Here is a 57,671-nt window from a genome sequence, read left to right on the forward strand (position 1 = left end):
CCGGACGAGAACGACCTCGTCGGGCGTGTGATGGCGGTCACCGCGGGTGGGCTCGCGATCTTCACCGTCGAGGCCGAGGGGGGTCGTCTGGGCGCGTGCGCGAACGCGGAATGCGTTCGAGTGTTCGTCGACACCAGCCGCAACGGCCGCCGGGCGTATTGCAGTGCCCGTTGCGGCAATGCGGACGCGGTACGCCGCCACCGAGCCAGGAAGTCCCACTGAGTGCCCGTGCACGACTGCATCGTCACGCAATCGATCAACGCAGTACAGGCCTTACACGCCAACTTTCGGGCCCGACGGGGAACGTCGGGCCGTCCTGGCGAACCTGTGGGGGCGAGGGGCAGCGAGGGTGGACGAACGATGCCGAGGTCCGCCGTTGCTCGAGTCCGGCTGCGCCCCTCAGTCGGTGTGGCCCGCGAGTTGCTCGGAGAGGGCGAACAGTTCGGGGGAGTACTTCGGCGCCATCACATGGTCGAGGAACACGAGCAGGGGAACCGCCAGTGTCCGTACCGCCCTGCTCAACAAGGGAGTCTCCTTCCGGTGCAGCGGGTTCGGCTCACCGGTAGACCAGGCCGCCGTCGATCAACCCGGACTGGCCGGTCATGTAGTCGGAGTCCGGGCCGGCCAGGTAGGAGACGTAGGCCGCGACGTCCTCCGGCGTCTGCGCGCGGCCGAGCGCGATGCCGCCGACGAACTTCTCGAACGTCGCTCCCTTCGGTGCCCCGGTCAATGCCGCGAAGCGTTCGTCGATGGTGACCCACATGTCGGTGCCGACGACGCCGGGACAGTAGGCATTGACGGTGATTCCGTCGGACGCGTATTCCTTGGCCGCGGCCTGGGTGAGCGCCCGCACGGCGAACTTGGTTGCGGAGTACACCCCGAGCATCGCGAAGCCCTCGTGGCCGGCGATCGAGGACGCATTGACGATCTTGCCGCCGTGCCCGCGCTCGCGGAACTTGGCGGCGGCGATCTGAATGCCCCAGAGGACGCCTTCGACGTTGACCGCCATGATCCGGGACACCTCCTCCGGTGTCACGTCGGCGATGGGGTTCACCTGTGCGATGCCGGCGTTGTTGACGATGATGTCGAACCCGCCCAGTTCGGTCTCCGTCCGGTCGACGGCGGCTCGGATCTGCTCGCGGTCGGTCACGTCCGCAACGACGGAGATCGCCTTCGAGCCGGCGGCCCGCACCTCGTCCTCGACCGCGGCGAGCTTGCCGCCGTCGACGTCGAGCAGTGCGATGTCCGCACCGTCCGTCGCCAGCCGCAGCGCGATCGCCCGTCCGATGCCCTGCCCGGCGCCGGTGACCAGCGCGACCTTGCCTTCGATGCTCATACCGGCTCCCGTCCATAGTGACCTGTGTCACTCGAAGGGAACCAGTGCGGCGGGGGGTGCTCAAGCGTTGCAATGCGCTGCATCGGGGGTGGCGCCCGCGCCGGTAGGGTCGGATCCGGCACGACGGACGGAGGAACCCATGAGCACGCTGCAGACCCTCGATCGTGGTCTGCGCGCGCTCGACATCATCTCCCGTTCGCCCGCCGGTATCACGGTCGCGGACCTCGCCAAGGAACTCGGGATCGCGCGGGCGATCTCCTACCGGATCGTCGCAACGCTCGAATCGCACTCGCTGGTGGTGCGGGCCGACGACGGCCGGATCCGGCTCGGCGCCGGTGCCGCCGTCCTTGCGTCGCGGTTCGTGCCCCAGTTTCAGCATGCGGCCGGTCCGGTGCTGCACGACCTGGCCGAGCGCACGCAGGCGACGGCTTTCGTGTCCGCCGCGCAGGGGGACGAGTGCATCGTCATCCTCGTCGCGGAGCCGGAAGGGGCGCTCCTGCACGTGGGATACCGGGTGGGCAACCGGCACCCGCTCGACCGCGGGGCGGCGGGGATCGCGATCCTCGCGCTGCGACCCGAGGACGCGCGGGACCCCGAAGCGGTGAAGCAGGCCCGGGCGCTCGGCTACAGCGTCACGCGCGGACAGCTCGAGCGCGGCGCCGTGGGTGTCGCCGCCGGGGTGCGCGCGCCGCGGGGGGCCGGCCTCGAGTGCAGCGTCGGGGTGGTGGCCATCGCCGGTCTCGACGTCGATGCCGCGGCCCTCGCGGTCGGTGACGCGGCGGCACGGCTGAGCGCTCTGCTCACCGACTGACACTCCCATCGTCGTTCACCCGGACGTCGGCCCGGGATGGACGGAACTGTGGTCGGCGCCGAGAAGGCAAAGGCAAGAAGGTCATCGGCTCCTTGCCACTTTCAACATATAGCGCGCGGGGGGCCTTGCCGCAAGACCCCGGTGGTGCTGCAGAATCGCCAGCCGAAGCCGGAACCTGCGGAAACGGGAGATTCGCGAGGTGGGCGTCCAACCGCCGGTAGGACTCGGGTGGTTGCGGGCACCCGGCGCCCGGGTGCGGGTGTGCGGGCCCGCCGGACTGTGTGGAGCAGCCGGCCGAAATACAACGTTGTCGAACGGGGGATTTTTCATGATCGATGTGATCGTTACCGGCGGCGGGCCGACCGGTTTGATGCTGGCCGCCGAGTTGCGGCTGCACGGCGTGCACACGCTCGTGCTCGAGAAGGCGACGGAGCCGACCGCGCAGTCCCGCGGACAGGGCCTGCACGCGCGCAGCGTCGAGATGATGGACCAACGCGGCCTGCTGGACCGGTTTCTCGCGGTCAGTGAGAAGTTCCGGGTCGGCGGTCTCTTCGGCGGCATCATGAAGCCGTGGCCGGACCGGGTGGACACGGCGCACCCGTACGGCCTCGCCACTCCGCAGCCGGTCACCGAACGGCTGCTCAACGAGCACGCCCTCGAACTCGGCGCCGAGATCCGGCGCGGCTGCGAACTGGTCGGGCTGAGCCAGGACGACCACGGGGTGAGCGCCGAGCTGGCCGACGGTACCCGGCTGCGCTCGCGCTACCTCGTCGGCTGCGACGGCGGCCGCAGCACGGTGCGCAAGCTGCTCGGCGTCGGTTTCCCCGGCGAGCCCAGCAAGGTCGAGACGCTGCTCGGTGAGATGGAGCTGACCGAGGACCCGGCGACGGTGGCCGCCGTGGTCGCGGAAGTCCACAAGACCCATCTGCGGTTCGGCGCCGTACCCCTCGGGGACGGGGCGTACCGCGTCATCGTGCCCGCCGACGGGGTGGCCGAGGACCGGGCGGCCGCACCGACCCTCGACGAGTTCACCCAGCAGCTGCGGGCGATCGCCGGCACCGACTTCGGCGCGCACTCGCCGCGCTGGCTCTCCCGGTTCGGCGACGCCACCCGGCAGGCCGAGCGCTACCGGGTCGGGCGGGTGCTGCTGGCGGGCGACGCGGCACACATCCATCCGCCGACCGGCGGGCAGGGACTCAACCTCGGCATCCAGGACGCGTTCAACCTCGGCTGGAAACTGGCCGCCGAAGTGGGCGGCTGGGCTCCGGAGGGACTGCTGGACAGCTACCACGCCGAACGGCACCCGGTGGGCGCCCGCGTGCTCGAGAACACCCGCGCGCAGATCACGCTGATGGGAACCGATCCGGGTGTGATCGCGCTGCGGGAACTGCTCTCGAAGCTGATGGACTTCGAGGAGGTGAACCGGTACGTCACCGAGATGATCACCGCGGTCGGGGTCCGCTACGACTTCGGCGAGGGCCACGACCTGCTCGGCCGGCGGATGCGGGACGTGGGGCTGAAGCAGGGTCGCCTCTACGAACTGATGCACGGCGGCCGCGGACTGCTCCTCGACCAGACCGGACGGCATTCCGTGGCGGGCTGGGCCGACCGGGTCGACCACGTCGTCGACGTCAGCGAGGAACTGGACGTGCCCGCGGTGCTGCTGCGGCCCGACGGCCACGTGGCGTGGGCCGGTGACGATCAACAGGATCTGCTCGGCCGGCTGACCCAGTGGTTCGGCGCTGCCGCCGGCTGAGCGCGCGGAGGTGCTCGAAGGGGCAGGACCTGCCTCGGGTACCGGCTCGTGACGTCCGGTCCTGATGCTCGGTGGCGGCGGCCGCGCGGGTGCCGGGGAGTCCTGCGGACGTGGGCCCGGATGCTGTGACCGCGGATCCCGCTTGACCTCTTCTGTGATGCCGCTTACTCTGCTGCATGTCCGTATATAGGACGAAACTGTTCGATAAAAGTAACAGTGCTGTTGGAGAGGTTTTCGGTGTCAGCATGAGTGCATCAGTTCCGGCGTCGGCGCCGGCGTGTCCCGTCGACCACGCGGCCCTGGCGGGCGGCTGCCCGGTGTCGGCGAACGCCGCGGCGTTCGATCCGTTCGGTTCCGCGTACCAGACCGATCCGGCCGAGTCGCTGCGCTGGTCCCGCGACGAGGAGCCGGTGTTCTACAGCCCCGAACTCGGCTACTGGGTCGTCACCCGGTACGAGGATGTGAAGGCGGTGTTCCGCGACAACATCCTGTTCTCGCCGGCGATCGCGCTGGAGAAGATCACTCCCGTCTCGGCGGAGGCCACCGCCACCCTCGCCCGGTACGACTACGCCATGGCCCGGACCCTCGTGAACGAGGACGAGCCCGCCCACATGCCGCGCCGCCGCGCGCTCATGGATCCGTTCACCCCGAAGGAACTGGCGCACCACGAGGCGATGGTGCGACGGCTCACGCGCGAATACGTCGACCGCTTCGTCGAATCCGGCAAGGCCGACCTGGTGGACGAGATGCTGTGGGAGGTTCCGCTCACCGTCGCCCTGCACTTCCTCGGCGTGCCGGAGGAGGACATGGCGACGATGCGCAAGTACTCGATCGCGCACACCGTGAACACCTGGGGCCGCCCCGCGCCCGAGGAGCAGGTGGCCGTCGCCGAGGCGGTCGGCAGGTTCTGGCAGTACGCGGGCACGGTGCTCGAGAAGATGCGGCAGGACCCGTCGGGACACGGCTGGATGCCCTACGGGATCCGCAAGCAGCGGGAGATGCCGGACGTCGTCACCGACTCCTACCTGCACTCGATGATGATGGCCGGCATCGTCGCCGCGCACGAGACCACGGCCAACGCGTCCGCGAACGCGTTCAAGCTGCTGCTCGAGAACCGCGCGGTGTGGGAGGAGATCTGCGCGGATCCGTCGCTGATCCCCAACGCCGTCGAGGAGTGCCTGCGCCACTCCGGGTCCGTGGCGGCGTGGCGACGGGTGGCCACCGCCGACACCCGCATCGGCGACGTCGACATCCCCGCCGGCGCCAAGCTGCTCGTCGTCAACGCGTCCGCCAACCACGACGAGCGCCACTTCGAGCGCCCCGACGAGTTCGACATCCGGCGCCCGAACTCGAGCGACCATCTCACCTTCGGGTACGGCAGCCACCAGTGCATGGGCAAGAACCTGGCCCGCATGGAGATGCAGATCTTCCTCGAGGAACTCACCACGCGGCTTCCCCACATGGAACTCGTACCCGATCAGGAGTTCACCTACCTGCCGAATACGTCCTTCCGCGGACCCGACCACGTGTGGGTGCAGTGGGATCCGCAGGCGAATCCCGAGCGCACCGATCCTGCTGTGCTGCAACGGCATCAACCGGTCACCATCGGAGAACCCGCCGCCCGGGCGGTGTCCCGCACCGTCACCGTCGAGCGCCTGGACCGGATCGCCGACGACGTGCTGCGCCTCGTCCTGCGCGACGCCGGCGGAAAGACATTGCCCACGTGGACTCCCGGCGCCCATATCGACCTCGACCTCGGCGCGCTGTCGCGCCAGTACTCCCTGTGCGGCGCGCCCGATGCGCCGAGCTACGAGATCGCCGTGCACCTGGATCCCGAGAGCCGCGGCGGTTCGCGCTACATCCACGAACAGCTCGAGGTGGGAAGCCCGCTCCGGATGCGCGGCCCTCGGAACCATTTCGCGCTCGACCCCGGCGCCGAGCACTACGTGTTCGTCGCCGGCGGCATCGGCATCACCCCAGTCCTGGCCATGGCCGACCACGCCCGCGCCCGGGGGTGGAGCTACGAACTGCACTACTGCGGCCGAAACCGTTCCGGCATGGCCTATCTCGAGCGTGTCGCCGGGCACGGTGACCGGGCCGCCCTGCACGTGTCCGAGGAAGGCACCCGGATCGACCTCGCCGCCCTCCTCGCCGAGCCCGCCCCCGGCGTCCAGATCTACGCGTGTGGGCCCGGGCGGCTGCTCGCCGGACTCGAGGACGCGAGCCGGAACTGGCCCGACGGGGCGCTGCACGTCGAGCACTTCACCTCGTCCCTCGCGGCGCTCGATCCGGACGTCGAGCACGCCTTCGACCTCGAACTGCGCGACTCGGGGCTGACCGTGCGGGTCGAGCCCACCCAGACCGTCCTCGACGCGTTGCGCGCCAACAACATCGACGTGCCCAGCGACTGCGAGGAAGGCCTCTGCGGCTCGTGCGAGGTCGCCGTCCTCGACGGCGAGGTCGACCATCGCGACACGGTGCTGACCAAGGCCGAGCGGGCGGCGAACCGGCAGATGATGACCTGCTGCTCGCGTGCCTGTGGCGACCGGCTGGCCCTGCGACTCTGAATCACCGACCTTCGAAAGGATCCGTCATGGGATCTACGCTCGACCCGATCGCCGTGCGCACCGCGCCCACCGCGCCGGACGTGCCACGCAGCAGCTTCAAACGGGTCCTCACCGGAAGCATGGCCGGTGCCGTGCTCGAGTGGTACGACTTCGCGATCTACGGCATTCTCGCCGCCACCGTCCTCGGCCCGCTGTTCTTCCCCGGATCCGACGGCATCACCAAGTTGCTTCTCGCCCTTGCGACCCAGGGCCTCGGCTTCATCGCCCGGCCGCTCGGCGGCATCGTCTTCGGCCATCTCGGCGACCGGTTCGGCCGCAAGCCGATGCTCGTGATCACCTTCGTGATGCTGGGCACCGCCACCGCGTCGATCGGGCTGCTGCCGACCTACGAGCAGATCGGCATCTGGGCCACCGTCCTGCTCGTCGCGCTGCGCATGATCCAGGGCTTCGCGCTCGGCGGTGAATTCGGCGCGGCCGTGCTGCTGGTGAGCGAGTACGGCGAGCCGAAGCGCCGCGGCTTCTGGGCGTCCTGGCCGCAGGCGGGCGCACCGTCGGGCACCGTGCTTGCCGCCGTGGTCGTCTCGGCCCTGGTGTTCCTGCTCCCGGCCGACTCGTTCGACGCGTGGGGCTGGCGGATCGCGTTCCTGTTCGCGATTCCGCTCCTGATCATCGGCTTCTGGATCCGGCACGGCGTCGAGGAGTCCCCGGTGTTCCGGGCGGCGCAGGCCTCCGCGGCCGGCCGCACCGAGTCCCGGTCGAGCATCGTCGAAGCGCTGTCCCGTCCGCGCCCGGTGCTGCTCGGCATCGGCATGCGGCTCGGCGAGAACATCGCCTTCTACGTCTACACCGTCTTCGTCATCGCGTACGCCACCACCTACCACGGCTTCGCGCGGGGCGAGGTGATACTGGCCGTGACCTTCGCGTCGGTGTTCCAGTTCGTCGGCATGATCGGTGGCGGCCGGTGGTCCGACCGGGTCGGCCGCCGCATCGCGATGCTGGTGCCCGCCGTGGTGCTCGTGGTGTGGGCGCCCGTCTTCTTCTGGCTCGTGCAGATGCAGAGCGTGCCGCTGCTGTGGGTGGGTGTGTGCGTCGGTGCCTTCTTCCACGGTGCTCTCGCCGGCCCGGAGGCGGCCTGGATCACCGAACTGTTCCCGACCCGCTACCGGTACGCCGGCTCGTCGCTCGTGTTCCAGGGGTCGTCCATCATCGCCGGCGCGCCCGCGCCCTTCATCGCCGTCTGGCTCATCGACCGCTTCGGCGTCGGGACCGTCATCGCGTACCTGGTGGTGACCATGATGATCACCGTCGTCGCGGTGCTGAGCAGCCGCGAGACCAAGGGCATCGATCTCGACCGCATCGAGTGACCGGACACCGTTGCCGGGCGGCCGTGACGCCGCCCGGCAACGGCCGTCCCGGTTACCCCGTCCGGACGGCCGTCCCGCGGTACGGTCGGACCGGAGGTGATCGACATGGAAGAGATCGCAAAGATCGTCGGTATTGCTTTCGTCTACATCGTCGTCGCAGAGGTGATCATCGGTACGCTCGCCCTGCTGATCATTTCGACGATCAGTCCGCACTTTCTGCAGCGCAAGCCGAAGTACGGCGCGACCGGACCCCGTTACGGGTCCACTAGCCCCAGCCCAGCTCGTGCAGCCGAGCATCCTCGATTCCGAAGTAGTGAGCGATCTCGTGAATGACCGTCACCGCGACCTCGTGCACCACGTCGTCGTCGGAGTCGCAGATGTCGAGGATGGCGTCGCGATAGATGGTCACGGTGTCCGGTAGCGCACCCGCATAGTGGCTGTCGCGCTCGGTGAGCGCGATCCCGTGGTAGAGCCCGAGCAGATCGGGCTCTTCCTCGTTTCTGGGCTCGACCAGCACCACCACGTTGTCGATGGCCCGCGCGAGTTCCGGTGGGATCAGATCCAGGGCCTCTCCGACGAGCTCGTCGAACCGCTCGTCGCCCATCCGTGCGGCCACCTCAGGCGCCCGGAACGGGCGCCGCCCCCGGCAGCGGGGTCGGCAGCGAGCGGCCCTCGGGCGCGGCGGGCGGCGGCACCGGCGGCTGGCCGTCGATGAGGATGTCGCCCGCGGCCGTGCCGGTGACCGACGCGAATCCGCCGCCCTCGACCTGCTTGCCCACCGAACAGTTGACCTTGCGGCTGCCCGCCAGCCAACTGTCGAAGTCCAGGTTGTCCCAGAACAGTGTGAGGGTCTTGTTGCGCAGCGCGTCGGGGCTGCCCAGGTAGGCGTTGGCGTTCTCGGTGCACGTCCCCTCGAGGTACTTGTCCTGGTCCTCGACACTCGGCAGACCGCCGGGGAACTGGCCGGACAGGTCCACCACGGAGATCACCTCGAAGGCGTGCGGCTGGGCGCAGTCCACCGGGTCCGCCGGCACCCCGTTGTTGATGCCGATGCACGTGCCCACGTCCCAGACCTTGGACTGGTCCTGGTCGGCGACCGTGCCCTTGATCGGCAGCAGGTTGCCTGTGGTGGAGGAGAACTGCAGGCCGCAGCGCAGCGTCCGCTCACCGGCCGCCCAGCCCGCCTCACCGGGGTTGATCAGGCCCACGCTGAACTTGCCGTGCGGGTCGAACCGGCCGTCGAGGTAGTTCATCGCGGCAGGTGCGCACAGTTCGTCGCGCAGTTCGGTGAAACGCAGCACCGACGGGAAGCGCGACCCGGGACCCCACTCGGCCCCCGGGTAGACGCTCAGGTCGATGTCCTTCACCACCTCGAACAGGTGCGACTCGGCGCAGTCCACCTTCGCGAGGTCGCTCGCATCGATCTCCGTCCAGGTCAGGCAGTCGCCTGCGACGGCTGTGCCGAAGGCCTCGCCGGCCACGGCGCCGGTGGTGACGACGGCGCTCGTCGAACCGCCGGGCTCGTCGTCGGACCCGCCGAATCCCGCCACCACCGCGGTGACGAGCGCCGCGAGTACCGCGCCCGCCGCAACCAGCATCAAGGCGCGACGGGTCAGCTTCGCGGACGGGGCGCCCCGGACCCGCGACGCGGACGGTGTCGTCCGATCGGACTGCTGCTCACTCTCCTCGGCCATCACCGTCCATCATGCCTGTGCGCGGCGCCCCGGGTAACTTCGGTGCACATGACGGAGCCCATCGATCCCGAAGTCCAGGAGATCGCGCAGCGCCTGTTCGACGCCGCCCGCGCCGGGCACGTCGAGACGCTCGCCGCCTACGTCGACGCCGGGGTGCCGGTGAACCTGTGCAACGAGAAGGGCGACACCCTGCTGATGCTGGCGTCCTACCACGGTCACGCCGACGCGGTGCGGACCCTGATCGAACGGGGCGCCGACGTCGACCGGCTCAACGACCGCGGGCAGTCGCCGATCGCCGGCGCCGTGTTCAAAGGGGCGATCGACGTCGTGCGGGTGCTCACCGACGCCGGAGCCGACCCCTACGCCGGACATCCGAACGCCGTGGACTCGGCGAGGATGTTCCAACGCGAGGACTGCCTGCAACTGTGGGCACAGTAGGTCGGAATCGGCCGTAGACGGCGCCGAGTAGGCTGTGACCTCGTGATCGACCTCAAGTTCCTCCGCGAGAACCCCGACGCCGTCCGTGCCTCGCAGCGCACCCGAGGCGAGGACCCCGGTCTCGTCGACGCGCTGCTCGAGGCCGACGCGGCCCGCCGTGCCGCGGTGCTGGCCGGCGACAACATCCGCGCCGAGCAGAAGGCGCTGGGCAAGAAGGTCGGGCAGGCGTCCCCGGAGGAACGGCCCGCGCTGCTCGACGGTGCGAAGGAACTCGCCGCGAAGGTCAAGAAGCTCGAGGCCGAGCAGCAGGCCGCCGAGGAGGCGCTCGGGCGCGCGCACCTGGCGATCTCCAACATCGTGCAGGAGGGCGCCCCCGCCGGCGGGGAGGACGACTTCGTCACCCTCGAGACCGTCGGTGAGCTGCCCACCTTCGACTTCGAGCCGAAGGACCATCTGACCCTCGGCGAATCGCTCGGACTGATCGACATGGAGCGCGGCGCGAAGGTCTCCGGCGCCCGGTTCTACTTCCTCACCGGTTACGGCGCGCTGCTGCAGCTCGGCATGCTGCAGCTCGCCGCCCAGCGGGCCGTCGCCAACGGCTTCCAGATGATGATCCCCCCGGTGCTCGTGCGGCCGGAGATCATGCAGGGCACCGGCTTTCTCGGCGCCCACGCCGACGAGATCTACCACCTCGCCGACGACGACCTGTACCTCGTCGGCACGTCGGAGGTGCCGCTCGCCGGCTACCACTCCGGCGAGATCCTCGACCTGTCGGGCGGTCCGAAGCGGTACGCGGGCTGGTCGTCGTGCTTCCGCCGCGAGGCCGGCAGCTACGGCAAGGACACCCGCGGCATCATCCGGGTCCACCAGTTCGACAAGGTGGAGATGTTCGTCTACTGCAAGCCCGAGGACGCCACCGCCGAACACCAGCGGTTGCTCGCGTGGGAGCGCGACATGCTCGCCGCGATCGAGGTGCCGTACCGGGTCATCGACGTCGCGGGCGGTGACCTCGGCTCGTCGGCGGCCCGCAAGTTCGACTGCGAGGCGTGGGTGCCCACGCAGGAGCGCTACCGGGAACTGACCTCCACGTCGAACTGCACCACCTTCCAGGCTCGTCGCCTCGGCGTGCGCTACCGCGACGAGAACGGCAAGCCGCAGATCGCCGCCACCCTCAACGGCACGCTCGCCACCACCCGCTGGCTCGTCGCGATCCTCGAGAACCACCAGCAGGCCGACGGGTCCGTGCGCGTTCCGTCGGCGCTCGTGCCGTTCGTCGGGCGTGAGGTGCTCGAACCGCCGGCCTGAGGCGTTCCGCCGCGTGGGGTGGCGGCCGAATGTCATATGGGTTCGCTCGGATCGAACGCATGTGACATTCGGTCACCCCGCCCGGGAGGGCCGACGCCCTCAGCTACCCGGGTCGCAGCCGACGGCCACGTACGCGTGCAGGCCGTCGGGGTCGTCGCGCAGCAGATACTCGTAGTCGCTGGTGGCCATCACGGCGTCGTTCGCGTCGCGGAACGACCAGCGCACCCGGGCCCGCACGATCTTGTCGGTGACCGGGGAGAGGTCGAGCAACTCGTGCCCCACACCGGCGAGGCCGTGCTTCCGGTAGGTCTCGTTGCTCTGCGTGAGCGCCTCGGTGATCTCCTTCCGGTTCGCCAGCGATCCGGCGAACGAATCCGTCAGGATCGTGCCCGGTTCACCCCACAGCGCGGCCGATGCCTCGGCGTCGAACCCGGCGAGCGCCTCTCCGTACAGGGTGAAGAAGCGGTCCAGTGCGATGCGTTCCACGCTCATGCACTTCAGTGTGCGGGTCCGGCGACGGTTGTCAGCGCAGAATCAGGCAGGTGGTCGACGCGGTCGCGAGCAACCGGTCGTTCTCGTCGCGGGCCTCGCCGCGGGCGGTGGCGGTGCGACGGCCGCTGTACTCGCAGATGCCGTGCACGCGGACGACGCCGTTGCCGGCCTGGACCGGCCGCAGATACCGCACCTGCAGGTCCAGGGTCGTGTATCCGACACCGGCCTCGAGCGTGCTCGACACGCTGAACCCCATCGCGGTGTCGAACATCGTCGCGATCACGCCGCCGTGCACGCTGCCCACCGCGTTGGCGTGGAACTCCTGCGGTTCCATGCTCACCTCCACCCAGCCCTCGCGGGCGTCGGTCACCCGGAAGCCGAGCGTGCGCGACGTCGGATGGTGCGGGATGGAGCCGTCGATCAGGCCGCGCAGGAAGTCGAGGCCCTGCATGTCGCGGTTCGCGGCGGACGTCGGGGCGGGGTCGTCCCACGTGTAGGTGCGCTGGCGTTCGGTCACCCGCCGACCGTATCGCGCGGTGACAAACCCGTCCGCGCGTGCCACCCTGGAGCCATGCGCCACCGATGTTGATCCGGCTCCGCCTCTTCCCTGACCGTTCGTGTGGTGGCGTACGCGGCCACCCGCGAACTCGTGCCGCTCTACGGTCTGTACGCCCTGCTGTTCGAGGACCACGGCCTCGGTACGGGCGAGATCTCGTCGCTCTTCGTGCTGTGGTCCGTCGTGGCGTTCGTCGCGGAGGTGCCGTCGGGCGCGTGGGCCGACACGGTGTCCCGCCGGGGCCTGTTGCTGCTCAGCGCGGTCCTGTTCACCGCGGGCTTCGCCCTGTGGCTGCTGTTCCCGGGCTACTGGGGGTTCGCGGCGGGCTTCGTGGCGTGGGGGATCAGCGAGTCGCTGAAGTCCGGGACGTTCGAGGCCCTGGTGTACGACGAACTGTCCGCACGCGGGGCGGCGCACCGGTATCCGGCGGTACTGGGCTACGCGAACGCCGGCGAGACGCTGTGCGTCCTCGTCGCGACGCTGTCGGCCGCGCCGCTGTTCGCGGTGGGCGGCTACGCGACGGTGGGGTGGTTGTCGGTGGCGATCACCGTCGGCAACGGGTTGCTCGTCCTCACCCTGCCGGCCGCCCCCCGTCACGCCTCGGCGGACGAGACAGGCGCCGTTCCAGGCGCTTTCGTGACCCGCTACCTGGCGGTGCTGCACGCCGGGACGAGCGAGGCGCGACGCAACGCCGTGGTGCGCCGCGCGGTGCTGCTCGCGGCGCTGCTGTCGGCGTGCCTCGCGTTCGAGGAGTACTTCGCGTTGCTGGCGCGCGAGGGTGGCTCGAGCACGTCCGCGGCGCCGGTGCTGGTGGCGATCACCGTTGCGGGACAGGTGCTCGGCGCCGCGACGGCCGGCCGTACCGCGGCAATGACCGGTCGCGCCATGGGGGCGGTGATCGCCGCCGGGGGTGTGCTGCTGGCGGCGGGTGCCGCGCTCGGCGGCGCGGCGGGATTCGTGGCGATCGGCATCGGCTACGGCGCCCTGCACAACGCGATGATCGTCGCCGAGGCGCGGATGCAGGACGCGATGAGCGGGACCGCCCGCGCGACCGTGACGTCGGTGTCGGGCCTCGTCGGCGAGGTCGCGTCGGTGGCGGTCTACGCCGGCTTCGCGCTCGGAACGGTCTGGCTGCCGCTGGCGGCGGTGCTCGCCGCGTGGGCGGTGCCCCTGCTCGGCCTGGCCGTCGCGGCGGTGCGGTGGCTGCCGCCGTCTCAGTCCCCTCTTAATTCGCCGGACTAACGTCCTCCGCCATGCGTGCTCGTCTCGTCCCCGCCCTGTTCGTCGCCGCCGGTCTCGGCCTGATCGGTACCGGTTCCGCCTTCGCGTACGCCGACGCGCCCGCCGTCGCGACGACGGCCGACGCACCGCCCGCCGCGACCGGCGACCCGCTCTCCGGCACCCGCAACAACCTGCGGCAGGCCGGGTTGCCGCTCGCGCTTCTCGGCGGTGGGGTCGGGCAGCTCACCGACGGCAGCCGCCAGCTCGACGACGGCGCTCACCAGCTCGCCGACGGGCTCGCGCAGGCCAGCGCGGGTGGGCAGCAGCTCGCCGACGGGCTCGGTCAGCTCCAGGGCGGGGTGGGCCTGCTCGGCGACGGTGCGACCCAGGTCAGCGGTGGCGTCGACCAGGTCGTCGACCGGCTCACCGGCTTCGGGGAGATGCAGGCGGGCGTGACCGAGCAGCTGACCGTCGTCGCCGGCACCCTGCGGCAGTCGCCCGACCCGGTGTCCCAGGAGGCCGCCGCCCGGCTCGACGGGCTCGTCGGACGGCTGAACACCGAGGGGCTCGGCCCGGAGACGCTCGCGCAGCTCGAGCAGCTGCGCGGCGGCGCGCGGCAGCTCGCCTACGAATTGAGCGACCCGGACGCGCAGTTCGTCGCCGGCATGGTGCAGGCCGCCGACGGCTCGCGGCAGCTACGCGACGGGCTGATGCTCCTCGACGACGGCGGCCGGCAGCTCGTCGACGGCACCGGACAGCTCGTGGACGGCGTCGGCCCGGTCACCGGGGTGATCGAGGGAGTCTCGGACAACGTGCGGGAAGCGACGGCCGCGCTGCCGAAGTCGCCGGCCCCGGCGTCGTCGGGCGACGTCGCGGCGGCGGTGGAGACGACCGCCGAGCGGCAGTGGTGGCCGTATGCCCTCGTCGCGCTGGGGGCGCTGGTGCTCGCCGTGCCGGCACTGTTGCCGAACGTGCTGCGGCCGAATGTCACACGCGTTCGATCGAACTGAACCCATGTGACATTCGGCCACACCCACGCGACGGGGGGTCAGAGCTTGCGGGAGCGCAGCTCGTGACCGCGGGAGGTCTTGCAGCGGCCGGTCACGAGGTCCCACTGCCAGCCGTGCAGGTTGCAGGTGAGGCTGGTGCCCTCGACGACACCGAACTTCGACAGGTCGGCCTTCAGGTGCGGGCAGCGGCGCTGGATCTCGAACCCGCCCAGCTCGATCGACGCGGAATCGTCGTGGGCCTCCGCGAACCAGCCGTCCGCGTAGGCGATCCGCTCGTCGGTGAGGCACTTGAAGAACGTGTAGAGGAATTCGTTGTAGCCGCCCACACGCCACGCCTCGAAGCGGGTGGACAGGAAGATGGTGTTCACCCAGTCCGGCTCGTCGTCGCGCAGGACAGTGCGCACCAGCTCCGGCGCGATGCGGAAACCGTAGCGGTACTTGCCTTCTCCCTCGATGGGTTCGCGGACGACCCGCTTGGGGAAGTCCAGCACGACCGTCTCCTCGCCCATCACCAGGCCGACGGGGTAGCCGATGCCGTCGCAGATCAGATCGGACTGCGCCATGATCGGCTCGAACTTCGCCTTGAGCGGGCCGAGCAGCGGCTCGCCCTCGGCGGGGGCCCACGTCGCCTTCTCGGCCTCGAGCACCGGGGCCAGGCGCTGCGCCATCTCCTCGATGTACGCGGCCTTGTCGGTGAAGATCCGCTCGACGTCGGCGTCCGGGATCGGGTGGGTCAGCGTCATCGACGTGCTGCCGTGCACCTCGAGCACCGAACCGGGGATCATCAGCACGCCGCCGTCGTTGCCGTGGAGGCGCATCTGCTCGAGGAAGACCATCTGGTCGGGGAAGATGTTGCCCTCGTCGCCGTGGTCGTCGTTGAGGTGGCGCAGCGCCGGATCGAGGAACACCGGCGGCCCGGCCGACGGGACCACCCACGTCGCGCCGACCTGGTCGATGTAGCTGCGGCAGCGGTCCATGCCGCGCTGGCGCTTCTGCTTGCCGAAGTTCGCCTTGGTGCGCTTGGGGATGTCGTAGACCATCGGGTACCAGATCGCGCCCGAGTACTGCAGCAGGTGGACGTCGATCCGACCGAACGCCTCGAGCATCGAGTCCATCTCGACCGGGCGGGCGTCGTTCATGTTGAACACCGTGGTCTCGCCGTCCGAGACGACGAGGCCGGAGTCGCCGATCGGCCCGTCCGCGGGCGCGCGCAGGGCGATGATCATGACGTCGAGGTCGCCCTTGGGGCCGCTGACGGTGTGCTTGACGGAATCGGTCGTCTCGAGGAACTTCGTGAACCCGAGCTGCTCGAGGTCGCGGCGCAGGTCCGGGACCGGGAAGTCGGGCAGCAGCACCGTCGCGTCCTTGTTGACGTGCTTGCTCAGGTTCTCCGGGTCGAAGTGGTCCTTGTGCAGGTGCGAGACGTACAGGTAGTCGACGTCGCCGAGCTTGTCCCAGTCCAACTGCGTGTTGTCCGGGAAGGGGAACCACGACGCGAAGTACGCGGGGTTGACCCACGGATCGCACAGGATCGATCCCGCTGCGGTCTGAATGTGGAACCCGGCGTGTCCGACGCTGGTGATCTGCACTTCGTTGCCTCCTGACGTGCTGACCGACGTACCACCCAGCGTAGGGGGACGCCGGTGCGGCGCCGCGCCCAGGCGGTGAACCCGGGCCGGATACGGGCCTTTGATCCCGAATCGGGCGGGCGGCGGACATCGGGCGGAGCCCGCAGCCGCCGATCCGGCTACTCTGACCGACTGTGGAACCCTTCTACCGGACCGTCATCGGCCTCGCCCGGACCGTCTTCGCCGCGCAGGGACTGAAGTTCACCGTCACCGGCGCCGAGAACATCCCCTCCGTCGGTGGCGCCGTGATCGCCATGAACCACGTCGGCTACATGGACTTCACCTACGCGGGCCTGCCCGCCCGCACCTCCAAGCGCTACATCCGGTTCATGGCGAAGAAGGAGGTCTTCGACCACAGGATCTCCGGTCCCTTGATGCGGGCCATGAAGCACATCCCCGTCGACCGGGCCGACGGCGCCGACTCCTACCGCGCGGCGGTGGCGGCGCTGCGTGCGGGCGAGCTGGTCGGGGTCTTCCCCGAGGCCACGATCAGCCGCAGCTTCGAGATCAAGGGCTTCAAGACGGGTGCCGCGCGGATGGCGCTGGAGGCGGACGTGCCGATCATCCCCGTGGTGATGTGGGGGTCCCAGCGGGTGTGGACGAAGGGGCACCCCAAGCGCCTCGGCCGCACGAAGACGCCGATCTCGATCGCCGTCGGCGAACCCATCGCGCCGAACGCGTCGGCGTCGGAGCTGACCGCGGAGCTGCACGAGACGATGGAGCGCATGCTGCGGGAACTGCAGGGCAGCTACGTCCACGAAGCCGGTGCGTACTGGGTGCCCGCCCGGCTCGGCGGCACCGCGCCCACGCTCGCGGAGGCCACGGCGCTCGACGACGCCGACACCGCCGCGCGCAAGGCCCGCCGGGCGCAGAAGGATGTCGGCACCGACCGGTGACGACGACAGCCGCGGTGAGGCCCGGGTCGTCCGGATGCGCCGTGTCGCGGCGGACCGGCACAATGGCGAAGTGAGCCGAGATCTGCCGAGCCTGGTTGCCACCGACGTCGACGGCACCCTCATCGACGACGAGGAGCGCGTCTCGGACCGTACCCGCGCGGCGGTGCAGGCCGTGGTGTCCTCCGGGACGCCGTTCGTCCTGGCCACCGGCCGTCCGCCGCGATGGATTCCGCCGGTGATCGAGCAACTCGGGTTCGCGCCCATGGCGGTGTGCGCCAACGGCGCGGTGCTCTACGACAGCGCCGCCGACCGGGTCCTGAGCGCCGCCGTGCTCTCCGCGGACGAGCTGGCCTGGGTTGCCGACGTCGCCAACAGCGTGCTGCCCGGCTGCGGTCTGGCCGCCGAGCGGATCGGGGCGAGCGCCCACGACGCCGCGACGCCGCAGTTCGTCAGCGCCCCCGGCTACGAGCATGCGTGGCTGAATCCGGACAACACCGAGCTCGCCGACCACGAGGTGATCGCCGAGCCGGCGGTGAAGCTGCTGATCCGGATGGCGTCGGCGACGAGCCACGAGATGGCCGAAGCGCTGGCCCCGCAGCTCTGCGGCCTGGTGGATGTCACCTATTCCACGGACAACGGCCTGATCGAGATCTCCGCCTCGGGGGTGACGAAGGCGTCGGGCCTGCAGCTGATGGCCGAGCACCTGGGGGTGGCGGCCGACGGGATCGTCGCGTTCGGGGACATGCCCAACGACATCCCGATGTTGTCGATGGCGCGCCACGGGGTCGCGATGGAGAACGCGCACCCGGACACGAAGGCGGCCGCGGACGAGGTCACCGCCACCAACACCGAGGACGGGGTAGCCCGCATCCTCGAGCGTTGGTGGCGGTGACGGCCCCGGCGAGGGGACCGGCGGCCGGCTAGGGCCCCGGCGAGGGGACCGGCGGCCGGCTAGGGCACCGGCGCCGGTGCCGGCGCTTCGGGGGCGGGTGCCGGTGCCGGGGCCTCGGGGGCGGGGGCCGGCGCGCCGGCGGGCTGCGGCGCCGCCTGTTCGTACGCGTCGTTGTAGGCGCGCAGCACCTTCGTCACCGCACCGGTGAGTTCGTTGAAGATCAGCGAGCCGAACTCGAAGTCCGAACGCCAGCCGTCCGGCACGCGGTACTCGTCGCTGGTCGGCAGGCCGAGCTCGCCCGCGTCGAGGCCGCTGCGCTGCCACGTCTTGTAGATCTCGCCGAGCACCGTCCACACGCCGCCGTTCGGCGAGGTGTAGATGGCGCCGTTGACGAACTCGGCGCGCTCGTAGCCCGCCTTGGCGGGCAGGATCCCGGACACGGCGGTCCCCAGGCGGCCGGTCTCGCCGCCCTCGGCGATCCACTTCTGCGCCAGCGGCGAGTTGTCGGTGAGCCGGATCAGCTCTCCGACCAGGTCCGCGACCTTCTCGGCCGAGCCGGTGTCGGGCAGGCGGTCCGCCGATCCGGTGGCCGGGGCCCCCGCGTCGACGTCGGGCAGCTGCGCGCGCGGACTGTCGGTGACGAGGTCGGACGAGTCGTCGCTCGGGGTGCTGGGCGTGGTGCTCTGTCCGGCCGCGGTGGCCGCCGCGATGTCACGGATCTCGTCCATCTTCGCGTAACCGGAGTCGCCGGGGCAGCTGGTGTTGCCGACGTCGCGGTGCGCGAAGATGATCGGCAGGTCCACGGCCGCGCCCTGCGGGTACGGGGTGAACGACGTGCCCTCCGAGTACATGGTGGTCTCGCCCTTGGGGTCGAGACCGGCCTTGGCGAGCCGCCAGCCGAGGAAGCGGCCCACCGCGTCGACCGTGGCCTTCGGCGGTTCGACGTTGGAGAAGTCGCCCATCATCGCGATGCCGACGGTGTTCTCGTTGAAGCCGCCGGCGTGCGCGCCCTGCACGGGCTTGTCCAGGCCGCCGGCGCGGCCCTCGAAGATCTGGCCGTAGCGGTCGACGAGCACGTTGTAGCCGACGTCGCACCAGCCCAGGGTCTGGGCGTGGTAGGCGTAGATGGCCCGCACGATCTCCGCCGATTCGGCCTTGGAGTAGTCGTTGCTGCCGGCGGTGTGGTGCACGGTGGCACCGCCGAGCTCGTCGTCGTAGGTGGCGTCCTGGCAGCGGATGGACTCGTCGGCGCCCCACTGCGCTCGGGTGATCACCTTCGGTCCGGACCCTCCGACCGGACCGGCGATGTCCTCGAGCGCGGCGTCGGCGCTGCTCGATCCCGGGTTGATGAGCACGGCGCTGACGTCGTCGGCGGCGGCCCGCGCGGGTTCCTGGGCGTGCAACGGCCGTGACGACGACGCCGGCGCATAGCCCAGCTCCGGCTGGGCCGGAGCGGGCGCCGGTGCAGGGGCGGGTGCGGTCGGCGGCGCGGCCGGGGCGGGAATCTCGGCGCCGGCGAGCGTCGGTTCGGGCGCCGGGCGCGGAGTGAGCAGCACCTGCACGGCCTTGGTGGCACCGACGTAGATCGGTTCGGTGCCGGCCCGCTCGTCGGGGGTCCGGTCGGAGCGGCTCGTGTCGATCGGTTCGGTGGCCGTCCACGGTCCCCAGCTGCCGTCGTCGCGCTGGGCCCGGATGCGTGCGTCGGTGTCGGCGACGTCCTTCGCGGCCAGCGCGATCATGCTGAACGGGGCGTCGCGGGTGAGCTGCTTGACGGTGGCGCCGATGCGATCGACGACGTCGGCGGCTGCGGGTGCGGGCGCCGGGATGGTCGACGGGGCGGGCGCGGTGATCTCCGGCAGGCCCGCGGCGAGTTCCTTCAGGCTCAGGTCCGGCAGGTTCAGGCCGGTGAGTTCGTGGATCGGGATCACGATGTCGGGCACCGAGGCGAGGACGACCTCGGCGATCTCGGGCGGTACGACGATGGGGACGGACTCGTTGGTGGAGCGGACGTCCGATGTGGTGCTCGTGACGCCGTAGACGGCGAATGGGCTGGCGACGGCCAGGGCGGCGACGGCACCCAGGACGATCGACGGCTTCGGTCGGCGATGCGGCACGGTGCTTCTCCCTGTCGGTGTTCGCGGCGGTCCTCGGCGGCCGGGCGGCGCTCGGCCGAGGCCGAGGAGCCGGCTCGAATCGAACCGAATCCTCCGTCATCCGGACGACCCGAAGTGCGGAACGGCCGAGAATCGTGTGCAACTTGTGATTCTGGTGTTACTGGTGTGGCTGTTGTTGCTTCATTCAGTCACTCTTGCCACACTAGTCGCAGACAACCTTAAGCCTCAACCTGAGCTTGAGGATCCGTCTCGAATGTCCGATACGCGCGGACCTGCGTCCGGGCGGCACACGGTGCGAGAACGAGGGAGTGCAGCGCATGCCACGAAAGTCCATCCGCCGGACCCATCGCCGGCGGCGTCTCGTCGTCGGACACCCCCTCCGCAACGGCTGGCGGCCCGCCACGGCCCGCGCCGCGGCGATCGGCCTCGCCCCCGCGCTGCTGGTCGGCGCCGCAATCGGCGGGGTGCTGCACGTGCACGCCGAACCCGACGTCGCCCAGGCCGTGGCCGCCGACACCCCCTTCACCTTCGTGGGCTTCGGTCACGGCCACGGTCGCGGCATGGGCCAGTGGGGCGCCTACGGCTACGCCACCGAGCACGGCTGGTCCGCCGACCGGATCCTCGGTCACTACTACGGCGGCACCACCCTCGGCGCCCTTCCCGAGAACATGATGATCGCGGTCCGGCTCGTCGGGCAGGACGACGCGCCCCTCGACGTGTACTCCGACACCGGGATGACCGTCGCCGGCCGGCAGACCGGGCCGGGCGAGGCCGCCCACCTGACGCCCACCGCGGACGGGGGAGCGGACGTCGTCGTCACCGCCGGTTGTTCCGGCGAGGTGCTATGGCAGGGCCGCGCCGACCTGCCGTGGGTGGACCCCGTCGACATGGGCGAGGCCCGGCCCGTCGCCGAACACCTCAAGCTCTGCGGCAACAGCGCGCCCTACCGCGGCTCCCTCGGTGTCGTCCTCGACGGCTCCGCGCCGCGCACCGTCAACCGGCTGTCGATGGAGGACTACCTGCTCAGTGTCGTCCCGGCCGAGTCGCTGCCCAGCTGGGCCGACACCGGCGGCGCCGAGGCGCTGCGCGCGCAGGCCATCGCCGCCCGCTCCTACGCCGCGGCGGAGAACCGCTCGCCGCTGTGGCAGACGTGCGACAGCCAGAACTGCCAGGTGTACGCAGGGTCCGCCAAGGAGGACCCGCGCACGAACGAGGCGGTGAACTCGACCCGCGGCACCGTCCTCATGAAGGACGGCAAGGTCGTCGCCAGCGAGTTCTCCGCTTCGACCGGCGGTTACTCCGCCGGCGGCGCCTTCCCGTCCGTCGAGGACCTCGGCGACGCCGTCGCCCCCAACCGGCAGTGGGCCCAGACGATGACCGCCGGCGAGATCGGCACGGCCTTCGGCGTCGGCGAACTGCAGGCCTTCGAGATCGTCGGCCGCAACAACCTCGGCGCCGACGGCGGCCGCGTCACCCACGTGCGCATCGTCGGTGCCGACCGCACGGTCGAGACCACCGGTGCCGAGGCGCGCGCCAAACTGGGCCTGCGCTCCGACTGGTTCACCGTCCAGGAGGGTGCCGACGCCACGGTTCCGCCGTCCACCCCCGCGCCCGAACCCGGCCCCGAGGTCGGCGACGAACCCTTCGAGACCGGGCAGGGCTCACCCATCGAGGAGAAGTACCTCGAGCTCGGCGGGCACGACGGCACCCTGGGCACCCCGGTCGGGCCGGAGCTCATGCTGCCCGACGAACGCGGCAAGTTCCGCGTCTTCACCGGCGGCATCATCGTCTGGACCCCCGACCTCGGCGCCCAGGTGATCGACGCGAGCATCATGCGCGAGTGGCTGCCGGGCACCGGCAGCGCCGAGTAGCGTCTCTTCCCCGGCTCACCGGCCGGCCAGCAGATCTGTGAGGGTGCGGCCGGTGAGTTCGACGATCCCCTCCTCGTGGCCGTTCGTCACGAGATTGACGATCAGTCGGTCGATGCCGTGCCGGAGCACCCGGTGATCGAACTCCTCGGCCACCTCCGCCGGTGTGCCCACGAAGTGCCGATCGGTGGCGGCCGCCGATTCGCGCTCCGTGAGCCGGCGGAGGTCGATTCCCCGGGCGAGCAGGAACTGCCGGTGCAGATCGCGGGCGCGATCGCCGTTCTCGTCGATCATCACGTAGCCGAGGTAACTGACGTCCAGGGACGCCGGGTCGCGGCCGAGCTCCGCGCATCGCGCCCGGACGGCCGCCAGCTTGCGCGGTATTTCGCGTGCGGCGCACAGGATATTGAGATGGTCGGCCCAACGAGCCGCGAAGGCGAACGTCCGTCGTTCGCCCCCGCCGCCGATCAGCACCGGCAGGTCGTTGCGCAGGCGGGGTTCGTTCCGGGCGTCCTCGGTGTGGTACCACCTGCCGTCCACCGAGGGGCGTTCGCCCCGCAGCATGGGCACGACGATCTCGAGCGATTCCCCCAGGCGTTCGAACCGCTCACGGAGCGAACCGAACTCGAAACCGTAGGCCCGGTGTTCGAACTCGTACCAGCCCGCCCCCAGCCCCAGCACGGCGCGGCCACCGCTGATCACATCGACCGTGGTGACCGTCTTGGCCAGCAGGGCCGGGTTGCGATACGTGTTGCCGGTGACCAACGCCGACAACCGGATCGACGTCGTCACCGCCGCGAGCGCCGCGAGCGTCGAGTACGCCTCGAGCATCGGTTCGTCGGGCGAACCGATCAGGGGCAGTGGATAGAAGTGGTCCATCACGAACACCGTGTCGAACCCGGATCTCTCGGCCGCGCGGGCCTGGGCGGCGACGGTGGGGAAGATGCCGGTGGCCGGTCCGGGATAGGTGAAGTTCGGGATCTGGTAACCGAGTCGGATGCTCACGGACCGCAACCGTAGCGCCTCCGAAGTGCCTGTGCGCCAACGAAAGGTGACGCGGATGCCGGCCGAACCGCGTCGGGGCCGGTCGCAGCGTGGTGGTGCCGACACCAGGATCGGCACACCCTGGCTGGGGCGGCGACGCCGGTTCACGATGGTGCCGGACACCGTGTTCGGACACCGATGTGATCTGGGGGTAGACACATGGCAGCGGCCGTGGCACAGGGCAGTTTCACGCTGGACTCACCGAGCCGATACCTCGGTCCGGCCGAGGACAGGTTCTTCGGGGCCGGCTATCGCCGAGTCCGGCAGAACCTCCGCTTCGCCGGTCTCCTCGACCATCCGGCGACCGGGATCAGGGCGAATGCCGGCGTGGAATGCCCGTCGGACTGGTCGACGAAGGGTACGACGGCGCAGCGCCCGCACCTGAGCACGATCGACGTTCTGCTCGTCGCCACGCGGGCGGCCGGCGCGGTGATCGGGGCCGCGTACGGTCTCGACGAGGCCGATCTGGCGGCGGCGTGGGTGCGGTCGGTGGTGATCCGCGCGGCCGCCGCGCCCGTCGAGCACGACCTCGGAAACCTGGACGTGACAGCCGAACACGTCCGATCCGAGGTGGAGCCCGGTCGTGCCGAGCACGCCGGACGGAGTGCGTGCGTGGACGCGGTGCGGGTGCGGGTCGCCGGCTTCGCGGTCGAGCTGGAGGTCGTCCACCCCGGAGTGGGGACGCCCGCGTCGCGACTCGACCCGGCCGTGGCCGACCGTCTGCTCGCCCACGCGGCCGGACCCTACGCCGACGGGTACCGCACCCACGAGATGCGCACGCAGGACATCCGCGTGGACGGTACCGTCGCGCACGCCCGGTCGAGGCTCGTCGCCGGCCCCGGCGACGGCATACCCGGCGCCGGACTGGCCGCGCGGTACGAGCCGCACGTGACGCTCGTCGACGCATTCGTGGAGACCCTGCAGCTCGGCCAGATCCTGATGTACGAACTCGACGGGATCGACCGCGCCACGAGCAACACGCTGTGGATGCGCCGCACGGTTCTGCACACCGCCGATCCGGCCGTGCAGACCGAGGCCGAGGTGCCCGTCACCGTGACGTTGGAGGCGCTCCGCTCCCTCGCCCGGGGCGGCGCGCTGTGGCGCGCGTGCGACATCGTCTCCGAGCGGAACGGCACCGCCGTGCGCTGCTCGGTCGCGCACGAACTGCCGGCGCCCGCCGCCGGATCGGACCTGCGGTGACCACCGCAGCGGGCGCCCGCGACCGGGGAACGCGCGCCGCCGTGATCGCGGGAATCGGCGGATACGTTCCCGGGGAGGCGATCCCCAATACGGCGTTCGAGCACCGCCTCGACACGAGCGACGAGTGGATCCGCCAGCGGACCGGAATCGGATTCCGGCACTTCGTGTCCGCCGGCACCGCCACGAGCGACCTCGCGGTGGCCGCGAGCCGGCGAGCCCTGGCGTCCGCGGGAGAACACGCGGTCGACATGGTGATCCTGGCGACGACCACCCCCGACCATCCCTGTCCCGCAACCGCACCCAGCGTCGCCAGCCGGCTGGGCCTCGGGCCGGTCCCGGCATTCGACGTCGCGGCCGTGTGCAGCGGCTTCCTCTACGCCCTGATGCTGGCGGAATCGACGATCCGCTCGGGCGGTGCCGAGCGGGTGCTCGTCGTCGGAGCCGACTCCTTCAGCACGATTCTCGATCCCGGGGACCGGAACACGGCGGTGATCTTCGGCGACGGAGCCGGCGCCATGGTGCTGCGGTCCGGACACCGCGACGAGGACGGTGCCGTACTCGCGACCCACCTGGGTTCCGACGGGGGACAGGCGGACTTGATCATGGTGCCCGGGGGCGGCTCCCGGGAACGAACCAGCGAATCCGCCTCGACCGGATGGAACCGCTACTTCACGATGCAGGGCAAGCGGGTGTTCGAGGCGGCCGTGGCGGCGATGTCGGAGTCCGCGGCCTCCGTCATGGGCCGGGTCGGCTGGACACCGGCGACGGTGGATCGCCTCGTGGCGCATCAGGCCAACCTCCGGATCCTCCGATCGGTGTCCTACCGGCTCGGGCTGCCCGCGGAACGCGCCCTCGTGCACCTGGACCGGGTCGGCAACACGAGCGCGGCGTCGATTCCCCTCGCCCTCGCCGACGCCGCCCAGCGGATCGGGGCGGGAGAACGCATGATCCTCACCGCATTCGGCGGTGGAACCACCTGGGGTGCGGCCGCGGTGACGTGGCCGCACCTCGTCTCTTCCCACTCTCACACAGGAGCGCAGGATGACTCTCTCGTATCGTGACATCGCGGCCGTCGTCGACGAGCACTTTCCCGAATTCTCCGGCCCCATCGACGAACACACCACCTTCGACGACCTCAGCTGCGACTCCCTGGTGCTCGTCGAGCTCGGGTCGATCCTGTCCGCCCGGTACGCGATCGACGTCGCGGAGGAGGACATGGTGGCGGCGCACACGTTCCAGGGCGTGGCGGACCTGGTCAACCGCCTGCGGGTGGACGACGTCGCGACGGCGTGACCGCACGGTGCGCGTTCGTCGACGTGGACGAGACGCTCGTCGCGCAGGTGACGCTGTTCTCGCTGCTGCTGTTCGACGGCGCCGAGCGTGGCGCCGGCGGGCAGGCGCGGGCGCACCTCGCCGGACTGCGGTCGCTGAGGGTGCGCGGGGTGCCGCGAGCGGTGACCAACCGGGCGTACTACACGTGGTGGCAGGGTCGTTCGCTCGCCGAGGTCGCGGCCGCGGGCCGACGGTGGTTCGCGCGACAACTGTCCTTGGGCGGGTTCTTCCACGAAGCTGTGCTCGCGGACCTCGCCGCGCGGACCTCGGACGGTTTCGCGATCGTTCTCGTCTCCGGGTCCTTCGCGCCGGCCCTGGATCCCATCGCCGAACACATCGGTGCGGCGGCCGTGCTGTGCACCGACCTGGAGTCGTCCGCGGGGCGATACACCGGCGTCGTGCGCGCCACGATGCTGGGCCCGGACAAGGCGCGCGCCGTGGCGGCGTATGCCCGTGCCCACGGAACGGATCTCGGCCGCTCGATCGCGTACGGGGACCACGTCTCGGATGCGCCGATGCTCGATCTGGCGGGGGAACGCGTCGTGGTGGGGGAGGGGATGCCCGGTTATCCCGCGACGCGTTCGATCCGCACCGGCGTGTCCGAACCGGTGGACCGATAGCCGGATTCGGGAATCTGTAGAACGAGGGCCCGGCTCGGATCGGACCCGAGTGGGAACGAGACGGTGCGGAAGTCGATGCGTCCGAACTCCTCGTGGCGGAAGGCGAGGAGTTCGGGCGGTTCCGCGCACACGGAGCGTTCGTCCCACAGCGCGGCGAACACCTCGCTCTCCCGGCAGAGCCGGCGCGCGGTCTCGGCGAACACGGGATCGTCGACGTAGCGCGCCACCTGGAGACGGTACCGGCCGACGAGACTGCGCGCCGTGGCCTCCGGATCACAGTACCGCTGTGCGCGACCGTCTTCCGTGAAGAACCGGACCAGGCAATTGGTGCCCGCCCGGACGTCGAGCAGGTCCCGGGCCGGGATGTTGGCCACGTCCACGCACCAGTGCCGGTTGACGATGTAGGCCGGCTCGCGGAAACCGTCGACGATGTACTGGAGCAGATCGTCGCGAACTGTGCTGCGCTGCTGCGTGTTCGGAGACCGGTCGGGCACACCCGCGAGCAGCCGCAGGTGGATCCGCTCCGCGTCGTCGAGGCGCAATGCGCGCGAGATCGCGTCGAGCACCTGGGATGAGACGTTGATGGGCCGGCCCTGCTCGAGCCAGGTGTACCAGGAGAGCCCGACGTTCGCCAGCGCCGCGACCTCCTCACGGCGAAGACCGGGCGTGCGCCGCCGGCCCGAGGCGACGAGGCCCACATCCGAGGGCGACAGCCGGGCCCGGTGTCGACGGAGGAAGATGCTCAGCTCGGTTCTGCGATTTTCCTTCGACGTCGCGTTCACAGGCGTGAATCCAATCGACGACGGTGCGGCAGGTCAATGCCGCCCGCCGTCGCGGGCGTCGACTGCGTTCGAAATCACAGGGAGTCGGTGCGGCGGACCACGTCACCCGGTGTTGCGGGTCGCGCGGTCGTACTCCTCGCGATGCACCAGGATGTCGGCGATGTTCGACTCCGCCCAGTCCTTGATCTCGGCGACGATCGGGACCAGGGACTCGCCGAGGGGCGTGAGGCGGTAGTCCACCCGCGGCGGGACCGACGGCGTCACCGTCCGCTCCACGACACCGTCACGCTCGAGGGTCCGCAGCGTGGTGGTGAGCATCTTCTGGCTCACGCCGGCGATCGTGCGGCGCAGTTCGCTGTGTCGCCGCGGGCCGTCCGTCAGGGCCGACAGGATCAGCGTCGCCCATTTGTTGCTCAAGGTCTCCAGCACCTGACGTGCCGGGCATCCGGCCAGGTAGATGCTGTACCGGGCCTTCTCCCGCTCGCGTCGTTCACCGGCGGTCGTCGTCATCGAATTCCCCCGCAACCGTTCCCCGCACCCGCGCCCCGCCGCAGCCCGGGAACCTCGAGGTGCCCGAGGCACTCGAAAGTGCCGTCTTGAGCTGCCGCGGCACGCGGATGATGCTGTCCCCTGCAGCCTAGCTGCGTGTGCGGGTGGCGGCCTGCTCGTCGGCACCCGCGGCCTGCGACGACATCTTCCGAGAGGATCCCGATGACCAAGCTCCTGCATGTGAACGCCTCTGCCCGTGGCGAACACAGCCAGTCCCTCGCCATCGCACGGGCCTTCGTCGAGGCGCTGGCGGATCGCCGGCCCGACCTCGAGGTCGACACCCTCGACCTGTTCTCCGCGGACCTGCCGGAGTTCGGCACGGTCGCCGCCGACGCCAAGATGGCCGTCTTCGGCGGTCAGGAACAGACCGCCGAGCAGAAGGCGGCGTGGGACGCGGCCCGGGCCGTGTTCGACCGGTTCGCGGCGGCCGACGTGTACGTGTTCAACGTGCCGATGTGGAACGCGGGTGTGCCGTACGTCCTCAAGCAGTGGATCGACATCGTCACGCAGCCCGGCTGGGCGTTCGGCTTCGACCCCGCCACCGGATACGAAGGGCTGCTGACCGGCAAGCGGGCTCTCGCCGTCTACACCAGCGGGGTCTACGCGCCGGGCGTGCCGCTCGAGTTCGGCGCGGACTTCGCCACCACCTTCTTCGACGACTGGCTGCGCTTCGTCGGCATCACCGACACCGAGGTCGTCCGGTTCGCCCCGACCGTTCTGACCGGCGCCCCCGACGAGGACCTGGCCGGCCACGTGGCGCACGCGCAGAAGCTCGCGGCCAACTTCTGACCACCGCGAACACCGCCACGGAAAGGCACGCGCAATGCGCTTGGGAATCTCGGGAACCTATTCCTCCGGAAAGACACTGACCTCCATCGCGTTGTCCGAGTACACGGGCATCCCCCGTACCCGGGCGAAGACGATGCGGGAGATCCTCCCCGAGGCCGCCCCCGGCAAGACGCTCGAGGAATGCACGTCCGCGGAGCTGCTGCAGATGATCGTCGTCCGGCACGTCGATCGGGCGATCCACGAACGGAACCTGTGGGACGGGTTCATCTCCGACGGTTCGTCGCTGCAGGAGTGGATCTACGGCTCCGTTCGGGTCACCTACGGCATCAATCCGAACGAGTCGGTGGGCCTGGGCGAAGGGGTACCCGTGCCGCGCACGCCCGAACTGGCCTACTTCGAGGACGTCGTCGCCGAACTGGGCAAGGCGTTCAAGCGGCACGTGAAGGCGACGTTCGACGCCTTCGTGCACCTGCCCAACGAGCTGCCGCTCAGCGCGGACGGGCATCGTCCGGTCAACGAGCACTTCCGTGCCCGGGCCGACCGCATGCTCGAGGAGATCATGGCGGAACTGGCGATTCCGTTCCACGTGGTGGGCGGCGACCTGCCGGCCCGGTTGGAGCGGATCACCGAGCTCTTCGGCTTCACCCCGGTGCTGCCGGTCGACGTCGCCGTTGCCCGGGCGCTCGACGAGTACGCCGCCCTCGACACCCGGAGCGAGACCGCACGGGCGGGAGTCTGACGGTGCCGGACATGCTCGCGGCGGTGTACGAGCGCCTCGGCGCGGCCCGGGACGTGCTCGACGTTCGCCGGATGCCGCGGCCGGAGCCCGGGCCGGGGGAGGTGCGGGTCCGCCTCCGGCTGTCCGGGGTCAACCCGTCCGATTGGCGGGCCCGGCTGCACGGCCGGGGGACGCCGCTGCAGTGGCAGATCCCGCACTCGGACGGCGTCGGAGTGGTCGACGCAGTGGGGCCGGGTGCCGATCCCGGCCGCATCGGTTCCCGGGTGTGGGTGTGGAACGCCGCGTGGCGGCGCCGGCACGGCACCGCAGCCCAGTGGACGTGTGTCCCCGATCGGCAGGCGGTGAACCTGCCCGAGCACGTCGGGGACGAGCTCGCCGCCGGGCTCGGCATCCCGTTCATAACCGCATGGCACGCCCTGTTCGCGGACGGTCCGCTCGACGGTGCGACCGTGCTGGTGGCGGGCGGGGCCGGCGCGGTGGGGAACGCGGCCGTGCAGCTGGCGAGCCGGGCCGGTGCCACGGTGCTGGCCACGGCGAGCACGGACGAGAAGGCGCGGCTCGCGCGCGCGGCGGGGGCGTCCGTGGTGGTCGACTACCGCAGCTCCGAGGCCGCCGCGGCGCTGCGGGCCGCCGCGCCGGACGGCGTCGGGCGCATTCTGGAACTCGCCCTGGGACGCAACCTCGACCTCGACCTCGAGGTGCTCGCCGACCACGGCACCGTCGTCGTGTACGCCCCCGAACCCGAACCGCCGCCGATTCCCGTGCAGCGGTTGATGGCCCGGAACCTCCGAACCCATTTCCTGCTCGTCTACACCATCGGTCCGCGAGCCCAGGAGGACGCGGTGCGCGGCATCACGGCGGCACTCGAGGACGGCGCGCTCACCCCGTTGCCGACGGTGTGGTTCCCCCTGCACGAGGTGGCGGCGGCGCACGAGGCGGTCGAGGGTGGGGTGCTCGGGAAGGTCGTGCTGGGGCTGCCCGAATGACGGAGCCGGATCTCGCCTCGCCCCGGGACCGGTCGTCCGGCGAGGGGGATGCCGTGGCGGCGTTCCTCCCGGTCGTCGTACTGCTCGGACTCCTCGCGGTGCTCGTGCTGTCCCAGCTCTACGCCGTGATCCCCGTGTTCGGTGTCCTCGCCGACGACCTGGGCCTCGACGCGCAGCGGGTCACCGTGACCCACACCGCGTTCGGCATCGCCTATGCGGTGGGGTTCCTCGCCTGGGGCGCCGTCGTCGACCGCATCGGACCGCGGCGGACCCTGCTGACGGGTCTGGGTGCGCTCGTCCCGGCCACCGTGCTGGTCGCCACCGCCCGGGACGCGACGTGGATGATCGCCGCGCGGGTGCTGCAGGGCGCGGTGGCCGCGGCGTTCGCGCCTGCCGCCTTCGCGTACGTCGGCACCCGGATCGCGATGGCTCGCCGGGCGACGGCACTGTCGGTGCTCACCGGGTCCTTCCTCGCGTCCGTCGTCCTCGGGCAGATCGCCGCGCAGGCCGTGTCCGCGCTCGCCGGATGGCGGTGGTTCTTCGGGATCGGTGCTGTCCTGTTCGCCGTGGCGACGGTGGCGGTGCTCGCCGCGGTCGACGACGAACCACCGCCGCGACCCGGCCCGCGGCCGGTGACGGCGGCCGTCGCGCTGCTCGGATCGGCACGCACCGTCGCCGTGCTGGCGGTCACCGCCACGGTGCTGGCCGGTTTCGTGGCGCTCCACACCGGCGTCCAACGCTTCGCCGTGGTGGCGGATCCCGACGATCTGCTGGTCTTCCGGGCGTCGGCGCTGCCGGCGATCGTCGCGGCACCGCTGCTGTCGGGTCTGCTCGGCCGGATCCGGACCGGGCACCGCATCGTCGTCTTCCTCCTCGTGGCGGCGGCCTGCGCGACGGTGGCGCAGGACGCGCCGGTGGCCGCCTTCGCCGCGATCACGTTCTGCGTGGCGGTGATCGCCCCCGCTCTGATCGCCCTCGTGCTCGACCGTTCGGGCCCGCACCGTGGTGCCGGGACGGCGCTCTACACCTGCGCGCTGTTCGCCGGCGCGGGGCTGGGGCCGCAGATCGCCGCGACGGCCTCGTCGTTCTCCGCGACCGCCCTCGCCGCCGCCGGCGTGTGGACGGGTGGGGCTGCGCTGGCGGCGATCTCGTCCGGCCGGCCTACCGCAGGGTTCCGGCCGGGTGCCCGGGGTCGCCGAGGACCGCGAGCATCCTGTCCACCGACGTCGCCCACCCGAACTGCTCGGCACGACGTCGCGCCGAGCGGCGCAGGAAAAGGTCGGGGGCGCCCAGCAATTCGTCGATCGCGTCGGCGAAGGCCGCGTCGCGGTCGGCGGACAGTACCCCGCACTGGGGGGTGAGGATCTCGGTGAGCGCCGACGACCGCGACGCCACCACCGGGGTGCCGGCGGCCAGCGATTCGAGCGCCGACAGGCAGAACGTCTCGTGCGGTCCCGGGGCCAGCGAGACGTCGGCGGTGGCGAACAGCGCGGCCAGCCGATCGGGGTCGCCGATGAATCCGGTGAACGTCACCGGGAGCCCTTTCGCCTTGTGCTCCAGGGCGTGACGTCGCGGCCCGTCGCCGGCGACGACCAGGTGGACGTCGTGCCCGCGCCGGTGCAGCAGGCGCGCCGCGTCGATGCTGCGCTCCGCCTTCTTCTCGACGGACAGCCGGCCGCAGTGCAGCAGCAGCCGGGACGAGTCCGGTAGGAGCCGCTCGCGCAGGCGGCGGTCGTGGCGGGCGGGGTGGAAGCGGTCCAGGTCCACGCCGAGCGGCACCCGCACCAGATTCGGCGTGCCGATGCGGGTGAACTCCGTGCTCGCGAATTCCGTCGTGCACACCACCGTGTCGTAGTCGGTGGCCATCCGCCGGTTGGCCAGGTCGGCGGCCCGCCGGGCGACCGGCGCCGGCAGCACCTGGCCGAGGAGGCGGTCGAGCCGCTCGTGGGAGACGACGACGCTGCGCACGTCGCGCCGGCGCGCCCACCGGCCGAATCCGCGCAGCGTCAGCCGGTCCGACACCTCCACCGCGTCGGGCCGCAGGCCGCGCAGCACGTCCGCGACGCGCCGCGGGTCGGCCACCCGGTACCCGCCGGTCCACGGGACGACCGGTGCCGGCACGGTGATCCGCAGGACCCCGTTGCCGAGCAGTTCCTCGCCGCGACGGGGTCCGGGCACGATCAGCGCGACGTCGTGCCCCCGAGCGGTGTACCCGCCGCCCCACTGGTGCAGCGCGGTGCGCAGGCCGCCCGACCGGGGGCCGTAGAAGTTGGCGAGCTGAACGATGCGCACCGTTCTCATTGAGCCGGGACGCGGCGACGGGTGCGGCAACGACGCCGGGCGCCGCGGTGAACGCGCGTCGAATCTCTCCGTCAGTCGGCCGTCGCGGGGGGCACGCGGCCGGTCCACACGGCCTCGGCGCCGGACTCGCCGACCCGGACGGTCTGCACCGTCGCGCCCACCGCGGCGACGACGGCCAGCACCGCCGCGACGACCGTCAGGGCTCGTCGCCCGCCGCCGTCGCCGCGGCCGCGCAGCATGTGCGCCCCCGCGAGCAGCGCCGTCGCGGCGAACAACAGCGCGACGACGAGGGTCATGGTCTCGCCGAGTTCCTCATGGGCCTCGATCAGCGGGGTGTCGCCCAGGGCGCCGGCGAGCTGCTCGCCGGTCTCGGCGGTGAGCGGCGTCAGCACCAGCGCCGCGGCCGCCAGCACCACGACCGGCCACAGGAGGTGCCGGCGCGCGGCCGGCCACAGCGCGCACAGGATCAGCCCCGTCGACACCAGAGGCACCAGCACGACGACCGCGTGCACGAGCAGCGGGTGAGCGGGCAGTCCGCCGATCAGCGTCATACCGTTTCTCCTTCCGGCCGGAGCGTCCAGGGAAACCGTAGGCGCCGATCCGGACGAACGGGATCCGAACGGGCTTGACGTTGACGCGACGTCAAGACGCATCCTGGGCGTACCCGACGAGAGAGGCCCGCGATGAAAGGCGAATGGTCCATCCAGGAACTGGCCCGCGCGGCCGGCGTCACCAGCCGCACCCTGCGGCACTACGGCGACGTGGGCGTGCTCGAGCCCAGCCGCACCGGCCCGGGCGGCATGCGGTTCTACGACGCCGACGCCCTGGTCCGGCTGCAGCGCATCCTGCTGCTGCGCGACCTCGGCCTGGGACTGCCGGCCGTCGCCGAGGTGCTCGACGGCCATCGCGACGCCACCGCGGCGCTGCGCGTGCATCTGGAACTGCTCGAGCACGAGCAGCGGCGGCTGGCCCGGCAGATCGAGTCGGTGCGCACCACCATCCGCAGAACCGAGAGAGGAGAGGAACTGATGGCGAACGAAGTGTTCGACGGATTCGACCACACGCAGTACCGCGACGAGGTGATCGAACGCTGGGGCCAGGACGCCTACGACAGCAGTGACCGCTGGTGGCGTGGCATGAGCGAGGCCGAGCGCGACGACTGGAAGTCCGTCGCGGCCCGCCTGGGCGCGGACTGGACGGCCGCCGCGGCCGCCGGTCTCGATCCGGCCGGCCCGGAGGGGCAGGACCTGGCCCGTCGCCACGTCGCGTGGCTCGGCAGCATCCCCGGTACCCCGGGCCACGGGGAGGAGCCGAACCGGGAGTACGTCCTGGGGCTGGCAGAGATGTACGTCGCGGACGAGCGCTTCGCCGCGAACTACGGCGGCCCGGCGGGTGCGGAATTCGTCCGGTCCGCCCTGCGGGCCCACCTGGCCTGACCCGTGCGCGTTTCCGGTCGCTCCCGCTACCGGAAACGCGCACGGCCCCGCGGGTCGCCTACCCTGGTCTTCCGTGACTGCTGCACCCTCGCCCCAGCCTGCCACCCGTGAGTACGACCTGATCGTCGTCGGCTCCGGGTTCTTCGGACTGACGATCGCCGAGCGTGCCGCCACGCAACTCGGCAAACGCGTTCTCGTCGTCGAGCGCCGCCACCACCTCGGCGGCAACGCCTACTCGGAGCCCGAGCCCGAGACGGGCATCGAGATCCACAAGTACGGCGCCCACCTGTTCCACACCTCCAACAAGCGGGTGTGGGACTACGTGAACCAGTTCACCGACTTCACGAACTACCAGCACCGCGTGTTCGCGATGCACAAGGGCCAGGCCTACCAGTTCCCGATGGGTCTCGGGCTGGTGTCCCAGTTCTTCGGCCGGTACTTCAGCCCCGAGGAGGCGCGTGCCCTGATCAAGGAGCAGGCCGCCGAGATCGACACCGCGGAGGCGCAGAACCTCGAGGAGAAGGCCATCTCCCTGATCGGCCGGCCGCTCTACGAGGCGTTCGTGCGCGACTACACCGCCAAGCAGTGGCAGACCGACCCGAAGGAACTGCCCGCCGGCAACATCACCCGCCTGCCGGTCCGCTACACCTTCGACAACCGGTACTTCAACGACACCTACGAGGGCCTGCCCGTCGACGGCTACACCGCGTGGCTCGAGAACATGGCGAAGGACGAGAAGATCGAGGTGCGGCTCGACACCGACTGGTTCGAGGTGCGCGACGAGATCCGCGCCGCGAGCCCCGGCGCCCCCGTCGTCTACACCGGGCCGCTCGACCGCTACTTCGACTACGCCGAGGGCCGCCTCGGCTGGCGCACCCTCGACTTCGAGACCGAGGTGCTGCCCACCGGCGACTTCCAGGGAACCCCGGTGATGAACTACAACGACGCCGACGTGCCCTACACCCGCATCCACGAGTTCCGGCACTTCCACCCCGAGCGGGACGGCTACCCCACGGACAAGACGGTGATCATGCGCGAGTACTCGCGCTTCGCCGGCAACGACGACGAGCCGTACTACCCGATCAACACCCCGGAGGACCGGGCCACGCTCTCGGCCTACCGGGAGCGGGCCAAGCGGGAGGCCGCGGAGAACAAGGTGCTGTTCGGCGGCCGGCTCGGCACCTACCAGTACCTCGACATGCACATGGCCATCGCGAGCGCGCTGAGCATGTTCGACAACGCCCTCCTCCCGTACTTCGAGTCGGGCACGCCGCTGGCGGGGGACGCCTCGTGAGCGCCCGGCACCAGCTGGCCGAGCCCGTCGCGCCGGAATCCGAGCTGCTCGGCAGGGCACTGCTGCAGCGGGTGATCCTGCCGCGCCCGGGTGAACCGCTCGACGTGCGCACCCTCTACCTGGAGGAATCGCCGACCAACGCACGGCGCGCGCACGCCGTCGGCCGGACGTCGCTGAACATCGGCGCCGAGTCCGAAGTGTCGATGTGCACCTACTTCAACGCCTTCCCGGCGAGCTACTGGCGACGGTGGAGCACGCTCACCTCCGTGGTGCTGCGCCTCGAGCTCACCGGCCACGGCCGGGCCGACGTGTACCGCTCGAAGGCCGACGCGAGCCGCATCCACGTCGAGGGCCGCGAGTTCTCCGGCGGCGCCCCCGCCGGGGACGACGCCGCGACGGTCGAGTTCGAGATCGATCTCGGCCCGTTCGAGGACGGTGGCTGGATCTGGTTCGACATCACCACCGACTCGGACGTCACGCTGCGCTCGGCGGGCTGGTACGCGCCGGTCGAGGCACCCGGCGAGGCACCCGGCGAGGCGTCCGTCGCCGTGGGCATCCCCACCTTCAACCGCCCCACGGACTGCGTGAAGGCCCTCGTCGCCCTCGCCTCCGATCCGCTGGTCCTCGACGTCGTGGACGCCGTGATCATCCCGGACCAGGGCACCCGGAAGGTTCGCGACGAGCCCGGTTTCACCGCGGCGGCGGCCGCGCTCGGCGACCGGCTCGCCATCCACGACCAGGGCAACCTCGGCGGTTCGGGCGGCTACAGCCGCATCATGTACGAGGCGCTGAAGACCACCGACTGCCCGTACATCCTGTTCATGGACGACGACATCGAGCTGGAACCGGACTCGGTCCTGCGCGCGCTGGCGCTGTCCCGGTTCGCCAAGAGCCCGATGCTCGTCGGCGGCCAGATGCTCAACCTGCAGGAACGCAGCCACCTGCACACGATGGGCGAGGTGATCAACCGCGCCGACTTCATGTGGACGGCCGCGCCGAACGTCGAGTACGACCACGACTTCTCCACCAAGCCGCTGCGCGACCGCGAGCAGTCGCGGCTGCTGCACCGGCGCATCGACGTCGACTACAACGGCTGGTGGATGTGCATGATCCCGCGGCAGGTGGCCGAGGAGATCGGTCAGCCGCTGCCGCTGTTCATCAAGTGGGACGACGCCGAGTACGGGCTGCGGGCCCGCGCCGCCGGCTACCCGACCGTCACCATGCCGGGCGTCGCGATCTGGCACATGGCGTGGAGCGACAAGGACGACGCCATCGACTGGCAGGCGTACTTCCACCTGCGCAACCGCCTCGTCGTGGCGGCCCTGCACATGCCGGGCGACGGACGCGGCCTGGTGCTCGACACCGTCAAGGCCACGCTCAAGCACCTGCTGTGCCTCGAGTACTCGACGGTGGCGATCCAGAACAAGGCGATCGAGGACTTCCTCGCCGGCCCGGACCGCCTGTTCGAACTCCTGCCCACCGCTCTCGGGGAGGTGCACGCGCTGCGCAAGCGGTTCTCCGACGCCGTGGTGCTGCCGTCGTCGACCGAGCTGCCGTTGCCGTCCGGCGCCGAGGTCGGGGCGGTCGGCGAGCCGCGCGGGGCGGTGCGCAAGATGGTGCGGCTCGCCAAGGGCCTGGTGCACAACGTGCGGCCGGCGCATCCGGAACACCACGAGCGTCCGCAGCTGAACGTGCCGACCCTCGACGCCCGCTGGTTCCTGCTGTCGCAGGTGGACGGTGTGACGGTGACCACCGCGGACGGGCGCGGCGTCGTCTACCGTAAGCGCGACCCTCGGCAGGCACAGGCTCTGCTGTCCGAGGCCGTGCGGCTGCGCCGCGAGCTGGCACGCAGGTTCCCCGAGTTGAAGAACGAGTACCAGGCCGCGGTTCCCGCCCTGACGAGCAAGGAGGAGTGGGAGCGTGTCTTCGAGTCGTGAATGGCCGACCACCGAGGCGGAGATCCAGGTGCTGCAGGCCGTGCAGGCCACGGTCGGCTCCCGGCCGGGAGCGATCGCCGCGGCCCGTGGACTGTCGCACTTCGGTGAGCACGCCCTCGGCTGGGCGGTGATCGGCGGCGTCGGCGCACTGGTCGACCGCCCGCGCCGGCGCCGGCGGCGGTGGGCCGGGGTCGCGGTCGGCGCCGTGGGCGCCCACGCCGCGTCCATCGTGGTCAAGCGGGTCGTGCGGCGTCCCCGGCCCGTGGACCCGACCATCCGGGTCAACGTGTCGACCCCGAGCCGGCTCAGCTTCCCGTCCTCGCACGCCACCTCGACGACGGCCGCTGCCGTGCTGCTCGGTCGGCTGACCGGGCTACCCTTACCGGCGGTGTTGGTCCCGCCGATGTTGCTGTCCCGCCTCGTGCTCGGCGTCCACTATCCGACGGACGTGCTGGCGGGCGCCGCGCTCGGCGCCGCGTCCGCCGCGGCCGTCGTGCGGGCCGAGAAGAAGTTTGGAGAGAGATGAGCGAGGAACCGGTAGCCGTCGCGGCGCCTCCGAAGAATCTGGCCGAGGGCATCGTCAAGGCGGTTCGCCCCCGGCAGTGGGTGAAGAACGTGCTGGTGCTGGCCGCGCCCCTCGCGGCCGGCTCGGCGACCGAGCTGGACGTCCTGATCCCGGTCGCCCTGGCCTTCGTGGTGTTCTGCATGGCCGCGTCGGGCATCTACCTGGTCAACGACGCGATGGACGTCGAGGCCGACCGCGCCCATCCCACGAAGCGGTTCCGCCCGATCGCCGCCGGCGTGCTGCCGGTGAACCTGGCCTACGGCATGGCGGTGGTGCTGCTCGTCGGCTCGATCGGCCTGTCGTTCCTGGCGAACTGGCAGCTCGCGGTGGTGATGGCGGTGTACATCACCGTCCAGCTGGCCTACTGCTTCGGGCTCAAGCACCAGCCGGTGCTGGACATCGCCATCGTCTCCTCCGGGTTCCTCATCCGGGCGATCGCCGGTGGCGTGGCCGCGGAGATCCTGCTGTCGCAGTGGTTCCTGCTGATCATGGCCTTCGGCTCGCTGTTCATGGCGGCCGGCAAGCGGTACGCGGAGCTGCGGCTCGCGGAGCGGACCGGCGCGAAGATCCGCAAGTCGCTCGAGTACTACACGGGCACCTACCTGCGGTTCGTGTGGACGCTGTCGGCGACGGCGGTCGTCATCTGTTACGGCCTGTGGGCGTTCGAGCGCGACCAGGCCAACGACACCAACTGGTTCGCGATCTCGATGATTCCGTTCGTGATCGCGATCCTGCGGTACGCGGTCGACGTGGACGGCGGGGAGGCCGGCGAACCGGAGGAGATCGCCCTGAAGGACCGGGTGCTGCAACTCCTCGCGCTGGCCTGGATCGGGGCGGTCGGCGGTGCTGTCTACCTCTTCTGACCTCGACGAGGATCTCGGCGCCCCGGCCCGCCGGCCCCGGCCGGCGGGCCGGGGCGGCATGCGGCCGTGGGTGCCGACCGCGGTGTTCTCCGGCGGAGTCGCGCTGACGGCCCTGCTGATGTTCTGGGGCGCGTGGGAGCGTCGCTGGATCGCCGACGACGGCCTGATCGTGCTGCGCACCGTGCGCAACCTGCTGGCCGGGAACGGCCCGGTGTTCAACGCCGGCGACCGGGTCGAGGCGAACACGTCGACCCTGTGGACGTATCTCGTGTACGCGGCGGGCCGGCTCAGCGGGGTGCGGCTCGAGTACGTGGTGCTTGCCACGGCGCTCGTGCTGTCGACCGCGGCGGTGGTGCTGGCGATGCTCGGCACGGGCCGGCTGTACCGGGGTCGGCTGCGGGGCAGTGGTGCCACGTTCCTGCTGGTGCCCGCCGGCATGTTCGTCTACATCGCGGTGCCCCCGGCCCGGGACTTCGCCACCTCCGGCCTCGAGAGCGGGCTGGTGATCTGCTGGATCGCCCTGCTGTGGCTGCTGCTCGTGCGTTGGGCGACGGTGCCGGGGTTGCCGTCGACCCCGTCGGTGCTGGCGACGGCGTTCGTCGCCGGTCTCGGGCCGCTCGTGCGCCCCGAACTGGCGCTTCTCGCTCTTCCGGCCCTGCTCATGCTGTTCCTCGCGGCCGGACTCACGTGGCGGGTGCGGGTCGCCATGGTGGCGGTGGCCGGTGCCGTGCCGGTGGGCTATCAGATCTGGCGGATGGGCTACTACGGTCTGCCCTATCCGAACACTGCGGTGGCCAAGGACGCGGGCGGGGCGAAGTGGGCGCAGGGCTTCGAGTACCTCGGAAACCTGGTGAGCCCGTACCTGCTGTGGCTGCCGCTGCTGCTCCTGCTGCTCGGTGCCGCGCTCGCGTGGCGGTACCGGGGACCCCGCGAACAGGACGCGCCGAAACGTGAATTCCGTCACAGGGACGGGTCCTTTCCGGCGCGCGCACAGCGCGCGCTGCGCACCCCCGCGGCCGTGGTCGTCTTCATGCTCGGCGCCGCATTGTTGCTCACGCTGTACGCCCTTCGCGTCGGCGGCGATTTCATGCACGGCCGGGTGTTGCTGCCGCCGTTGTTCTGTCTGCTCATTCCCGTCGCCGTGATTCCGTTGCGGGTTCCGCAGCGGGCCGAGATCGGCCGCACTCGCGCGACGGCCGTCGCGGGGGCGGCGGGGGTGCTGTGGCTCGGTGTGGTGGTGTGGTCGGCGATCGCTGCGAACACCACCGGCATGCCCGAGGGTGCGGTGGTGGGCCGCTCCGGGATCGTCGACGAGCGGGCGTTCTACGCCCTCAACACGGGCCACCTGCATCCCGTCCGGGCCGAGGACTACCTCGACTACCCGCGCATGCGGGCGATGGTCGAGGCGATCTCCAACACCCCCGACGGCGGGCTGCTGCTGCCGACACCGTCGTTCGACGCATGGGACGTCGTGCCGCCGCCGGGGCCGGTGCCGCCGGGCGGAGCCGGCCACACGGTCTACTTCCTCAACCTCGGCATGACCAGCATGAACGTCGGGCTCGACGTGCAGGTGCTCGACCAGATGGGGCTGGCGTACCCGCTGGCGGCGCACACCGAGCGGCTCGAGGACGGGCGCATCGGGCACGACAAGCTGCTCTACCCCGACTGGGTCGTCGCCGACACGGGAATGGTGGACGTGCACCCGTGGCTGCCGGCCTATCTGGACGAGGACTGGGTGGCGCAGGCGCAGGTGGCGCTGACGTGCCCGCAGACGCAGGAACTGCTCGCGTCCTCCCGCGCGGAACTGACGTGGCCACTGTTCAAGCGGAATTTCCGCAACGCGTTCGACTATGCGGACTACCGCTTCGACCGGGTGCCGAAATACGAGATCCAGCGCTGCGGCCTCGCGCTTCCGCCCCCGCGCGACGGGGGCTGACGCGGTCGTCCGGCCCGCGAATTACATCGATGTCGTTTTCGCCCCGGTGGGCCCGTGCGGTCCGCCGGGCGTATCTCGGTATGATCACAGTCGATAACGGATGTGTAACGCATCGGGGGTGCAGGCCGATATCGAAGCCGACACACGGTTCGTTGACCTGGGTTACCGGGGGTTTGTCAGAGCTCACGGTGTCCTTTACAGTCTTGACCGCAGTGTGACTTGTGACGGCCCGCTCGGTCGTCGCCGCCGGTATCCGACGGGGGACGCGCACGCGGACGCCGCAGATCGAGAAAGAGAGCATTGTTCATGCGTTTTGTCCCGAGGTTGTCGCAGCGCCTCCGCAGGCGCGTGCTCGGCGTGGGTGCCGCAGCCCTCGTTCTGCCGGTTGCCGCCGGCGTCGCCGGAAGCACCGCCGCGCTCGCCGCTCCCGCAGCCGCCGCCCCGATCTCGCATCGGGCACCGGCCGGCGGTTTCGAGGAAGTCTTCGTCGACTCCGACATGGGCCCGATCAAGGTGCAGATCCAGTGGGCCGCCCGCGGCGGTGACGCGGCGCTGTACCTGCTCGACGGCCTGCGTGCCCGCGACGACGCGAACGCCTGGAGCTTCGAGACCAACGCCCGCGACCAGTTCGCCAACGACAACGTCACCCTGGTGATGCCGGTCGGCGGCCAGTCGAGCTTCTACACGGACTGGTACGCGCCCAGCAATCTCAACGGCCAGGACGTCACCTACAAGTGGGAGACGTTCCTGACGGAGAAGCTGCCGGACTACCTCGCCACCCGCGGCGTCTCGCGCAGCAACAACGGCATCCTCGGCCTCTCGATGGGCGGCAGCGCCGCGCTGACCCTGGCGGCCTACCACCGCGACCAGTTCAAGTTCGCCTCGTCGCTCTCCGGCTACCTGAACCTGTCGGCCCCGGGCATGCGTGAGGCCATCCGCGTCGCGATGCTCGACGCCGGCCGCTTCAACGTCGACTCGATGTGGGGCCCGCCGTGGAGCCCGGCGTGGCTGCGCAACGACCCGTTCGTGTTCGCGCCGAAGCTCGCCGGCCTGTCGATGTACATCTCGGCCGCCAGCGGCCTGCCCGGCCAGCACGACAACCCGCAGGGCCTGGTCGGTGTCTACAACACGGCCAACGCCATGGGCCTCGAGGCGCTCGCGCTCGCCCAGACCCGCGCCTTCCAGATCAAGCTGGCCACCCTCGGCATCCAGGCCCGCTTCGACTTCCCGGCGCGCGGCACGCACTCCTGGAAGTACTGGGAAGAGGAGCTGTGGAAGGCTCGCCCCCAGATCCTCGAGGCACTGAACGCCTACTGATCGCGCCGAACTCCCCGGCGCACACTGACGGTACGCATGCCGCCCCACGACCCGCGAGGGACGAGGGGCGGCATGCGCCGTTTCGCGGATCGTTGACAAAAACCACACCCGTCACAGCGCGGCGCCCCCACCCGGCGCCCGTTCACGTGTAGAAACAGTCTTCGAGACGCGGGGCCCGGTCGCCCGCCGACGCCCCAGCAACGCAGAAAGTGAGCGATGCCGATGCGAACAGTGCTTGGCGGACGTCGAACCGTGCGCGCCCAGCAGCCGGCGCCGCGTGCCCGCCGGGGCCGGCGGGTCCTCGGGGCGGTCGCCGCCGCGCTCGTCGCGCCCCTCGTCGCCGGAACTCTCGCGGCCGGGGCCGCGTATGCGGAGCCGGTGGACCGCAGCGAGCCGACCGCCGTGCAGGCCCCGGCCGGGGTCACGGTGCAGCGCGTCGACTGGCTGACCGACCGGCGCGTGGCCCTGTGGGTGAACTCGCCGGCCATGGGCACCCCCATTCAGGTGCAGCTGCTGCTCGCCCGGGACTGGAACATCGAACCCGAGGCGCGGTTCCCCGCCGTCTACATGCTCGACGGCCTGCGCGCCCGCGACGACGAGAGCGGCTGGACGATCGAGACGGACGCCGAGGCCTTCTTCGCGGACAAGAACGTCAACGTGGTGCTGCCGGTGGGCGGGCAGTCCAGCTTCTACGCCGACTGGATGGACCAGAACAACGGGCGCAACTACCAGTGGGAGACGTTCCTGACCAAGGAGCTCCCGCCGATCCTCGAGGGCAACTGGCGCACCACGAAGGACCGCGGCGTCGTCGGCCTGTCGATGGGCGGCACCGCTGCGATGTTCCTGCCCGCGCGCAACCCCGGCTTCTTCAAGTTCGCGGGGTCGCTCTCCGGCATCCTCACCACCACCACCCTGGGCATGCCGCAGGCCATCCAGTACGCGATGCAGGACGCCGGCGGCTTCGATTCGTCGGCCATGTGGGGTACCCCCGGCGGCGAGCAGTGGGCCGCCCACGATCCGTACCTGCTGGCGGACAAGCTCGAGGGCGTGAGCCTGTACGTCTCCAGTGGCAGCGGCAGCACCGGCCCGTACGACCAGCCGTCGGGTATCCCGGGCGTGAGCACGAACTACGCCGGCATGGGCCTCGAGATCCTGTCGCGGCTCACCTCGCAGGCGTTCGCCACCAAGCTCAACAAGATCGGCATCCCTGCGCAGGTGGTCTACCGGCCGTCGGGCACCCACTCGTGGCCGTACTGGGAGTTCGAGCTGCACCAGCTGTGGCCGCAGCTGGCCAACGCCCTCGGAGTGGAGGTCACGAAGCCGAACTGCAGCGCCGCCGGCGCGATCGGCGCCGCAGCGGCCGCCGGTCCCTGGATCGGCGACTGCCTCACGCCGGAGTACGCCGTCGCGGGCGGGCGCGTCCAGGACTTCCGCTTCGGCCGGATCTTCTCCTCCACCGACGGCGGGGCCCGCCCGGTGGCGGGTGCGATCGGCGGGGCCTACCAGGCCGCGGGCGGCCCGGGGGGCCCGCTCGGCTACCCGACCACGGAGGAACGCGGCACCCCCGACGGCCGCGGCCGGTTCAACCACTTCCAGCAGGGCTCGATCTACTGGACCCCGCAGACCGGGGCGCACGCCGTGCGCGGCGCCATCCGCGACGAGTGGGCGCGGCAGGGCTGGGAGGGCGGCCCGCTGGGCTACCCGGTGGCCGACGAGGTCGCCACCCCCGGCAAGCCCGGCGTGGTGCAGGGCTTCGAGATCGGCGCCCTCTACTGGAGCGAGCCGTTCGGAGCCCACGCCGTACAGGGCATGATCATGGGCAAGTACGCCGAGCTCGGCTACGAGAACGGCTGGCTCGGGTTCCCGAAGACCAGCGAGATCCCCGTCAAGGACGGTGGCCGGTTCAACGAGTTCGAGGGCGGCAACATCTACTGGAGCCCGCTGAGCGGGGCGTGGTCGGTCCGCACCGGGCCGGTCTTCGACGCGTGGAAGAGCGCCGGTTACGAGAACGGTCGCCTCGGCTTCCCCGTCGGCGACGAGTTCCCCATCCCCGGCGGTGTCCAGCAGAACTTCCAGGGCGGATTCGTCACGGTCGTCGACAACGTGGCCACCGTCCGCCCCTAGGATCGGCCCTCGCACACCCGGTGCCGCCACGGCGGCCCCGCGACCACCGGATCGGGCGGTGACCGCGACCCATGGGTCCGGTCACCGCCCGATCCTCATCTGTAGCCTGGGCACTGCCCATTTCCGACGATTGGATGCGAGGACACCACCACATGCCTGCACGGACCCGTTCGAGCCTGACCCGCGTCCTGGGCGCCGGCGCCGCGGCGCTCGCCGCCACCGCCCTGCTGGGCGCCTGCGGTAGCGACGATTCCACGGCGACGAGCACCCCGTCGACGTCCGTGTCGGCGACCACCTCGACATCCGCCGCGGAGACCACCTCCGGCGAAGCGACCACCACAGCCCCCGGCGACACGGCCACCACGAGCCCGGGCGAGGCCGCCACCGCGCCGCCGGCGCAGCCGGAGACCGAGCCCGGATTCCCGGGCCCGACCGAGGTGCCGGTGGACGACCGCGGCCAGGCGTTCCTGGACGGGCTGCGGAAGCAGGGCGTGGAGCCGGCCGCGGACGGCAGCATCGCGATCAACACCGCCAACTACATCTGCGCCGCGACCGCCCAGGGCAGCTCGCCCGAGGAGATCAAGACGATCGTGACCGCATCGGTGGGCAGCGAGGCCGCGGCCGCCGGCAAGGAGATCTCCGAGGCCGACGCCGCGACGACCGCCGACGTCTACATCACCGTCGCACGCGACACCTTCTGCTAGGAGCGGCAATGATGACGGCCCGAGCGAAGCAACGACGCCGGAGGCGGGGAATCCTCGTCCTCGGGATCCTGGTCGTCCTGGCGGCCGTGCTCGCGCTCTGGTACATCCTCGCGGGCCGGCTCCCGGTGCCCGGGCCGCCGGGGCCCCTCGGGCCCGAGAAGCCGGAGGCGCAGCCCGCATCGTGCCCGGACGTCCAGGTGGTGGCGGTGCCGGGCACGTGGGAGTCGGCGGCCTGGGACGATCCGTACAACCCGACGTTCAATCCGCTGTCGCTGATGCTGAACGTCACGCGTCCGCTGCAGGAGCGCTTCGACGCGCAGCGTGCCGACGTGTACACCGTTCCGTACGTCGCCCAGTTCTCGAATCCGGTGGCGCTCCCGCCGGACGGGCAGCAGTCCTACAACAACAGCCGCACCGCCGGCACCGCGGCGACGGAGGACATCCTCGCGCGCCGCTTCGCCGAGTGCCCGCTGACCAACTACGTCCTGACCGGCTTCTCGCAGGGTGCGGTCATCGCGGGCGACGTCGCGGCGCGCATCGGCGCCGGTGACGGGCCGGTTCCGGCGGATCGGGTGCTCGGCGTGGCGCTCATCGCCGACGGCCGTCGCGACCCGGGCACGGCCGAGACGATCGGCCCGCCCGTCGCGGGCGTCGGCGCCGAGCTGTCCCTGGACGGACTGCGGCTGCCGGGGATCACCATGACCGGCGCGCGGCCCGGCGGGTTCGGGGAGCTCGAGGACAAGGTGGTGGACATCTGTGCACCGACGGACGGCATCTGCGACGCGCCGCCGAACGCGCTGAACCCCGGCAACTGGCTCGCCAGCGCGCCGCGGTTGCTCGAGTACGCGAACAACCCCGTGCACGCCCTGTACAACTCGTTCGTCGTGGACGATTCGGGTACGACGGCGACGCAGTGGGTGGCGAACTGGGCGATCGAGAAGATCGAGGAGGCGCCGAAACCACCGGAGGAGTGATCCCTCCCCGTTGTTACCGGCCGGTAGTGTCGGGGATCACCACCCGATACAATCGTTCCTCGGTCGGCGCTTAGACTCGACCTTCGGTCCTGACCCGGGAAGCTCTCCGGGTCGGTGACGCGCGACCACCGCCACACGAGAAGAGGTTCGATGAGCGCCACCGACGGCTCGGCCGCCACGCAACCGCGGAAGTTTCGTTTCGCCGCGGGTGGCGAGGGCAACGCCGAGGAGGGCGGCGCCCGGCGCTTCGTCAAGCTGGCGCAGAAGGCCGAGGAGCTCGGCTACGACAGCTTCATGATCCCGGACCACCTGGGCAACCAGGTCGGACCCATCGCCGCGCTCGGTGCGCTCGCCGTCGCGACCGACAAGATCCGCCTCGGCACCGCCGTCCTCGCGAACGGCTTCCGCCATCCCGCGATCCTGGCCAAGGACGCCGCGACCGTCGACGTCCTCTCGGGCGGCCGGCTCGAACTCGGGATCGGCGCGGGATGGATGAAGGAGGAGTTCGACAAGGCGGGCATCGCCTACGAGCGCCCCGGCGTCCGGATCGAGAAGCTCGAGGAGACGCTGCAGATCCTGGACGTGCTCCTGCGCGGCCAGGAGTGCAATTTCGAGGGCAAGCACTACCGCATCGACGGCCTCAAGGGCAGCCCGCGGCCGCGCCAGGGCCCGCGACCGCCCATCGCGGTCGGCGGCGGGGGACCGAAGATGCTCGCGCTGGCGGCGAAGTACGCCGATATCATCTCGGTGGCCACTCCCACGAACCGCGACGGCCGGTTGTTGCTGTCGGGGATCACGATGGACAAGACTGTGGAGCGGGTGGACGTGATCCGTCGCGCGGCGGGGGATCGGTTCGATGACATCGAGCTGAACTGGACCATCACGATGATTCTCGTCACGGACGATCGCGAGCAGACCGCCGAGATGGCGCTGGCCGCCCTCGACCAGGGATTCCCCCCGAACATCGAGGTGGACGTCAAGCTCACGGTGGACGAGATCCTCGAATCGCCATATCTCGCAATCGGTTCCTACGAGGAGATCGCCGAGCAGATCCGCAACGTGCGGGCGAAGACCGGGATGTCCTACGTGGGGGTCTTCCCCACCCAGATGGAGGCGTTCGCACCGGTGATTCCGCTGTTGGCGGGGGAATGACCGATGCGGATCTGTAACATAATCGTGATTTCGGATCGATGGACAGATTCGTGAGATGCACGGCCGGATGCTGTTGAGCTGTACAGGTACGACGATCCGCTAGCGCGAAGACAAGTGCGGGGCGCAACCATGTCGAGTGGTTGTGGGATCGCTTCGACAGGGAGAAGGAATGAGCGTCGGGTTCGAAGAGTTCATCGATGAGAACGGACAGATCGTGTTGCCCGAGGGCAACACTCTGCTCGACCACCTCGAGCAGCATTTCGCCGAGAACGGCGACGATCTTGCGTACCGTTACATCGATTACTCGCGGGAACGTGACGGCGAGGTCCACGAGCTGACCTGGCAGCAGTTCGGGGTGCGCCTGCGCGCGATCGCGGCCCGGCTGCAGCAGGTCACCAAGCCCGGTGACCGCGTCGCGATCCTCGCCCCGCAGGGCCTGGACTACGTCGTCTCCTTCTTCGCGGCCATCTATGCCGGTACCATCGCCGTCCCGCTGTTCGACCCCGACGAACCCGGCCACACCGACCGGCTGCACGCCGTGCTCGGCGACTGCACGCCCAGCGCCATCCTCACCGCCACCTCCTCGGCGGCCGGGGTCCGGCAGTTCTTCCGGCCGCTGCCCGCGGCGGAGCGGCCTCGCATCATCGCGGTCGACGCGATCCCCGACACTGTCGCCGGCTCGTGGACGCGGCCCCACATCGGCACCGACGACATCGCCTACCTGCAGTACACCTCCGGATCGACGCGCGTGCCCGCGGGCGTGGAGATCACCCACCGCGGTGTGCTCACCAACTGCATCCAGATGGCCGATTCCATCGAACTCAACGAGGGTTCGCGCGGCGTGACGTGGCTGCCGCTGTTCCACGACATGGGCCTGCTCACCGTCATCCTGCCGGCGATCGGTGGCAAGTACATCACCATCATGAGCCCGCGCGCCTTCGTGCAGCGGCCGGGCCGGTGGATCAAGGAACTCGCCGCCGTCTCCGACGGGGCCGGCACGTTCGCCGCCGCGCCGAACTTCGCGTTCGAGCACGCCGCCGCGCGGGGCCTGCCCAAGCCGGGCGAGACCCTCGACCTGAGCAACGTGATCGGCCTGATCAACGGCAGCGAGCCGGTGACCACGTCCTCGATGCGCAAGTTCAACGACGCGTTCGCGCCGTACGGCCTGCCGAAGACCGCGATCAAGCCGTCGTACGGCATGGCCGAGGCGACGCTGTTCGTCTCGTCCACGCGGCACACCGACGAGGCCCGGGTCATCTACGTCGACCGTCACGAGCTCAACGCCGGCCGCATCGTCAAGGTCGACAAGGAGGCGCCGAACGCCATCGCGCAGGTCTCCTGCGGTTACGTCGCGCGCAGCCAGTGGGCCGCGATCGTCGACGCGGAGACCGCCACCGAGGTGCCGGACGGGCACGTCGGCGAGATCTGGCTGCACGGCGAGAACATCGGCATCGGGTACTGGGGGCGCACCCAGGAGACCGACGAGACCTTCCACAACAAGCTCGTCGACCGCCTGCCCGCGAGCAGCCACGCCGAGGGCACGCCCGCGGACGCCCACTGGCTGCGCACCGGCGACTACGGCGTGTACGTCGACGGCGAGCTGTACATCACCGGCCGCGTCAAGGACCTGGTGATCGTGGACGGCCGCAACCACTACCCGCAGGACCTGGAGTTCTCGGCGCAGGAGGCCAGCTCCGCGCTGCGTCCCGGCTTCGTCGCCGCCTTCGCCGTGCCGGCCAACCAGCTGCCGCAGGTGGTGTTCGAGAATTCGCACTCGGGTCTGCAGTTCGATCCCGACGACGCCTCGGAGCAGCTGGTCATCGTCGCCGAGCGGGCGCCCGGCGCGGGCAAGGCGGATCCGCAACCCGTCGCGGACACCGTTCGCGCGGCGATCTCGGCACGGCACGGGGTGACCGCGCGCGACGTGCTGCTCGTGCCTGCCGGGTCGATCCCGCGCACGTCGAGTGGCAAGATCGCGCGGCGCGCCTGCAAGGCCGCCTACATCGAGGGAACCCTGCGCGGTGGTTACACCCAGCAGGCATTCCCCGATAGCGTATAAAAATTGTTCTCTTTCCCGGGTAGCGTGGTGGGTTGATGGCTGACACTGAAATGACCGTCGCGCAGCTGCGCGAGTGGCTGCGGAACTGGATCGCCGAGGCTACCGGGCAACCGGTGGCGCAGATCTCCGACGATCGCCCGATGGAGGAGTTCGGCCTCTCGTCCCGCGACGCCGTGGCGCTCAGCGGCGAGGTCGAGGAACTGCTCGGCGTTACCCTCACCGCCACGATCGCCTACCAGCACCCCACCATCGCGTCGCTGGCCACGCGCATCATCGAGGGCGAACCCGAGCTCCCGGAGGGCGACGACAGCGCCTTCTACGCCGCCGGTCCGGCCGGCAGGACGCACGATGTCGCGATCGTCGGTCTCGCCGCCCGGCTGCCCGGGCACGTGAGCACCCCCGCGGAGATGTGGGAGCTGCTCGCCCAGGGCCGCGACGGCATCACCGACCTCCCCGAGGGTCGCTGGTCCGAATTCGCCGACGATCCGCAGATCTCGTCGGCCATCGCTGCAGCCAACACCCGCGGCGGCTACCTCGACGACGTCAAGGGCTTCGACGCGGAGTTCTTCGCGATGTCGCCGCGCGAGGTCGAGATGGTCGACCCGCAGCAGCGCCTCGCCCTCGAACTCACCTGGGAGGCGCTCGAGCACGCCCACATCCCGGCCAGCGACCTCAAGGGCCGCCCGGTCGGTGTGTTCATCGGCAGCTCCGCCAACGACTACCAGCTCCTCGCGGTGAGCGACCCGTCCGCCGCGCACCCGTACGCCCTGACCGGCACGGCCACGTCGATCGTTGCCAACCGGGTCTCGTACTTCTTCGACTTCCGTGGCCCGTCCGTCGCCCTGGACACCGCATGCTCGTCGTCGCTCGTGGCCGTGCACCAGGCGGTGCGCGCCCTGCGCGACGGCGACGCCGACGTGGCGCTGGCCGGTGGCGTGAACATGCTCGTCGCGCCCGCCGCGACCCTCGGCTTCGACCAGCTCGGTGTGCAGGCCCCCGACGGCCGCATCAAGGCGTTCTCGGCCGACGCCGACGGCATGGTCCGCGCCGAGGGCGGCGGCCTCGTCGTGCTCAAGCGGCTCGAGGACGCCGAACGCGACGGCGACACCGTGCTCGCCGTCATCGCCGGTTCCGCCGTCAACCAGGACGGCCGCTCCAACGGCCTGGCGGCCCCGAACCCGGAGGCCCAGGTCGACGTGCTGCGCCGCGCGTACCGGGACGCGCGCATCCTGCCGTCCGGCGTCGACTACATCGAGGCCCACGGCACCGGAACCGTGCTCGGCGACCCGATCGAGGCGGACGCCCTCGGCCGCGTCGTCGGCCGCGGCCGCGACGCCGACAAGCCGGTGCTGCTGGGCTCGGCGAAGACCAACTTCGGCCACCTCGAGGCGGCCGCCGGCGCGGCGGGCCTGATCAAGGTGGTCCTCGCCATGCAGGAGAACCACCTGCCGGCGACGCTGAACTACACCGCGCCGAACCCGTACATCCCGTTCGAGCAGGCCCGCCTGAAGGTCATCCCCGAGGGCGCCGAGTGGCCGCGCTACACCGGCAAGGCGATCGCCGGCGTCTCCGGCTTCGGCTTCGGCGGCACCAACGCGCACGTCGTGGTCCGCGAGTACACCGGACCCGAAGCGGACGCGGAGTCGAGCGAACGTATCGTTCCGTCGGCTGAAGGAGCTGAAGGGCACATTCGCTCGGAGCAGGGCGAGGAGCACCCGGTGCTGCTCGCGGTGTCCGCGGCGATGCCGTCGCGTCGTCGCCGGGCCGCCGCCGACCTCGCCGACTGGCTCGAGACCGAGGCCGGCAGCACCACGCCGCTCGCCGACGTCGCTCGCACCCTTTCCCGCCGCAACCACGGCCGCTCACGCGCCGTCGTGATCGCGAAGACGCGCGCCGAGGCCATCGCCGGGCTGCGCGCCGTCGCCGCCGGCAAGCCCGCGCAGGGCGTGTTCTCCGCCGACGCCCCCGCCGCCAACGGGCCGGTGTGGGTGCTGTCCGGTTTCGGCTCGCAGCACCGCAAGATGGCCAAGCAGCTGTACCTCGAGAACCCGGTGTTCGCCGCGGCCGTCGACGAGATCGACGAGCTGATCGAGGACGAGGCCGGCTACTCCATGAAGGAGAAGTTCCTCGACGACGGCCAGGACTACGACGTCGAGACCTCGCAGGTCGGCATCTTCACCATCCAGGTCGCCCTCGCGAAGCTGCTGCGCCACCACGGCGCCGAGCCGTCCGCCGTCGTCGGCCACTCCATGGGCGAGGCCGCGGCCGCGTACATCTCCGGCGGTCTGTCGCTCGAGGACTCCGTCCGCGTCATCTGCGCCCGCTCCCGCCTGATGGGCGAGGCCGAGGCGCTGCTCGAGGGCGACGACATCCGGCTCATGGCGCTCGTCGAGTACAGCGCCGCGGAGATCGAGCTGGTCCTCACCGACTACCCTCACCTCGAGGTCTGCGTCTACGCCGCGCCGACGCACACCGTCATCGGCGGACCGCAGGACGAGGTCAACGCGATCGTCGCCCGGGCGGAGTCGGAGGAGAAGCTCGCCCGCGTCCTGCAGACCAAGGGCGCGAGCCACACCTCGCAGGTGGATCCGCTGCTCGGCGAGCTCGCCGCCGAACTCGCCGGCATCGAGCCGCACAAACCGAAGGTCGACGTGTACTCGTCGGTCGACCAGGACACCCACTACCGCGTCGGCCACGACCCCATCCACCAGGTCGAGTACTGGACCAAGGGCCTGCGGCACAGCGTGTACTTCACCAACGCGGTCAAGCTCGCCGTCACCGACGGGCACACCACGTTCGTCGAGCTGGCACCCAACCCCGTCGCGCTGATGTCCGTGGCCGCGACGGCGTACGCCGCCGGCGTGATCGACACCCAGCTGATCCAGACCCTCAAGCGCAAGGAGGACGAGCCGCTCGGCGTGCTCACCGCCCTCGCCCAGCTGTACGTGCACGGACACGCCGTGGACCTGCGCAGCCTGCTTCCGGCCGGCGAGTACGCGGACCTGCCGCGGACGGTGTTCCTGCGCAAGCCGTTCTGGCTCGAGACCCGCATCGGGACCGGCGGCAACGCCCGCGTGCCCGGCGCGCACGTCGCGCTGCCCGACGGCCGGCACGTGTGGGAGGTGCGCGCCGACGCCGTCACCGACCTGGGCGAGCTCGTCGTCGCCGCCGCGTCGCAGACGCTCGCCGACGTCACCCTCACCGCGTCCGTCCCGCACGGCGACGTCCCCACCAGCGGCACCCTCACCACCACCCTGACCCGGCACCCCGGCGGCGCGTCGCTGCACGTGCACGGGCGCGATGCGGCGAGCGGCGAGTTCCGGTTGCTGTTCGACGCGGTCGTGGCCTCCGGCGAAGCGCTGCCCGCGCCCGCCGCGGCGCCCGCGCCGGCCGAGCGGTCCAGCGGGCCGGTCGAGACGCTTCCCGAGGTGGTCGAGACCTTCGGCGACAAGTGGAACCCGGCCGGGTCGCAGACCCTCGAGGATCGGCTGGCGCTGATCGTCGCCGAGTCGATGGGCTACGCGCCCGAGGACCTGCCCGTCGAGATCCCGCTGATCGAGCTGGGTCTGGACTCGCTCATGGCGGTGCGGATCAAGAACCGCGTCGAGTACGAGTTCGACATCCCGCAGCTGCAGCTCGCCGCGGTGAAGGACGCCAGCCTGCGCGACGTCGCGAAGTACCTGCGGTACGCCGTGGAGAACCGCGAGGAGGTCGCCGCCCTCGCCGCACAGCAGGCCGCCGACCGCGAAACCGCCGAGCGGGAGGACACGACGCTCAAGCTGCCCCCGATCTCGGCCGTGGAGGACACCGGGGTGGTGCACGAGGCGGAGGCGATCCTCGAAGCCGCCGAGGCCGCTGAAGCCGCGGAGGCCGGTGCGAGCACCGAAGCCGACAAGGCCACCGACGTGACCGACCGGCAGGCGGTTGCGGAGGCATCCGGCACCGACGTGCCCCCGCGCGACGCGGCCGAGCGGCTCACGTTCGCGACCTGGGCCGTGATCACCGGACAGTCCGCGAAGGGCATCTTCAACACCCTGCCGATCCTCGACGACGAGACGGCCGAGCGCCTCGCGGCCCGGCTGACCGAGCGGGCGAACGGCGAGGTCACCGTCGACGACGTGCTCGACGCCGAGACCATCGAGCAGCTCGCCGAGAGCGTGCGCCGGCACCTGGAGTCGGCCGACCGCATCGACGGGCTCGTCCGTACGCTGCGCCCGCGCCCCGAGGGGTCGGACGCCGTCCCGGTGTTCGTGTTCCATCCGGCCGGCGGTTCCACCGTCGTGTACGAACCGCTGCTGCGCCGGCTGCCCGAGGGCACCCCGATGTACGGCTTCGAACGCACCGAGGGCCCGATCGAGAAGCGCGCCCAGGAATATCTGCCGCAGATCAAGGAGATTCAGGGCGACGGTCCGTACGTGCTGTACGGCTGGTCGCTGGGCGGTGTGCTCGCCTACGCGGTCGCCAAGCTGCTGCGCGCGGAGGGCAAGGACGTGCGGCTCGTCGGCCTCATCGACACGGTCATGGCCGGGGAGAAGGTCGAGGACACCCCGGAGGAGATCACCAAGCGCTGGCAGCGGTACGCGAGGTTCGCGAAGAAGACGTACGGGGTCGACGCACCGCTGCCGTACGACAAGCTCGCCGCGACGGACGACGAGGGCCAGGTGCGCATCCTCATGGACCTGCTCAGGATGAGCGGTACCAGGATCCCCGGCGGCATCATCGAGCACCAGCGCACGTCGTGGCTGGACAACCGGGCCATCCAGACCGCGAAGCTCGAGCCGTACGACGGCGACGTGGTGCTGTACATGGCGGACCGCTACCACGACGACGCCATCGAACTCGAGCCCGCGTTCGGAACCCGGCAGCCCGACGGCGGCTGGGGCGAGGCGGTCCGTAATCTGGAGGTCATCCATGTCGGCGGCGACCACCTCCAGGTGGTCGACGAGCCGTACATCGGGAAGGTGGGGGCCGACCTGACACGCAAGCTGGCCGACATCGAGGCCACGAGGAGCTGATCGAGTAGTGACCACGACGACGGCCGGGAAGCTGGCCGAGCTGCGCAAGAATCTCGCGATCGCGAAGGAACCGGCCGGGGAGGCCGCGCTCGCCAAGCGCGCCGCCAAGGGCATCCCCAGTGCCCGGCAGCGCATCGACATGCTGCTCGACCCGGGCAGCTTCGTCGAGATCGGTGCGCTGATGAAAACGCCCGGCCGCGACGACGCCCTCTACGGTGACGGTGTCGTCGTCGGTCACGGCACCGTCGAGGGCCGGCCCGTCGCGGTCTTCTCGCACGACCAGACCGTGTTCGGCGGCAGCGTCGGCGAGATGTTCGGCCGCAAGGTCGCCGCGATCCTCGACTTCGCGCTGAAGATCGGCTGCCCCGTCGTCGGCATCAACGACTCCGGCGGCGCCCGCGTGCAGGACGCCGTGACGTCGCTGGCGTGGTACGCCGAACTGGGCAAGCGGCACGAGCCGCTGTCCGGTCTGTGCCCGCAGGTGTCGATCATCCTCGGCAAGTGCGCCGGCGGCGCCGTGTACGCCCCCATCAACACCGACGTGGTCATCGCCACCGAGGAGGCGTACATGTTCGTCACCGGACCGGACGTCATCAAGTCCGTCACCGGTGAGGACGTCAGCCTCGAGGAACTCGGCAGCGCCCGCAAGCAGGCCGAGTACGGCAACGTGCACCACGTCGCGCCGGACGAGAAGGCCGCGTTCGAGTGGGCCCGCAAGTACCTGAGCTACATGCCGTCGAACGCGCAGGAGAAGCCCCCGATCGTCAACCCGGGGCTCGAGCCGGAGATCACGCAGGACGATCTCGAGCTCGACACGTTCATGCCCGACGCCGACAACTCCGGCTACGACATGCACGACATCCTGCTCAAGATTTTCGACGACGGCGACTTCTTCGAGATCCGCTCGCAGGTCGCGCCGAACATCATCACCGGATTCGCCCGCGTCGACGGCCGGCCCGTCGGTGTCGTCGCCAACCAGCCGCTGTACCTGTCGGGGGCGCTCGACGCCGCCAGCTCGGACAAGGCCGCCCACTTCGTGCGGGTGTGCGACGCGTACGACATTCCGCTCGTGTTCGTCGTCGACACCCCGGGCTTCCTGCCGGGTGTGGAGCAGGAGAAGATCGGCGTCATCAAGCGCGGCGGCCGGTTCCTGTTCTCGTTCGTCGAGGCGTCGGTACCGAAGGTGACCGTGGTGGTGCGCAAGTCCTACGGCGGTGGCTACGCGGTGATGGGGTCGAAGCAGCTCGGCGCCGACGTGAACTTCGCCTGGCCCACCGCCCGGATCGCGGTGATGGGTGCCGAGAGTGCCGTCGCGGTGATCGGTCGCCGCCAGATCGAGGCCGCCGGTGACAACGCTCCCGCGGTGCGCCAGCAGCTGATCAACTTCTACAACGAGCACATCGCGACGCCGTACATCGCCGCCGAGCGCGGCTACATCGACGCGGTGATCGAGCCGCACACCACGCGCCTCGAGATCCGCAAGGCGCTGACGTTGCTGCGCGACAAGACGGTGTTCAAGAACCCGCGCAAGCACCACCTGCTTCCGCTCTAGTTCGTAACACCCGAATTCTGTTCGGGTGGGCCGAATGTCACATGCATGCAATGGAAATGAATGCATGTGACATTCGGCCCACAGCGGTGTCCGGGGTCAGTCCGCGCGTGACCGCACCGGGGGACGCGGGCGCTGTGTGCCCTGGTGGTAGGCGGCTTCCAGGTCCGCGAGCACCGTGGCCGGGTCGTCGCGGATCTGCCTCGGTAGGTGCGACACCACGATGATGCCGTTGCGCTGCATCGCGGCCCGTCGGACGAGCGTCGCCTCGTGCGCCTTCGGTGAGAAGTGGTATTTCAGCGAATCGATCTCCCATGCCACTGCGACCGAATCGAGCCACCCGTCGGGGCGAGCGATCCACGTACCGTCGTCGGTCTCGACGTCGACGTTGTGGGCCATGGGTGGCAACCCGCTCGTCGCGTACAGCTTCTGTGCTGCGATCTCGGCCACGGAATGCGCGTCGTGCGAGAGCTCTCGAACCACGGTGCGCGGCACGGCGCTACCGCGGCAGCTGCCGGCGCGCAGTTCGTGTGCCAGGTCGTCGACGGTCACGTCTCCGCGCTGAATCCCCGACGCCAGCAGGGCACGGCACGGATCGAGCTGCGACATTCTGCGTGCCGCATCGAGCAGACAGCGGTCCACCGGAGCAATTCTCAGCGTGCCTCTGATGATGGGTTCGGGTATCCGCCAGCTCCGCTCGACGGCGACGAACGAGAAGTTGCGCCGATGCTGGGTATGCGGAATGAGTAGCAGCACCTCACTTTTCGTCGCCGAGTTGGTGTAGCCGTGTATCCCGAGCGCGGCATGACCTGAGATCAGCGCCGAATCGCCGCCGTACAGCAGCGCGGCCGTGTTGCGCTGCAACACGGACAGCGGCCCGTTGTGCAGCGCCACCACGCCCGGCAGGACGCGCTGCCACGGACCACCCTTACGGCATCGGCCGGCGATCGTGCCGCCGGCGACGCCGTGCCTCAACAGCGTTGCCGTCCGGATGACGCCGTTGGTGCTCAGTGCGAACAGCTCTTCGGGGTCGTCTCCCCATGTCCCCCGTTTCATGGCTACAGCCTGCAGGGGGATGGTGTCCTACGAAAGACCGTCTCGTCGGCCTGTGGATAACCTTGTGGTGGCCGAATGTCACATGAGTTCAATGTAAGTGACGGTATGTGACATTCGGCCGGGAGACGTGAAGGCGCATGCGGGGGTATTGCGTGCGGGAGTGGGTCAGGGAACGACCCAGCTGCCCGACGCCGAGACCCAGGTCGTGCCGTCCGGAACGGTCACCGTCGCCCGCACCCGTCCGGGGCCGGTCTCGGCTCGACCGCTGAGGACCTGCTCCTCGCCGATCTCGGGGAAGTCCGGTAGTTCGTTCACGCCCGTCGTGCCCGTGTCCTCGTTCACCCACGTGACGAGGCAGAAGCACTTGACGCTCCCACCGAAGTGCGTGACGCCGGGCGTGTTGACGTTGGTGTAGACATTCACGTAGTCGTGGACGAGCGCCTCGGTGGGAGCGGCGGATCCGGTTCCCACGCCGGTCGATCCGACGACCGGTCCCAACGTCGCCGCGTGAACGGTCTGCGCCGATGCGGCCGGCGCGTTCAGCAGCGCCAGGACCACAGCGGATGCGGCCACGGCGGTGGTCCGGGCGGCGAACTTCCTCGACATTCAGGTCCTTTCGTTGCCGGCCGTGCCCGCCGGCCGGATGTCACGTTCGGTCGATCGAAGCGAACATATGTGACATTCGGCCGGAAGGCACGCGCGGCACGCGGACGGGGCTCGCCGACGGACCTACTCGTATACGCGCAGCGTGCCCGGATTCCACAGGCCGGAGCGCGTGATCGCCTCGGTCTGCGGCTCGGCCGGCACGGCGTTCGGGTAGAACCGCACGTACCGCTCGAGCGAGCCCCAGTCGCGGGCCCAGTCGTTCTCGAGGTACGTGGGGATCTGCTCGGGGCGGGCGAGGGCTTCGGTGAAGCCGAGGGGGCCGCCGTTGTCCGCGGATTGCCAAGTGTCGGTGGAGGATACGGCCAGCGGACGGTCCGGCAGGATGCGGTAGTCCGGCATCTCGGCGATGCCGTAGCGGTGGTCGAACGGGCGCTGGCACGGGAACTGCAGTCCGACCGCCCAGTCGAGCAGCACCGGCTGCTCCGAGCCGATCACGGTGTTGAGCGTGTCGAGCTTCGGCACGCGGGGCGGGGTGAACGCCAGCCACTGGTCGCCGGTGAGGTTGGGATCGTTGGCGACGATGCGGACGGCGTCGGTGTCGGCGGGGAGCTCGGACAGCGGGATCCGCAGGTTCCGCCACGACGGTGCGGGCCCGATGTCGCGCGGCAGGTAGGTGCCCTGCGGCTCCACGGTGCCGTCGGGCAGGCGCCTGCCGTACTCGACGAGCAGCGACTGACCGTAGGTGGTGGCGCCGGTGTCGTCGACGGACCAGATGCGGCCGGCCGCCGAGATGA

49 protein-coding genes and 1 pseudogene (2 of these 50 running past the window's edge) are annotated in these 57,671 nt (G+C 70.6%); 34 read left to right on the forward strand and 16 right to left on the reverse strand.

Features of this window, described 5'->3' with window-relative positions:
* Positions 1 to 222, forward strand: the final stretch of a protein-coding gene (locus HFP48_RS01350; RefSeq protein WP_246872499.1) for a CGNR zinc finger domain-containing protein. 285 nt of this gene lie to the left of the window's left edge; only the last 222 of its 507 coding nucleotides appear in the window; the start codon falls outside the window, past its left edge; it ends in the stop codon at positions 220 to 222.
* A 177-nt stretch (positions 223 to 399) separates the two neighbouring features.
* Here the strand turns inward: HFP48_RS01350 and HFP48_RS32035 are convergent, their stop codons facing one another.
* Both HFP48_RS32035 and HFP48_RS01355 read right to left on the reverse strand, forming a co-directional pair.
* Positions 400 to 522 (reverse strand): hypothetical protein, encoded by a 123-nt coding sequence (locus tag HFP48_RS32035; protein WP_006944548.1) that lies wholly within the window; start codon positions 520 to 522, stop codon positions 400 to 402.
* 34 nt (positions 523 to 556) lie between these two features.
* A complete protein-coding gene (locus HFP48_RS01355; protein ID WP_006944547.1) occupies positions 557 to 1,336 on the reverse strand; it encodes an acetoin reductase in 780 nt (259 codons plus the stop codon).
* Positions 1,337 to 1,475: 139 nt separating this feature from the next.
* On the opposite strand from HFP48_RS01355, the gene HFP48_RS01360 reads away from it, so the two are divergent.
* The 4 genes from HFP48_RS01360 to HFP48_RS01375 all read left to right on the forward strand — a co-directional run bounded on the left by HFP48_RS01360 (position 1,476) and on the right by HFP48_RS01375 (position 7,834).
* Positions 1,476 to 2,147 carry a helix-turn-helix domain-containing protein gene (locus HFP48_RS01360; RefSeq protein ID WP_006944546.1) on the forward strand — a complete coding sequence of 224 codons (672 nt, stop codon included), beginning with the start codon at positions 1,476 to 1,478 and terminating at the stop codon, positions 2,145 to 2,147.
* 328 nt (positions 2,148 to 2,475) lie between these two features.
* Positions 2,476 to 3,903 (forward strand): rifampin monooxygenase, encoded by a 1,428-nt coding sequence (rox, locus tag HFP48_RS01365; RefSeq protein WP_168578902.1) that lies wholly within the window; start codon positions 2,476 to 2,478, stop codon positions 3,901 to 3,903.
* Between the two features lie 245 nt (positions 3,904 to 4,148).
* Positions 4,149 to 6,470: a cytochrome P450/oxidoreductase gene (locus tag HFP48_RS01370; protein ID WP_168578903.1), complete on the forward strand. Its 2,322-nt coding sequence runs from the start codon at positions 4,149 to 4,151 to the stop codon at positions 6,468 to 6,470.
* Between the two features lie 26 nt (positions 6,471 to 6,496).
* Positions 6,497 to 7,834, forward strand: a complete 1,338-nt coding sequence (locus HFP48_RS01375) for an MFS transporter (RefSeq protein WP_006944540.1) — start codon at positions 6,497 to 6,499, stop codon at positions 7,832 to 7,834.
* Between the two features lie 265 nt (positions 7,835 to 8,099).
* On the opposite strand, the gene HFP48_RS01380 is transcribed toward HFP48_RS01375, so the two are convergent.
* Together HFP48_RS01380 and HFP48_RS01385 are read right to left on the reverse strand one after the other, a co-directional pair.
* The gene (locus tag HFP48_RS01380) at positions 8,100 to 8,438 is read right to left on the reverse strand and encodes a metallopeptidase family protein (RefSeq protein WP_006944538.1); all 339 of its coding nucleotides are present in this window, start codon (positions 8,436 to 8,438) and stop codon (positions 8,100 to 8,102) included.
* 13 nt (positions 8,439 to 8,451) lie between these two features.
* Positions 8,452 to 9,528 (reverse strand): septum formation family protein, encoded by a 1,077-nt coding sequence (locus HFP48_RS01385; protein WP_006944536.1) that lies wholly within the window; start codon positions 9,526 to 9,528, stop codon positions 8,452 to 8,454.
* Positions 9,529 to 9,576: 48 nt separating this feature from the next.
* Between HFP48_RS01385 and HFP48_RS01390 the strand changes: the two genes are divergently transcribed.
* Entirely contained in the window at positions 9,577 to 9,966 is a 390-nt protein-coding gene (locus HFP48_RS01390) for an ankyrin repeat domain-containing protein (protein WP_043798768.1), read from the forward strand.
* A 42-nt stretch (positions 9,967 to 10,008) separates the two neighbouring features.
* A complete protein-coding gene (serS, locus tag HFP48_RS01395) occupies positions 10,009 to 11,271 on the forward strand; it encodes a serine--tRNA ligase (RefSeq protein ID WP_029546990.1) in 1,263 nt (420 codons plus the stop codon).
* 99 nt (positions 11,272 to 11,370) lie between these two features.
* Here serS and HFP48_RS01400 read toward each other — a convergent pair whose 3' ends face one another.
* On the reverse strand, positions 11,371 to 11,763 hold the full coding sequence (locus HFP48_RS01400) for a hypothetical protein (RefSeq protein WP_006944530.1): 393 nt from the start codon (positions 11,761 to 11,763) through the stop codon (positions 11,371 to 11,373).
* Between the two features lie 31 nt (positions 11,764 to 11,794).
* Positions 11,795 to 12,214: a PaaI family thioesterase gene (locus HFP48_RS01405; RefSeq protein WP_202917463.1), complete on the reverse strand. Its 420-nt coding sequence runs from the start codon at positions 12,212 to 12,214 to the stop codon at positions 11,795 to 11,797.
* 168 nt (positions 12,215 to 12,382) lie between these two features.
* Between HFP48_RS01405 and HFP48_RS01410 the strand changes: the two genes are divergently transcribed.
* Positions 12,383 to 13,561, forward strand: a complete 1,179-nt coding sequence (locus HFP48_RS01410; protein ID WP_168578904.1) for an MFS transporter — start codon at positions 12,383 to 12,385, stop codon at positions 13,559 to 13,561.
* A gap of 11 nt (positions 13,562 to 13,572) precedes the next feature.
* The gene (locus tag HFP48_RS01415; RefSeq protein WP_168578905.1) at positions 13,573 to 14,550 is read left to right on the forward strand and encodes a hypothetical protein; all 978 of its coding nucleotides are present in this window, start codon (positions 13,573 to 13,575) and stop codon (positions 14,548 to 14,550) included.
* Between the two features lie 38 nt (positions 14,551 to 14,588).
* Here HFP48_RS01415 and HFP48_RS01420 read toward each other — a convergent pair whose 3' ends face one another.
* Complete coding sequence (locus HFP48_RS01420; RefSeq protein ID WP_006944523.1) at positions 14,589 to 16,139, reverse strand: MBL fold metallo-hydrolase; 1,551 nt, start codon at positions 16,137 to 16,139, stop codon at positions 14,589 to 14,591.
* A 173-nt stretch (positions 16,140 to 16,312) separates the two neighbouring features.
* On the opposite strand from HFP48_RS01420, the gene HFP48_RS01425 reads away from it, so the two are divergent.
* Together HFP48_RS01425 and HFP48_RS01430 are read left to right on the forward strand one after the other, a co-directional pair.
* Positions 16,313 to 17,074: a lysophospholipid acyltransferase family protein gene (locus HFP48_RS01425; protein ID WP_168578906.1), complete on the forward strand. Its 762-nt coding sequence runs from the start codon at positions 16,313 to 16,315 to the stop codon at positions 17,072 to 17,074.
* A 70-nt stretch (positions 17,075 to 17,144) separates the two neighbouring features.
* A complete protein-coding gene (locus tag HFP48_RS01430; protein WP_029547012.1) occupies positions 17,145 to 17,966 on the forward strand; it encodes a Cof-type HAD-IIB family hydrolase in 822 nt (273 codons plus the stop codon).
* Between the two features lie 59 nt (positions 17,967 to 18,025).
* Here the strand turns inward: HFP48_RS01430 and HFP48_RS01435 are convergent, their stop codons facing one another.
* Complete coding sequence (locus tag HFP48_RS01435) at positions 18,026 to 20,080, reverse strand: N-acetylmuramoyl-L-alanine amidase (RefSeq protein WP_168578907.1); 2,055 nt, start codon at positions 20,078 to 20,080, stop codon at positions 18,026 to 18,028.
* 317 nt (positions 20,081 to 20,397) lie between these two features.
* On the opposite strand from HFP48_RS01435, the gene HFP48_RS01440 reads away from it, so the two are divergent.
* The gene (locus HFP48_RS01440) at positions 20,398 to 21,951 is read left to right on the forward strand and encodes a SpoIID/LytB domain-containing protein (protein ID WP_168578908.1); all 1,554 of its coding nucleotides are present in this window, start codon (positions 20,398 to 20,400) and stop codon (positions 21,949 to 21,951) included.
* 15 nt (positions 21,952 to 21,966) lie between these two features.
* Here the strand turns inward: HFP48_RS01440 and HFP48_RS01445 are convergent, their stop codons facing one another.
* The gene (locus HFP48_RS01445) at positions 21,967 to 22,953 is read right to left on the reverse strand and encodes an LLM class F420-dependent oxidoreductase (RefSeq protein WP_029547015.1); all 987 of its coding nucleotides are present in this window, start codon (positions 22,951 to 22,953) and stop codon (positions 21,967 to 21,969) included.
* A 198-nt stretch (positions 22,954 to 23,151) separates the two neighbouring features.
* On the opposite strand from HFP48_RS01445, the gene HFP48_RS01450 reads away from it, so the two are divergent.
* Genes HFP48_RS01450 through HFP48_RS01465 form a run of 4 tightly spaced genes read left to right on the forward strand, consistent with a single transcriptional unit; the run spans position 23,152 to position 26,144 of the window.
* A complete protein-coding gene (locus HFP48_RS01450) occupies positions 23,152 to 24,192 on the forward strand; it encodes an AvrD family protein (RefSeq protein ID WP_006937175.1) in 1,041 nt (346 codons plus the stop codon).
* Positions 24,189 to 25,253 carry a beta-ketoacyl-ACP synthase III gene (locus HFP48_RS01455; protein ID WP_168578909.1) on the forward strand — a complete coding sequence of 355 codons (1,065 nt, stop codon included), beginning with the start codon at positions 24,189 to 24,191 and terminating at the stop codon, positions 25,251 to 25,253. The genes HFP48_RS01450 and HFP48_RS01455 overlap by 4 nt, the downstream gene beginning before the upstream one ends.
* A complete protein-coding gene (locus tag HFP48_RS01460; protein WP_006937172.1) occupies positions 25,234 to 25,485 on the forward strand; it encodes an acyl carrier protein in 252 nt (83 codons plus the stop codon). Before HFP48_RS01455 ends, HFP48_RS01460 begins: the two co-directional genes overlap by 20 nt.
* Positions 25,482 to 26,144 carry an HAD-IB family hydrolase gene (locus tag HFP48_RS01465; RefSeq protein WP_168578910.1) on the forward strand — a complete coding sequence of 221 codons (663 nt, stop codon included), beginning with the start codon at positions 25,482 to 25,484 and terminating at the stop codon, positions 26,142 to 26,144. The genes HFP48_RS01460 and HFP48_RS01465 overlap by 4 nt, the downstream gene beginning before the upstream one ends.
* Here the strand turns inward: HFP48_RS01465 and HFP48_RS01470 are convergent.
* Positions 26,090 to 26,926, reverse strand: a complete 837-nt coding sequence (locus HFP48_RS01470; RefSeq protein ID WP_043801803.1) for a helix-turn-helix transcriptional regulator — start codon at positions 26,924 to 26,926, stop codon at positions 26,090 to 26,092. The two genes, HFP48_RS01465 and HFP48_RS01470, sit on opposite strands and share 55 nt — an antisense overlap.
* 102 nt (positions 26,927 to 27,028) lie before the next feature.
* Complete coding sequence (locus tag HFP48_RS01475) at positions 27,029 to 27,436, reverse strand: helix-turn-helix domain-containing protein (protein WP_006937168.1); 408 nt, start codon at positions 27,434 to 27,436, stop codon at positions 27,029 to 27,031.
* 201 nt (positions 27,437 to 27,637) lie between these two features.
* Between HFP48_RS01475 and HFP48_RS01480 the strand changes: the two genes are divergently transcribed.
* From HFP48_RS01480 to HFP48_RS31415, 4 genes and pseudogenes are all read left to right on the forward strand, one after another.
* Positions 27,638 to 28,264 carry an NAD(P)H-dependent oxidoreductase gene (locus HFP48_RS01480; protein WP_006937166.1) on the forward strand — a complete coding sequence of 209 codons (627 nt, stop codon included), beginning with the start codon at positions 27,638 to 27,640 and terminating at the stop codon, positions 28,262 to 28,264.
* A 34-nt stretch (positions 28,265 to 28,298) separates the two neighbouring features.
* Positions 28,299 to 29,003 carry an AAA family ATPase gene (locus tag HFP48_RS01485; protein WP_006937164.1) on the forward strand — a complete coding sequence of 235 codons (705 nt, stop codon included), beginning with the start codon at positions 28,299 to 28,301 and terminating at the stop codon, positions 29,001 to 29,003.
* 11 nt (positions 29,004 to 29,014) lie between these two features.
* Positions 29,015 to 29,989, forward strand: a complete 975-nt coding sequence (locus HFP48_RS01490) for an NADPH:quinone reductase (protein ID WP_168580497.1) — start codon at positions 29,015 to 29,017, stop codon at positions 29,987 to 29,989.
* A pseudogene (locus HFP48_RS31415) lies at positions 29,986 to 31,038 on the forward strand (MFS transporter); the annotation flags it as partial. The gene HFP48_RS01490 and the pseudogene HFP48_RS31415, both read left to right, overlap by 4 nt.
* A 112-nt stretch (positions 31,039 to 31,150) precedes the next feature.
* Here HFP48_RS31415 and HFP48_RS01495 read toward each other — a convergent pair.
* Both HFP48_RS01495 and HFP48_RS01500 read right to left on the reverse strand, forming a co-directional pair.
* Positions 31,151 to 32,281, reverse strand: coding sequence for a glycosyltransferase (locus HFP48_RS01495; RefSeq protein ID WP_168578911.1), 1,131 nt, complete (start codon positions 32,279 to 32,281; stop codon positions 31,151 to 31,153).
* Positions 32,282 to 32,361: 80 nt separating this feature from the next.
* Entirely contained in the window at positions 32,362 to 32,841 is a 480-nt protein-coding gene (locus HFP48_RS01500) for a DUF2231 domain-containing protein (protein ID WP_161994934.1), read from the reverse strand.
* 132 nt (positions 32,842 to 32,973) lie between these two features.
* On the opposite strand from HFP48_RS01500, the gene HFP48_RS01505 reads away from it, so the two are divergent.
* The 14 genes from HFP48_RS01505 to HFP48_RS01570 all read left to right on the forward strand — a co-directional run bounded on the left by HFP48_RS01505 (position 32,974) and on the right by HFP48_RS01570 (position 55,218).
* On the forward strand, positions 32,974 to 33,726 hold the full coding sequence (locus HFP48_RS01505) for a MerR family transcriptional regulator (protein WP_006937156.1): 753 nt from the start codon (positions 32,974 to 32,976) through the stop codon (positions 33,724 to 33,726).
* Positions 33,727 to 33,799: 73 nt separating this feature from the next.
* Positions 33,800 to 35,020, forward strand: a complete 1,221-nt coding sequence (glf, locus tag HFP48_RS01510; protein WP_006937155.1) for a UDP-galactopyranose mutase — start codon at positions 33,800 to 33,802, stop codon at positions 35,018 to 35,020.
* On the forward strand, positions 35,017 to 36,957 hold the full coding sequence (locus HFP48_RS01515; protein WP_168578912.1) for a glycosyltransferase: 1,941 nt from the start codon (positions 35,017 to 35,019) through the stop codon (positions 36,955 to 36,957). The genes glf and HFP48_RS01515 overlap by 4 nt, the downstream gene beginning before the upstream one ends.
* On the forward strand, positions 36,941 to 37,483 hold the full coding sequence (locus HFP48_RS01520; protein ID WP_168578913.1) for a phosphatase PAP2 family protein: 543 nt from the start codon (positions 36,941 to 36,943) through the stop codon (positions 37,481 to 37,483). Before HFP48_RS01515 ends, HFP48_RS01520 begins: the two co-directional genes overlap by 17 nt.
* Positions 37,480 to 38,385, forward strand: coding sequence for a decaprenyl-phosphate phosphoribosyltransferase (locus HFP48_RS01525; RefSeq protein WP_006937150.1), 906 nt, complete (start codon positions 37,480 to 37,482; stop codon positions 38,383 to 38,385). The genes HFP48_RS01520 and HFP48_RS01525 overlap by 4 nt, the downstream gene beginning before the upstream one ends.
* Positions 38,386 to 38,443: 58 nt before the next feature.
* Positions 38,444 to 40,321 carry a flagellar motor control protein ZomB gene (gene zomB / locus HFP48_RS01530; protein WP_168580498.1) on the forward strand — a complete coding sequence of 626 codons (1,878 nt, stop codon included), beginning with the start codon at positions 38,444 to 38,446 and terminating at the stop codon, positions 40,319 to 40,321.
* A gap of 306 nt (positions 40,322 to 40,627) precedes the next feature.
* Complete coding sequence (locus HFP48_RS01535; protein ID WP_043801799.1) at positions 40,628 to 41,638, forward strand: alpha/beta hydrolase family protein; 1,011 nt, start codon at positions 40,628 to 40,630, stop codon at positions 41,636 to 41,638.
* Between the two features lie 216 nt (positions 41,639 to 41,854).
* Positions 41,855 to 43,762, forward strand: coding sequence for an alpha/beta hydrolase-fold protein (locus tag HFP48_RS01540; RefSeq protein ID WP_168578914.1), 1,908 nt, complete (start codon positions 41,855 to 41,857; stop codon positions 43,760 to 43,762).
* Positions 43,763 to 43,914: 152 nt separating this feature from the next.
* Positions 43,915 to 44,466 (forward strand): DUF732 domain-containing protein, encoded by a 552-nt coding sequence (locus tag HFP48_RS01545; protein WP_102799974.1) that lies wholly within the window; start codon positions 43,915 to 43,917, stop codon positions 44,464 to 44,466.
* A gap of 11 nt (positions 44,467 to 44,477) precedes the next feature.
* Positions 44,478 to 45,440 (forward strand): cutinase family protein, encoded by a 963-nt coding sequence (locus tag HFP48_RS01550; RefSeq protein WP_043801822.1) that lies wholly within the window; start codon positions 44,478 to 44,480, stop codon positions 45,438 to 45,440.
* 150 nt (positions 45,441 to 45,590) lie between these two features.
* Positions 45,591 to 46,592, forward strand: coding sequence for an LLM class F420-dependent oxidoreductase (locus HFP48_RS01555; protein ID WP_029547031.1), 1,002 nt, complete (start codon positions 45,591 to 45,593; stop codon positions 46,590 to 46,592).
* Between the two features lie 169 nt (positions 46,593 to 46,761).
* A complete protein-coding gene (gene fadD32, locus HFP48_RS01560; protein WP_006941930.1) occupies positions 46,762 to 48,651 on the forward strand; it encodes a long-chain-fatty-acid--AMP ligase FadD32 in 1,890 nt (629 codons plus the stop codon).
* A 50-nt stretch (positions 48,652 to 48,701) separates the two neighbouring features.
* Positions 48,702 to 53,666, forward strand: coding sequence for a polyketide synthase Pks13 (pks13, locus tag HFP48_RS01565; RefSeq protein ID WP_168580499.1), 4,965 nt, complete (start codon positions 48,702 to 48,704; stop codon positions 53,664 to 53,666).
* Positions 53,667 to 53,673: 7 nt separating this feature from the next.
* The gene (locus HFP48_RS01570; RefSeq protein ID WP_006941932.1) at positions 53,674 to 55,218 is read left to right on the forward strand and encodes an acyl-CoA carboxylase subunit beta; all 1,545 of its coding nucleotides are present in this window, start codon (positions 53,674 to 53,676) and stop codon (positions 55,216 to 55,218) included.
* A 96-nt stretch (positions 55,219 to 55,314) separates the two neighbouring features.
* On the opposite strand, the gene HFP48_RS01575 is transcribed toward HFP48_RS01570, so the two are convergent.
* The 3 genes from HFP48_RS01575 to HFP48_RS01585 form a co-directional block, all read right to left on the reverse strand.
* A complete protein-coding gene (locus tag HFP48_RS01575) occupies positions 55,315 to 56,271 on the reverse strand; it encodes a hypothetical protein (protein WP_065923192.1) in 957 nt (318 codons plus the stop codon).
* A 165-nt stretch (positions 56,272 to 56,436) separates the two neighbouring features.
* The gene (locus HFP48_RS01580; RefSeq protein WP_006933304.1) at positions 56,437 to 56,877 is read right to left on the reverse strand and encodes a hypothetical protein; all 441 of its coding nucleotides are present in this window, start codon (positions 56,875 to 56,877) and stop codon (positions 56,437 to 56,439) included.
* A 123-nt stretch (positions 56,878 to 57,000) separates the two neighbouring features.
* On the reverse strand, positions 57,001 to 57,671 hold the final stretch of the coding sequence (locus HFP48_RS01585; protein WP_050034384.1) for an arabinosyltransferase domain-containing protein. It continues 2,641 nt past the right edge of the window; only the last 671 of its 3,312 coding nucleotides appear in the window; its start codon lies off the right edge, out of view; its stop codon occupies positions 57,001 to 57,003.

The sequence above is a fragment of the Rhodococcus sp. DMU1 genome (genome assembly GCF_012272955.1).
GTDB lineage: Bacteria > Actinomycetota > Actinomycetes > Mycobacteriales > Mycobacteriaceae > Rhodococcus > Rhodococcus aetherivorans.

Excerpts from the sequence above, each read along its gene's own strand:
- HFP48_RS01355 (WP_006944547.1), bottom strand. The coding sequence starts at position 1,336 with ATGAGCATCGAAGGCAAGGTCGCGCTGGTCACCGGCGCCGGGCAGGGC.
- HFP48_RS01360 (WP_006944546.1), top strand. The coding sequence starts at position 1,476 with ATGAGCACGCTGCAGACCCTCGATCGTGGTCTGCGCGCGCTCGACATC.
- rox (WP_168578902.1), top strand. The coding sequence starts at position 2,476 with ATGATCGATGTGATCGTTACCGGCGGCGGGCCGACCGGTTTGATGCTG.
- HFP48_RS01370 (WP_168578903.1), top strand. The coding sequence starts at position 4,149 with ATGAGTGCATCAGTTCCGGCGTCGGCGCCGGCGTGTCCCGTCGACCAC.
- HFP48_RS01375 (WP_006944540.1), top strand. The coding sequence starts at position 6,497 with ATGGGATCTACGCTCGACCCGATCGCCGTGCGCACCGCGCCCACCGCG.
- HFP48_RS01380 (WP_006944538.1), bottom strand. The coding sequence starts at position 8,438 with ATGGGCGACGAGCGGTTCGACGAGCTCGTCGGAGAGGCCCTGGATCTG.
- HFP48_RS01385 (WP_006944536.1), bottom strand. The coding sequence starts at position 9,528 with ATGGCCGAGGAGAGTGAGCAGCAGTCCGATCGGACGACACCGTCCGCG.
- HFP48_RS01390 (WP_043798768.1), top strand. The coding sequence starts at position 9,577 with ATGACGGAGCCCATCGATCCCGAAGTCCAGGAGATCGCGCAGCGCCTG.
- HFP48_RS01400 (WP_006944530.1), bottom strand. The coding sequence starts at position 11,763 with ATGAGCGTGGAACGCATCGCACTGGACCGCTTCTTCACCCTGTACGGA.
- HFP48_RS01405 (WP_202917463.1), bottom strand. The coding sequence starts at position 12,214 with ATGCAGGGCCTCGACTTCCTGCGCGGCCTGATCGACGGCTCCATCCCG.
- HFP48_RS01415 (WP_168578905.1), top strand. The coding sequence starts at position 13,573 with ATGCGTGCTCGTCTCGTCCCCGCCCTGTTCGTCGCCGCCGGTCTCGGC.
- HFP48_RS01440 (WP_168578908.1), top strand. The coding sequence starts at position 20,398 with ATGCCACGAAAGTCCATCCGCCGGACCCATCGCCGGCGGCGTCTCGTC.
- HFP48_RS01450 (WP_006937175.1), top strand. The coding sequence starts at position 23,152 with ATGGCAGCGGCCGTGGCACAGGGCAGTTTCACGCTGGACTCACCGAGC.
- HFP48_RS01460 (WP_006937172.1), top strand. The coding sequence starts at position 25,234 with ATGACTCTCTCGTATCGTGACATCGCGGCCGTCGTCGACGAGCACTTT.
- HFP48_RS01475 (WP_006937168.1), bottom strand. The coding sequence starts at position 27,436 with ATGACGACGACCGCCGGTGAACGACGCGAGCGGGAGAAGGCCCGGTAC.
- HFP48_RS01480 (WP_006937166.1), top strand. The coding sequence starts at position 27,638 with ATGACCAAGCTCCTGCATGTGAACGCCTCTGCCCGTGGCGAACACAGC.
- HFP48_RS01485 (WP_006937164.1), top strand. The coding sequence starts at position 28,299 with ATGCGCTTGGGAATCTCGGGAACCTATTCCTCCGGAAAGACACTGACC.
- HFP48_RS01490 (WP_168580497.1), top strand. The coding sequence starts at position 29,015 with ATGCTCGCGGCGGTGTACGAGCGCCTCGGCGCGGCCCGGGACGTGCTC.
- HFP48_RS01500 (WP_161994934.1), bottom strand. The coding sequence starts at position 32,841 with ATGACGCTGATCGGCGGACTGCCCGCTCACCCGCTGCTCGTGCACGCG.
- HFP48_RS01505 (WP_006937156.1), top strand. The coding sequence starts at position 32,974 with ATGAAAGGCGAATGGTCCATCCAGGAACTGGCCCGCGCGGCCGGCGTC.
- HFP48_RS01525 (WP_006937150.1), top strand. The coding sequence starts at position 37,480 with ATGAGCGAGGAACCGGTAGCCGTCGCGGCGCCTCCGAAGAATCTGGCC.
- zomB (WP_168580498.1), top strand. The coding sequence starts at position 38,444 with ATGCGGCCGTGGGTGCCGACCGCGGTGTTCTCCGGCGGAGTCGCGCTG.
- HFP48_RS01535 (WP_043801799.1), top strand. The coding sequence starts at position 40,628 with ATGCGTTTTGTCCCGAGGTTGTCGCAGCGCCTCCGCAGGCGCGTGCTC.
- HFP48_RS01540 (WP_168578914.1), top strand. The coding sequence starts at position 41,855 with ATGCCGATGCGAACAGTGCTTGGCGGACGTCGAACCGTGCGCGCCCAG.
- HFP48_RS01545 (WP_102799974.1), top strand. The coding sequence starts at position 43,915 with ATGCCTGCACGGACCCGTTCGAGCCTGACCCGCGTCCTGGGCGCCGGC.
- HFP48_RS01550 (WP_043801822.1), top strand. The coding sequence starts at position 44,478 with ATGACGGCCCGAGCGAAGCAACGACGCCGGAGGCGGGGAATCCTCGTC.
- HFP48_RS01555 (WP_029547031.1), top strand. The coding sequence starts at position 45,591 with ATGAGCGCCACCGACGGCTCGGCCGCCACGCAACCGCGGAAGTTTCGT.
- fadD32 (WP_006941930.1), top strand. The coding sequence starts at position 46,762 with ATGAGCGTCGGGTTCGAAGAGTTCATCGATGAGAACGGACAGATCGTG.
- pks13 (WP_168580499.1), top strand. The coding sequence starts at position 48,702 with ATGACCGTCGCGCAGCTGCGCGAGTGGCTGCGGAACTGGATCGCCGAG.
- HFP48_RS01575 (WP_065923192.1), bottom strand. The coding sequence starts at position 56,271 with ATGAAACGGGGGACATGGGGAGACGACCCCGAAGAGCTGTTCGCACTG.
- HFP48_RS01580 (WP_006933304.1), bottom strand. The coding sequence starts at position 56,877 with ATGTCGAGGAAGTTCGCCGCCCGGACCACCGCCGTGGCCGCATCCGCT.